39 protein-coding genes and 1 tRNA gene (1 of these 40 only partly in view) are annotated in these 51,801 nt (G+C 65.4%); 16 read left to right on the forward strand and 24 right to left on the reverse strand.

Going from position 1 to position 51,801, the window contains the following annotated elements:
• A protein-coding gene (locus AC6RV7_RS11645) for a PAS domain-containing hybrid sensor histidine kinase/response regulator (RefSeq protein ID WP_500094148.1) crosses the window boundary here: on the forward strand, positions 1 to 28 show its end. 2,363 nt of this gene lie to the left of the window's left edge; the window shows 28 of its 2,391 coding nt (coding positions 2,364–2,391); its start codon lies off the left edge, out of view; the stop codon is at positions 26 to 28.
• 129 nt (positions 29 to 157) lie between these two features.
• The gene (locus tag AC6RV7_RS11650; RefSeq protein ID WP_500094149.1) at positions 158 to 409 is read left to right on the forward strand and encodes a hypothetical protein; all 252 of its coding nucleotides are present in this window, start codon (positions 158 to 160) and stop codon (positions 407 to 409) included.
• 47 nt (positions 410 to 456) lie between these two features.
• On the opposite strand, the gene AC6RV7_RS11655 is transcribed toward AC6RV7_RS11650, so the two are convergent.
• Positions 457 to 1,992 (reverse strand): O-antigen ligase family protein, encoded by a 1,536-nt coding sequence (locus AC6RV7_RS11655; RefSeq protein ID WP_500094150.1) that lies wholly within the window; start codon positions 1,990 to 1,992, stop codon positions 457 to 459.
• 238 nt (positions 1,993 to 2,230) lie between these two features.
• Here AC6RV7_RS11655 and AC6RV7_RS11660 point away from each other — a divergent pair, with 238 nt between their 5' ends.
• Positions 2,231 to 4,264 carry a hypothetical protein gene (locus tag AC6RV7_RS11660; protein WP_500094151.1) on the forward strand — a complete coding sequence of 678 codons (2,034 nt, stop codon included), beginning with the start codon at positions 2,231 to 2,233 and terminating at the stop codon, positions 4,262 to 4,264.
• Between the two features lie 69 nt (positions 4,265 to 4,333).
• Here AC6RV7_RS11660 and tsaE read toward each other — a convergent pair whose 3' ends face one another.
• The 13 genes from tsaE to ybeY form a co-directional block, all read right to left on the reverse strand.
• Positions 4,334 to 4,768, reverse strand: coding sequence for a tRNA (adenosine(37)-N6)-threonylcarbamoyltransferase complex ATPase subunit type 1 TsaE (tsaE, locus tag AC6RV7_RS11665; protein WP_500094152.1), 435 nt, complete (start codon positions 4,766 to 4,768; stop codon positions 4,334 to 4,336).
• Positions 4,765 to 5,709, reverse strand: coding sequence for a thiamine-phosphate kinase (gene thiL, locus AC6RV7_RS11670; RefSeq protein ID WP_500094153.1), 945 nt, complete (start codon positions 5,707 to 5,709; stop codon positions 4,765 to 4,767). The genes tsaE and thiL overlap by 4 nt, the downstream gene beginning before the upstream one ends.
• Positions 5,710 to 5,719: 10 nt before the next feature.
• The gene (locus tag AC6RV7_RS11675; protein WP_500094154.1) at positions 5,720 to 6,559 is read right to left on the reverse strand and encodes a CPBP family intramembrane glutamic endopeptidase; all 840 of its coding nucleotides are present in this window, start codon (positions 6,557 to 6,559) and stop codon (positions 5,720 to 5,722) included.
• A gap of 96 nt (positions 6,560 to 6,655) precedes the next feature.
• The gene (locus tag AC6RV7_RS11680; protein WP_500094155.1) at positions 6,656 to 7,948 is read right to left on the reverse strand and encodes a dihydroorotase; all 1,293 of its coding nucleotides are present in this window, start codon (positions 7,946 to 7,948) and stop codon (positions 6,656 to 6,658) included.
• A 42-nt stretch (positions 7,949 to 7,990) separates the two neighbouring features.
• A complete protein-coding gene (locus tag AC6RV7_RS11685; protein ID WP_500094156.1) occupies positions 7,991 to 8,944 on the reverse strand; it encodes an aspartate carbamoyltransferase catalytic subunit in 954 nt (317 codons plus the stop codon).
• A gap of 21 nt (positions 8,945 to 8,965) precedes the next feature.
• Entirely contained in the window at positions 8,966 to 9,523 is a 558-nt protein-coding gene (pyrR, locus tag AC6RV7_RS11690) for a bifunctional pyr operon transcriptional regulator/uracil phosphoribosyltransferase PyrR (protein WP_500094157.1), read from the reverse strand.
• A gap of 113 nt (positions 9,524 to 9,636) precedes the next feature.
• The gene (locus AC6RV7_RS11695) at positions 9,637 to 12,411 is read right to left on the reverse strand and encodes a CAP domain-containing protein (RefSeq protein ID WP_500094158.1); all 2,775 of its coding nucleotides are present in this window, start codon (positions 12,409 to 12,411) and stop codon (positions 9,637 to 9,639) included.
• A gap of 88 nt (positions 12,412 to 12,499) precedes the next feature.
• Positions 12,500 to 16,777, reverse strand: coding sequence for a S8 family serine peptidase (locus tag AC6RV7_RS11700; protein WP_500094159.1), 4,278 nt, complete (start codon positions 16,775 to 16,777; stop codon positions 12,500 to 12,502).
• Between the two features lie 65 nt (positions 16,778 to 16,842).
• Positions 16,843 to 19,452 (reverse strand): ATP-dependent DNA helicase, encoded by a 2,610-nt coding sequence (locus tag AC6RV7_RS11705; protein WP_500094160.1) that lies wholly within the window; start codon positions 19,450 to 19,452, stop codon positions 16,843 to 16,845.
• A gap of 80 nt (positions 19,453 to 19,532) precedes the next feature.
• Complete coding sequence (locus AC6RV7_RS11710) at positions 19,533 to 20,150, reverse strand: hypothetical protein (protein ID WP_500094161.1); 618 nt, start codon at positions 20,148 to 20,150, stop codon at positions 19,533 to 19,535.
• 60 nt (positions 20,151 to 20,210) lie between these two features.
• Positions 20,211 to 20,876 carry a DUF502 domain-containing protein gene (locus AC6RV7_RS11715; RefSeq protein WP_500094162.1) on the reverse strand — a complete coding sequence of 222 codons (666 nt, stop codon included), beginning with the start codon at positions 20,874 to 20,876 and terminating at the stop codon, positions 20,211 to 20,213.
• Positions 20,877 to 20,984: 108 nt separating this feature from the next.
• The gene (locus AC6RV7_RS11720; protein WP_500094163.1) at positions 20,985 to 21,929 is read right to left on the reverse strand and encodes a hypothetical protein; all 945 of its coding nucleotides are present in this window, start codon (positions 21,927 to 21,929) and stop codon (positions 20,985 to 20,987) included.
• 57 nt (positions 21,930 to 21,986) lie between these two features.
• Positions 21,987 to 22,493, reverse strand: a complete 507-nt coding sequence (gene ybeY / locus AC6RV7_RS11725; protein WP_500094164.1) for an rRNA maturation RNase YbeY — start codon at positions 22,491 to 22,493, stop codon at positions 21,987 to 21,989.
• Between the two features lie 198 nt (positions 22,494 to 22,691).
• Here ybeY and AC6RV7_RS11730 point away from each other — a divergent pair, with 198 nt between their 5' ends.
• The 3 genes from AC6RV7_RS11730 to AC6RV7_RS11740 are packed head-to-tail and all read left to right on the forward strand — an operon-like array spanning position 22,692 to position 26,498.
• Complete coding sequence (locus AC6RV7_RS11730; RefSeq protein WP_500094165.1) at positions 22,692 to 23,372, forward strand: (2Fe-2S)-binding protein; 681 nt, start codon at positions 22,692 to 22,694, stop codon at positions 23,370 to 23,372.
• Positions 23,359 to 25,536 carry a xanthine dehydrogenase family protein molybdopterin-binding subunit gene (locus tag AC6RV7_RS11735; protein WP_500094166.1) on the forward strand — a complete coding sequence of 726 codons (2,178 nt, stop codon included), beginning with the start codon at positions 23,359 to 23,361 and terminating at the stop codon, positions 25,534 to 25,536. Before AC6RV7_RS11730 ends, AC6RV7_RS11735 begins: the two co-directional genes overlap by 14 nt.
• Positions 25,533 to 26,498: an FAD binding domain-containing protein gene (locus tag AC6RV7_RS11740; RefSeq protein ID WP_500094167.1), complete on the forward strand. Its 966-nt coding sequence runs from the start codon at positions 25,533 to 25,535 to the stop codon at positions 26,496 to 26,498. Before AC6RV7_RS11735 ends, AC6RV7_RS11740 begins: the two co-directional genes overlap by 4 nt.
• 34 nt (positions 26,499 to 26,532) lie before the next feature.
• Here AC6RV7_RS11740 and AC6RV7_RS11745 read toward each other — a convergent pair whose 3' ends face one another.
• From AC6RV7_RS11745 to AC6RV7_RS11755, 3 genes are read right to left on the reverse strand one after another with little or no spacing between them, the layout of a single operon-like run.
• Positions 26,533 to 28,932, reverse strand: coding sequence for an HD family phosphohydrolase (locus AC6RV7_RS11745; RefSeq protein WP_500094168.1), 2,400 nt, complete (start codon positions 28,930 to 28,932; stop codon positions 26,533 to 26,535).
• 18 nt (positions 28,933 to 28,950) lie between these two features.
• Positions 28,951 to 29,928 carry a PhoH family protein gene (locus tag AC6RV7_RS11750; RefSeq protein WP_500094169.1) on the reverse strand — a complete coding sequence of 326 codons (978 nt, stop codon included), beginning with the start codon at positions 29,926 to 29,928 and terminating at the stop codon, positions 28,951 to 28,953.
• Between the two features lie 9 nt (positions 29,929 to 29,937).
• Positions 29,938 to 30,480, reverse strand: a complete 543-nt coding sequence (locus tag AC6RV7_RS11755; protein ID WP_500094170.1) for an HIT family protein — start codon at positions 30,478 to 30,480, stop codon at positions 29,938 to 29,940.
• 237 nt (positions 30,481 to 30,717) lie between these two features.
• Here AC6RV7_RS11755 and fabF point away from each other — a divergent pair, with 237 nt between their 5' ends.
• Positions 30,718 to 32,043 (forward strand): beta-ketoacyl-ACP synthase II, encoded by a 1,326-nt coding sequence (gene fabF, locus AC6RV7_RS11760; RefSeq protein WP_500094171.1) that lies wholly within the window; start codon positions 30,718 to 30,720, stop codon positions 32,041 to 32,043.
• 83 nt (positions 32,044 to 32,126) lie between these two features.
• Positions 32,127 to 33,128 carry an exosortase/archaeosortase family protein gene (locus tag AC6RV7_RS11765; protein WP_500094172.1) on the forward strand — a complete coding sequence of 334 codons (1,002 nt, stop codon included), beginning with the start codon at positions 32,127 to 32,129 and terminating at the stop codon, positions 33,126 to 33,128.
• Here the strand turns inward: AC6RV7_RS11765 and AC6RV7_RS11770 are convergent.
• Together AC6RV7_RS11770 and AC6RV7_RS11775 are read right to left on the reverse strand one after the other, a co-directional pair.
• Positions 33,125 to 35,980 carry a M16 family metallopeptidase gene (locus AC6RV7_RS11770; RefSeq protein ID WP_500094173.1) on the reverse strand — a complete coding sequence of 952 codons (2,856 nt, stop codon included), beginning with the start codon at positions 35,978 to 35,980 and terminating at the stop codon, positions 33,125 to 33,127. The genes AC6RV7_RS11765 and AC6RV7_RS11770 overlap by 4 nt on opposite strands.
• Before the next feature lie 55 nt (positions 35,981 to 36,035).
• Entirely contained in the window at positions 36,036 to 37,031 is a 996-nt protein-coding gene (locus tag AC6RV7_RS11775; RefSeq protein WP_500094174.1) for a glycoside hydrolase family 43 protein, read from the reverse strand.
• 245 nt (positions 37,032 to 37,276) lie between these two features.
• On the opposite strand from AC6RV7_RS11775, the gene AC6RV7_RS11780 reads away from it, so the two are divergent.
• Both AC6RV7_RS11780 and AC6RV7_RS11785 read left to right on the forward strand, forming a co-directional pair.
• On the forward strand, positions 37,277 to 38,581 hold the full coding sequence (locus AC6RV7_RS11780) for a 3-deoxy-D-manno-octulosonic acid transferase (RefSeq protein ID WP_500094175.1): 1,305 nt from the start codon (positions 37,277 to 37,279) through the stop codon (positions 38,579 to 38,581).
• Positions 38,582 to 38,642: 61 nt separating this feature from the next.
• Positions 38,643 to 39,698 (forward strand): LacI family DNA-binding transcriptional regulator, encoded by a 1,056-nt coding sequence (locus AC6RV7_RS11785; protein WP_500094176.1) that lies wholly within the window; start codon positions 38,643 to 38,645, stop codon positions 39,696 to 39,698.
• Positions 39,699 to 39,716: 18 nt separating this feature from the next.
• Here AC6RV7_RS11785 and AC6RV7_RS11790 read toward each other — a convergent pair whose 3' ends face one another.
• Both AC6RV7_RS11790 and AC6RV7_RS11795 read right to left on the reverse strand, forming a co-directional pair.
• Positions 39,717 to 40,481 carry a hydroxypyruvate isomerase family protein gene (locus tag AC6RV7_RS11790; RefSeq protein WP_500094177.1) on the reverse strand — a complete coding sequence of 255 codons (765 nt, stop codon included), beginning with the start codon at positions 40,479 to 40,481 and terminating at the stop codon, positions 39,717 to 39,719.
• Positions 40,482 to 40,505: 24 nt separating this feature from the next.
• Positions 40,506 to 41,591, reverse strand: coding sequence for a LacI family DNA-binding transcriptional regulator (locus AC6RV7_RS11795; RefSeq protein WP_500094178.1), 1,086 nt, complete (start codon positions 41,589 to 41,591; stop codon positions 40,506 to 40,508).
• 125 nt (positions 41,592 to 41,716) lie between these two features.
• On the opposite strand from AC6RV7_RS11795, the gene cimA reads away from it, so the two are divergent.
• A complete protein-coding gene (gene cimA, locus AC6RV7_RS11800; RefSeq protein ID WP_500094179.1) occupies positions 41,717 to 43,279 on the forward strand; it encodes a citramalate synthase in 1,563 nt (520 codons plus the stop codon).
• A 44-nt stretch (positions 43,280 to 43,323) separates the two neighbouring features.
• Here the strand turns inward: cimA and cls are convergent, their stop codons facing one another.
• Positions 43,324 to 44,775, reverse strand: coding sequence for a cardiolipin synthase (gene cls / locus AC6RV7_RS11805; protein ID WP_500094180.1), 1,452 nt, complete (start codon positions 44,773 to 44,775; stop codon positions 43,324 to 43,326).
• Between the two features lie 99 nt (positions 44,776 to 44,874).
• On the opposite strand from cls, the gene AC6RV7_RS11810 reads away from it, so the two are divergent.
• Positions 44,875 to 44,960, forward strand: a tRNA-Tyr gene (locus AC6RV7_RS11810).
• 877 nt (positions 44,961 to 45,837) lie between these two features.
• On the opposite strand, the gene AC6RV7_RS11815 is transcribed toward AC6RV7_RS11810, so the two are convergent.
• Positions 45,838 to 47,154, reverse strand: a complete 1,317-nt coding sequence (locus AC6RV7_RS11815; protein ID WP_500094181.1) for an integron integrase — start codon at positions 47,152 to 47,154, stop codon at positions 45,838 to 45,840.
• A gap of 1,171 nt (positions 47,155 to 48,325) precedes the next feature.
• Between AC6RV7_RS11815 and AC6RV7_RS11820 the strand changes: the two genes are divergently transcribed.
• From AC6RV7_RS11820 to AC6RV7_RS11835, 4 genes are all read left to right on the forward strand, one after another.
• Positions 48,326 to 48,727 carry a hypothetical protein gene (locus tag AC6RV7_RS11820; RefSeq protein ID WP_500094182.1) on the forward strand — a complete coding sequence of 134 codons (402 nt, stop codon included), beginning with the start codon at positions 48,326 to 48,328 and terminating at the stop codon, positions 48,725 to 48,727.
• Between the two features lie 561 nt (positions 48,728 to 49,288).
• A complete protein-coding gene (locus tag AC6RV7_RS11825; protein ID WP_500094183.1) occupies positions 49,289 to 49,678 on the forward strand; it encodes a hypothetical protein in 390 nt (129 codons plus the stop codon).
• Positions 49,679 to 49,776: 98 nt separating this feature from the next.
• The gene (locus AC6RV7_RS11830; RefSeq protein ID WP_500094184.1) at positions 49,777 to 50,199 is read left to right on the forward strand and encodes an SMI1/KNR4 family protein; all 423 of its coding nucleotides are present in this window, start codon (positions 49,777 to 49,779) and stop codon (positions 50,197 to 50,199) included.
• Between the two features lie 117 nt (positions 50,200 to 50,316).
• Positions 50,317 to 50,709, forward strand: a complete 393-nt coding sequence (locus AC6RV7_RS11835; protein WP_500094185.1) for a hypothetical protein — start codon at positions 50,317 to 50,319, stop codon at positions 50,707 to 50,709.
• A gap of 20 nt (positions 50,710 to 50,729) precedes the next feature.
• Here AC6RV7_RS11835 and AC6RV7_RS11840 read toward each other — a convergent pair whose 3' ends face one another.
• Positions 50,730 to 51,668 carry an IS110 family transposase gene (locus AC6RV7_RS11840; RefSeq protein WP_500094186.1) on the reverse strand — a complete coding sequence of 313 codons (939 nt, stop codon included), beginning with the start codon at positions 51,666 to 51,668 and terminating at the stop codon, positions 50,730 to 50,732.
• Between the last annotated feature and the right edge of the window lie 133 nt (positions 51,669 to 51,801).

The following is a 51,801-nucleotide window of genomic DNA, read 5'->3' on the forward strand; positions in this document are numbered from 1 at the left end:
GCAGGTGCTCGATGCGACAGGCCTCTAGGTGGACGCGGCCGAGCGATTCGGCGCGTTAGCGGGTCTGATGCGGTCGGGAAAGTCCGCCCTTGACCGTGAAAAGAAATTCTTGGGGCTTTTCTTTTGAGGTAATGTTTTTGCAACATGACCCGCGACGATGCACACGAATGCCGACAAGGAAGGGAGCCAAGCGTCGGGCCGATGGAGCCCGGCCGCGCTGAAATCGATCGTCGCGGAGCTGGCGCGGCGCCATCCGGACGAACGTGCGGACCGCATTGAGCAGATCGTGCAGTACTGCAAAGGGGCGGTGTTTCCGGCCGAAGGTCGTGAGCGGCTGATTCGGTTTGCGACGGGACTGTTGCGGACCGCGCCGGGAAAATCCGGAGAGAGGCTGCCACGGGGCCGTTGAATCGGGCGGAGGGTGGGTGTGTCGGTTTTCGGCGCAGCCGGCGCGGCTCAGGTCCGCACGGTCTTTTCCTCGGCTTCCGCCCACAAGGTCACGACCGGCCACAACGCGCACCACGTCAGTAAAATGGCGGGATTGTAGAAGAGAAAGTCGGTCCACGCATGCGCGAGGACGATCAACAATCCGGCTACGAGCAGCACCGCGAGTGGGTTTTCCCAAAAGCAGATTTTGATCAGCCGCAGAAACCAGAAAAGCCCGGCGATCACGATCAGCGCCACGCCGGGGAGACCCAGCTCGACGGGGATCTGCAGGAGATCGTTGTGCGCATGGTCCCAGAAGAGTCGGCGTTTGCCCTGTTGAAAAATCTCCGGGTGCTTCTGCTGGTAGATCGGGAAAAGGAAACGAAAGCTCCCGGCGCCCGTGCCCCACTGCCAGTTGTCCTGCAGCATCTCCCACGTCGCGCGGCTCGCGATCTGCCGCGAGCGCACGGACGCGTTTTCGTCCTCGAACAGCCGCTGCATGCGATCCAAGGCCTTTTCGGCCGAAAGCGCGGAAAAACCGACGTAACCGAAGCCGCCCAGCGCCGCGATCAGCGCGATGCTGACGAGCGGCCGACGCAGGTCCGAGGGCTGCCGCCATTGAAAAACGAGAAATGCCAGACCTGCCGCGAGGACAAAAGCGGCCATCGCGAGTGTGGCGCCCCGCGCGTAGCTCACGACGATGTTGGTGGCGAGCAGCACGGCGAAAAAAACAAACAGCGCGGACGGACTCGACTTTTCCATGCGGCGCAGTCCGCGCAGGTAGTGCCACGCGGCCAGCGCCGTCGCGACGATCAGGATGAGCAGCAGATACGCGCCGGCGTGATTCTTGTAGATGAAACTGCCGAAGAAGGACGCGTTGGCCGACGGGATTGACCAGTAGATTTTGCCGTTGGACGTCAGCCGCTGCACGAGCGCGAAGAGCGCCAGCGCAAAGCCGTTGGCGGCGAGGCCGGTCAGCAGAAGTTGAAGACTGCGGCGACGCGTGAGCCCGATCCAAATCGAGCACACCAGCAGCCAGGCCGCGCCGTAAATCACGAGCATCCGCCAAGGGCCGCCCAACACGAACGGGTTCGCGGTGCCGGACGGCAGCCAGTCGATCCGTGGCAGCATTTCCATCCACCACAACCGGTCGCGCTCGATATAGATCCAACCGGGATTGAGGGCCTGCACCACGATATAGCCAAGCAGCAGCAGACCGCACCAGAACACGGGAAACTTCAACAGCCGCGGGAGCGGGAGCATGCGGAAATCCGGACCGGTCGTGAACTCTGCCGTATAGGTTCGCGGCATCAGCGCCACGGCGAACGTCACGAGTGCGAGCACGAGACTCGTGAGTTGCGCCCACCAACGCATCCCGCCGAGCGCCCAAGGCAGGAAAACCAGCTGGGCCAGGACCAGGCTGAGCAGGATCTTTTCAAGCGGATGGAGCCGCTGGCGGCGCGACGTCGCGCGGAACCGCTCGAGCCGGCCCGCCGGACCGAATGGAAGAGGCTGGGAGTCGTCCACCGCGCCACCATGCTGAAACTCGTCGACACGGGAAGTCATTTCCCGGCGGTTCGCCGGAACAAACGCCGCCGGTTCATTTTCCCCCTAAACCGCCGGTTCGGGATTCGTGACGCCACCCCGCCGCCGCGGATTGGCGTCAGGAACACCCCGGCGACGCAGCCGGGGGAACCCGCCGGGAAATCGCTTGCCTCACCCCCATGCCCGTGAACACTGCGGCTGACTATCACCGGCCCACGCGGGCCTCGCAAACCACCGCGGGCATACCCCGCTCGATCACATGGACGACACGCCTGCCAAGGAAACTCCCGCCAAGGAGTTCAACAAACTCGATCTGAGCCAGCTCCAAGGCTTCAGTTTCGGCACCCAGTGGACTCAGGACAAAACGTCGGCGCCCGACTCACGCGAGCGCTCGGACCGACCACGTCGGGAATATGGACCTGAACGTCGCGACGGTGCGGGCGGTCCCGAGCGGCGCGATCGCCGTTCGTTCCGTCGACCCGCCGGTGGCGACAATCCCGGCGGCAGCGGCATGGCGGGCGGAGCCGGCGGCGGTTCGTCCGGCGCGGAGCCCGGAGCGCGGCGCGAGTTCAATCCCGAGCGCGGTCCGCGGCGTGAGTATCAAGGCGGACCTCGTCGCGATGGCCGCGGCGACCGCGGCCCCCGTCAGGGCGGTTTCGGCGCGCGACCCGAGTTCCAGGATCGCGGGCCTTACGAGAGCCCGTTGTTCAACGTCGCGTTTTATCCGGAGGACTCGAGCTTCAGCGCGCTCGCGAAAACCATCCGCTCCTCGTGCCGCACGATCGAGTTGTTCGAAATCGCGCGCACGGTGATCGGAAAATCCGATCGCTTCGTGGTCGTCCTGACGCGCAAGACTCCCGGCTCGCCGGGCGCGGGTCCGTCCGACCCCCAAGCGCCGGCCGCAGCGAGCGCCGCGAAGCAACCGATCTATATTTCGGTGCCGGATGGAATTCCGTTCGAGAGCGACGAAGCCGCGTTGAACCACGTGTTCACGCAGCACCTCGGCCGCTTCTTCGACACCGCGGAGGTCGAGGTCGAGGCGCCCAAGGGGAATTTTCAGGTGATCAACAAATGCGGCGTGACGGGCGAGTTGCTCGGGCCGCCGAATTATCACCGCTACCAGCAAATCGTGCAGCAGCACTTCAATGCGAAGATCAGCCGGATGCCGTTCGAGGTTTTCCGCAATCGCATCGAGACCGTGCGCGATCCGGAGGTCGTGGCGCAGTGGCTCGCCAAGATGAAGAAGGCCACGCGCTATACGCTGAAACAGCCGAAGAGCGCGACGCCGGTCGCGGTCCCGCCCGTCGCGACGGAGCAGGTTCCGGCGGAAGTCGCCGCCGCCGCGACGGCCGAGGTGGCGGCGCAGGAAAGTTCGACGACGCCCGAATCGGCGCCGACGCTGACGTTCGACACCTTCGAGGATGCGCGCACCTATCTGCTGACCCAGGCGCGCGAGAAACTCGTGCGCACGGTCGAGAGCGCGCGCTTCCACGGGAAGCTCGTCGAGACGATGCCGCAAGGCGAGATCCGCCGCGCGATCGAGGGAGCGCTCGAGCGCCAGCGTCGTTTTCCTCTGGATACGGCCAACGCCCTCCGCGGCCGGCTGCGTCGCGAGCATTTCACCATCTTCAAGAAAGGCTCGAAGGGGATCAGCTACGTGTGCGCGGTGAAGCGCAAGTTCCGCGTCCCCGGCCAGACCTTTGCCGAAACGATCAGTGCGCTGATCGCCTTCATCGAGGCGCATCCGATGATCCGCGCGAGCGAACTCGCGTCGAAGTTCCTCGGCATCGAAAACGCCACGCCCAAGACGCCGGAAGCACCGGCTGCCGGTGCGGAAACGCCGGCCGAGGGCGCCGAGGCCACGAAGGCAGAGCCCGTGCTCTCGATCGACGATCGCGCGCGCATCAGCCGCATGCAGGGCGATCTGCGCTGGCTCGTGACCGAAGGTTACGTGACGGAGTTCATCGATGGTCGGCTCTTTGCCCCGCCGCCGATGGTCGAGGCGCGCAAGAAGGAGGTCGAATCGGAGGAGCACGATCCGGAAAACTTCCCCGAGGTGCCCGCTTCCGAGTCGGCCCCGGCTCCGGCCGCGGCCGCTCCGGAGGTCTCCGCCGCAGCGACTGCGCCTGTCGTGACGGAAACTCCCGCCGAAGCGGACGTGAAGCAGGAATTGCCGAGCGACCCCGTCGCCGCGGAGGAAACTCCCGTCCCCAACGCTCCTGCGCCGGTGACTCCGGCGGCCGAAGCCGCACCGGAGCCCGAAAAGCGCGACGCCGAGTCACCCGCCACGTGATTCACCGAGCCCGACGATTTCGTCGGGCTTTTTTTGGACGCAAAGCGTCGTTCGCGACGCCTCGCACGCTCAAGCCAGCCGCAGCGTGTGCCGTTCGTCGGGCGTGATGCCGAGCGTCAGGTGCAGCGTGCCGGCCGGTAGGAAGCCCTCGATTTTCTCAGGCCACTCGACGGCGAGGCACCACGGGCTGACGAGGAAATCCTCCAGCAGGAGGTCCTCGATCTGCGTCGCGTTCTCCAGTCGGTAGGCGTCGAGGTGAACGAGGGTCCGCTCCGGCCCGCGGTGCACGGTGTAAATGTTGAAGGTCGGGCTGGTGACCGGTTCCGCCACGCCGAAGCCTTGGGCGAGACCTTGCACAAAGGTGGTTTTGCCCACGCCGAGATTGCCGTGCAACGCGAGCGCGATGTCGGGCGGCAGCGCCGCGGCGACGCGCGCCGCCCAGGCGCGGGTTTCATCCGCGGAGGAGGTGACGACGCCCTGCCGAAGTTGATCCAGGGCCTTCATCGCGGACGCCGGGCGCGCAAGTGCTCGTATCCGCGATACGGAGACAAATCGAGCGCGGTCGCGGAGCGGCGCCCGCGTTTCACGAAACGACCGAGGTAGGACAGCGCTGTCCGCGGAAAGGCGTGCGACCACGCGCGTTCGAATGCCGCCGCGTCCGCATGCGCCGCGAGGGCGAAGAGCAGTTCGTAATCCTCGCCATCGGTCAACGCGGCGCGCAGCGTGGCGCCGCGTCGCCGCGGAATGCGCGCGGACTCGATCTCCGGCTCCGCGCCCGCAGGAGTCAGCGCGTGCAGGTCCTTCGCGAGGCCGTCGCTCAGATCCATCATGGCGGTGACTTCCGGGCGGCGCGCCAGCCAGGCGCCTTCCTGCAGCCGCGGGGTGAATTTGAAGTGGTGTCCGGAACGCAGGCTGTTGCCGAGCGTGCCCGTGACATAGAGCGCGTCGCCGATCCGGCCGCCGGTCCGCGTGAGGAGGCGGTCGCCGGTGCTGTCTCCCAGCAGCGTGAGACTGGCGGCAAGCGTGCCGTCCGCCTGCGCGATGTCGCCGCCGACGATGGGCACGCGATAGGCGCGGGCGCACGCGGCGAGTCCGCGATAAAATCCCTCGAGCCAGCGCAGGCTTGTGCGCGCGTCGAGCGTCAGCGCCAGCACGGCGGCGGTGGGCTTCCCGCCCATGGCGGCAAGGTCGCTCAAGTTGCGCTTCAAAAGCTTCCCGCCCACCGCGCGGGGCGGCACCGCAGCGTTGAAATGCCGCGGATAGATCACCGGATCGACCGTGATGAGCTGCCGACGCCGCGCCGGCGGCAGCACAGCGCAGTCGTCGCCAATCCCGAACGGCGCGCGCGGCGAGGCGGCGCCCAGCCAGCGGCGAATCGCCAGGATCAGGCGCTCTTCGCCCAAGGCGGCCACGGAGTCCGGGAAACGTCGGGTAAACGGAGCCACGGCGAGAAGATTACGGCGGCGTGAGGCCGGCGAAAAGCACGAGGATCGTGTGCAGGTTGAAAATCGCATGCGCCACCATGGCGGTGCCGATGCGGCCCGTGCGTTCGTAGCCCAGCGAGAAAACCACGGCGAGGGCGGTGAGCGGCGCGAAGCTCGCCAGGCCATCGAGTGTGGTCCAGTTGACGTGCAGCGACGCAAACAGCAGCCCCGGCAAAACCAGCGCGAGCCAGCGGGGGATGCGCGTGCGCAGGTAGCGGAAAATCGTCGCGCGAAACAGCAGTTCCTCGGTGATCGGCGCGATCAACGTCGCGAGCACGATCATGACCGCGAGCAGTGTCTTCGAATCGGCCTGGGCGAACATGCGCAAAAGGTCCTGCTGCTCGGCCGGCAAGCCGGCGAGTTTCAGCACTCCGAGCCAGAGCAGGCTGGTGACGGTGACGACCGGCAAGGCGATGAGAAACGTGGCCAGACCCGAGCGCAGGGTGGTGCGGTCGAGTGGCGGCAGCAGCGCCGGATGACCGAGCTTCAGCGGCAGCAGGCACGGGCCGATCAGGAGACCGACTTGAAACGCCGCGCTGCCGACCACGGTCACCGCATCGGTGGAGAGCGGGAAGGCGCGCAGCGCCACGCCGGCGACCGCCGAGGCGATGAGCGCCCCGATGACGATGACGAAGGTGAAAAAGAGGAACTCCGAGGGCGAGACCGACCAGGGCGGGAGCGCTGTCGGCGCAAACCGGAGTCGCGCGCGCGCGGCGGGACTCCACACGTGCCGCCACAGCAGAAACACCCCGAGCAGAAGCAGCGCGAGTTCGATCGTGTAGACGACTTGTTCAGTCACAACGACGGGCATGGCGTGCGAGTGCGGAGGAAAAGGCGCCGCGCGGCAATGCCGGAGGCGCTCCGTGGGGCACGCCGGTGGCGGAGCGTCCGGCCGGCGGAGGAAATCCTACGCGAGCAGGCGGCCGTTGCTGAACACGAGGCGGCCGTCGACGATGGTCGACTTGACGCGGCCGGTGAGCGTCTGCCCGTGCCAGGGCGAGTTGCTCGATTTGCTGAAGCCGGCGCGCGTGTCGTAGGTCCATTTTTCCGCCGGATCGAACACACAAATGTCGGCGGCGGCACCGGAGGCGAGCGTGCCCGCGGGCAGATTGAGGATCCGGGCGCCGCAGCGGGTCATGAGGTCGATCACCCGCGGCAACTTGAACCGGTTCTGCCGGACGAGCACGTCGAGCGTGACCGCCAGCGATGTCTCCAATCCAAGGATACCGTTCGGCGCGTAGTCGAACTCCTTGTCCTTCTCGTAGTCGGTGTGCGGCGCGTGGTCGGTGCTGATGCAGTCGAGCGTGCCGTCGCGCAGTCCTTCGATCAGCGCCTGCCGGTCCTCCTCGGTGCGGAGCGGCGGGTTCATCTTGAAATTCGTGTCGTAGGTCGAGAGGGCCTCGTCGGTGAGGGCGATGTGATGCGGCGTGGCCTCGGCGGTGATGCGGGCGCCGCGGCTTTTGGCGCGGCGGATGACGTCGACGGAAAACCGCGAGGAGATGTGCTGCAGATGGATGTGGGCGCCGGTGTATTCGGAAAGGATGACGTTACGCGCGACGATCAGGTCCTCGGCGGCGTTGGGCCAGCCGCGCAATCCGAGTCGCGTGGACACGGCGCCTTCGTTCATCACCGCGCCCTGCGTCATGGACGCGTCCTGGCAGTGGTCCATGACGGGCAGGTCGAACATCTTCGCGTATTCGACCGCGCGGCGCATGAGCTCGTTGTTTTGCACGCAGTCGCCGTCGTCGGTGATGGCGACGACGCCGGCGCGCTTGAGAGAGCCGATCGGGGCGAGGGCCTGGCCCTTCATGCCGACGGTGATGCAGCCGGTGGGGAGAACCTTCACGACGGCGTCGCGGCGCACGGCGTCGTTGATGAACTGGATCGTGCCGGCGTTGTCCGCGGGCGGCGAGGTGTTCGGCATGCAGACGACGGTGGTGAATCCGCCGGCCGCGGCGGCGCGGGAGCCGGTGGCGATCGTTTCCTTGTGGGTCTGGCCCGGCTCGCGGAAATGGACGTGGATGTCGACGAGGCCGGGGCAGGCGACGAGCCCGGAGGCATCGATCTTCTTCGCGCGTTTTTTTGCGGCGGCGGAGAGCGAGTCGACAATCTTGCCGTCGGTCACGAAGAGGTCGCCAACGGCATCGCGTTTGGCGGCCGGATCGATCACCCGGGCGTTCTGGATCCAGAGGGAAGGCATGGCGAAAAGGTCGGAGTCGGAGGAAGGCGCGACGGCGGAGGGTCAGCGGGTGTGGTCGGTCGCGATGGCGTTTTCCGGCTGGCCGCCGGCGCAGAGATAGAGGACGGCCATGCGAACGGCGATACCGTTGGTCACCTGTTCGAGGATCACGCTGCGCTCGCCGTCGGCGAGTTCGCTGTCGATTTCCACGCCGCGGTTGATGGGGCCCGGATGCATGATGATCGCCTTCGGGTTGAGCCAGCTGGCGCGGGTCTTGTTGAGTCCGAACATGCTGGTGTATTCTCCGAGCGAGGGGAAATGACCGCTCGACTGGCGTTCGTGCTGTATGCGCAAAAGCATGACAACCTCCGCGTCGGCGAGGGCGCTGCGCAGGTCGTGCGACACCTTCACGCCGAGATCGGTGAACCAGTGCGGGACGAGCGTGGCCGGACCGACGAGGGTGACATCCGCTCCCATCTTCGTGAGCGCGTGAATGTTGGAGCGGGCGACGCGGCTGAAGAGAATATCGCCGAGGATCACGACCTTGCGGTTCTTCAGCGAGCCGAGGTGCTCCTTCATCGTGAACGTGTCGAGCAGGCCCTGGGTCGGGTGCTCGTGGGCGCCGTCGCCGGCGTTGACGACCGGGATGCCGAGGATGCGCGAGAGGTAGAGCGGCGAGCCGGCGGCGGCGTGACGGATCACGATCATGTCGGCATTGAGCGCCTGGATGTTCTCCGCGGTGTCGCGCAGCGTTTCGCCCTTGGTCGTGCTGCTGCTGGCGGCGTCGAAAGAGATGACGTCGGCGCTGAGGCGCTTGGCCGCCATTTCGAACGCCATCCGTGTGCGCGTGCTGGGTTCGAGGAAGAGGTTGACGATCGTCTTGCCGCGGAGCGCGGGGACTTTTTTCACGCTGCGGGTCAGGGTGCGTTTAAACGCGACCGCGGTGGCGTGGATCTGGTCGATCTCGGCGAGCGAGAGTTCCTCGAGCGTGAGGAGGTGTTTGCGCGTCCAAGGCATGGAAGTGAAAAAGGCAGAGGCTCAGGTGGTGGCTTTGCGGGCGGCAATCGTCTCGATGCGAATCGCATCGCGCGCGGGATCTTCGGGGTCGAGGCGCACGACCACTTTCTCCGTCTCTTCGGTTTCGACGGTGAGAGCGCAGTAGTCGGGCGCGAACGGCAGGCGGCGCCCGCCGCGGTCGACGAGGATCGCGAGCTCCACGCGGCTGGGCCGGCCGTGATCGAAGAGTTCGTCGAGTGCGGCCTTCACCGTGCGGCCGGAGAAGAGCACATCGTCGACCAGGATCACGAGGGCGCCGTTGACGTCGGCGGGAATGTGCGTCGGCGCGAATTCCTTGGGAATGGGATTTCGGCCGATGTCGTCGCGGTGGAAGGAAATATCGAGCGTGCCGGTGCGCACGGCGGCCGAGCGGCCGGCGGCCAGGCGGGCGCTCACGCGTCGGGCAAGCTCGATGCCGCCGTTGGCAATGCCGAGCAGAAGCAGCGGAGCGCCATCGGGATGTCGGGCGGCAATGGCCGAGGCGAGACGCTCGATGGCGGCGTGAATCTCTTCAGAACTAATGGTCTTGGGTTGGGCCACGAGGTCTGGTTCTGCCGCCGGGCTCCAGGGCGGTAAAGAGAAATGTCGGTCGCAGAATGGGCCGCGAAACGCCGCGGGGTTGGCTCGCGCCGTGGGGGCGCACGCGAGCGGGATCACGGATTCGCGACCGTCCGGGCGGTCACATCGAGACCGTCTTGCAGCAGCACGGCGCGATTCGGCTGGGCCTCGAGGCGATTGCCATGTGAGTCGCTGCCCGCAGTGAACTTCAGTCGCGAGAGGCCGCTGACTTGAACCGGTGCACCGTTGTCCTGATACAGGTCGCCGCCGGCGATCTGCGTATCGGTAGCCGAACCGAGAAGAATCACGGGTTGAGCATCGCCGAACGCCGTCACATTCCCGAGGTAAACGGGCCCTTGAAACGCCACGCCCGGCGCGTAGAGCCCGGTCACGCCGGAGGAGGCGAAGTAGTGGGTGTTGGCGGTGCGCACGCCGCCGAATTTTCCATTGGCGCTCGCGATGGCGATGTAGGCGATGTCCGCGATGCCGTCGTAGTCGACCCCCGCCTTGAAGAGCGCCTGATTCACGGCGTTCGCCTTGCCGACGGTGAAAACGGAAACGTGGGTCTGCTCGGTCGCGCCGGTGATTACGATGCCGGCGTGGCCTTTCATGTAGCGAATGCCGGGCTGGTTGTAGTTGAGCGGGCCCGCGGGTCCCGAAACGCCCTCGAGCACGAGCGAAAGACTGCCCGGCCCGGAGAACTCGACCTGCACGATGTCGTCGTCGAGATCGACGAACGAGGTGCGCGTAATCTGGCCGAGCGGGTAGTCGGAGGTGATGGTTTCCGCTGCACCCGTGACCAGCACTTGGTCGAAGATGTTGCCGTTGGGATGACGGACGTCGCGGTCGACCTCGTTGCCGTCGCCGGTCACCTTGATCGCGCTGGCGAGACCCACGATGGCGGGAAGACTGCTGGCGCTGGCGCCGTTGACGAGGGCCGTCGCGCTGTAAAGGCCCGTGCTCGCCGGCTGGAGATGGCCAAGGGTGTAGCTCGAGCCCGTGGCGCCCGCGAGAAGCACGCCGTTGCGGCGCCATTGGAAGGCGGCGCCGGGAGTGACATCGGCGGTCAGCGTGACGCTGCTCCCGACGCCCGCGGACTGGCTGGCAGGTTGGAGGCTGAAACGCGGAGCGATCCGGGTAACCGCTCCCCATTCGAGTGGAAAACGTCCGAACAGCACGCCGCGCGCCTGAACGCCGCTCGCCCCGCCGGAATAGGAAAAGGTCGCGCCGGCGGCATCGGTCGGCGAACTCGCGGCAGAAACGCGCTGCACGCCGGAAATGGCGACATCGTCGAAGAACCAGCCGACACCGGGCTCCGTCTGTGGATAAAACGAGGTGCCCCGAGTTTGCGTGTAAGCAAAACGGATACGGAAGGTGCGGCCCGCGAGGCCGGCGAGAGGCACCGTGCGTGAAACGAAACTCGTCTCGCCCGCTCCGCCGCTCCCGGGCTGCCGGTAAACGTCGGTCCACGACACGCCTTCGTCGGTGGAAGTCTGGATCCGTGCAACTTGGTCGGCGGTCGCGAATCCCAGCCGGCTGCGCAAGGTGAGTTGCGGGGAGGAACCGGCGGGCGCGAAAAAGATGTCGTTGCCGGTCAGAAACTGGTCGTCGGCCGTCGGCGTTGCGAGGTGATAGCTGGCAGTCCCGGCGGCCACGGTCGACGTGGTGCGCGCGGAGTAGGCGCCGGTGGTGCGGGCGGTCAGGCTCGCGAGGTTGTTCTCCGCATCGTAAACGGGAGCTGTCGGATCCAGTGTCACCGAGCGCCACTGCACTTGCGGGACGAACGGAGGCTTCGCGACCGTAAAGGTCGACGCGGCCACGGCGCTGACGGTGAAGGTGACGGCATCGGGCCCGGGTCGGTCGGGATCGAAGGCGATCACGTCGTAGATGAAGGTCTGGGGCGTGCCGTTGACGAGCACGTTGCCGACCGTGACGTGAAACGTGCTGTCGGACGTGACGGCGGGCGGGCTGCTCGTGTTGGTATCCAGATTACCATACGACCACACGAGCGAATTTTCCCCCGCGCCGCTCGCCCGGGCTTCGATGTTCACCGGCACGGCGGCACCGTCGCGGGTCATGGTCACTGTCGCGTTTGCGAAGCTCGCTCCGGGATAACTGAAGGACCAACGGGGGAAGATCAGCGGCGCGGGAACATAGCCGGCCGGCGGCCACGCGACGTAGGTGGTGCGGGTGGAGGGACGCGGAGAGTTGTAATTGCCGTCGAGGATCCACGTCGCGTTGGCGGCATAGTTGGAGCCTGTTTCGGGCACGTCGCCGATGCCCATCTCGCGGGTTTGCGGATAAAGCAGCCAGCGACGGTGGCCCGCCATCTGGTTGCCGGCGCCGGGATCGGCGATGTAGCCCGTGATGGCGTCGGGTCCGGCGAGGCCGATCGAAAGATTCGAGTTTCCGGCCGCTTCGGCGCCCGCTGGAGTGTAGAAAATCCAGCTGGAGGGCGGATTGTGACTGAGCGCGCGATTGGCGCTCATCATCAACGCGGCTTGCTGGGCCTTTGCGCTGAAGGTGGAATTCAGGGTCACGGCGGCGGGCACACCGGCGAGGGCGCGGAAGAAATTGATCCGAAGCAGCACGGCATCCTTGAACGCGGACGAGGTCTCGCCGGCCGCGCCGGTCGAAAAGCTGCCGGTCCAGCCCATGGGCACGTCGTCCGAGGCGCCGTAGAGCGCACGGTAGAACTGCCTTGCTTCCTCGCGCGACGCGGGATTGACGCTGAGCGCGGGGAGCGCCGAGGCGCGCAGCTGAGTTTGTGCTCGAAGTTCGGATACACGCCGCGCCGTGGGGGCGGTGGGCTGGGCAAAAATCGCGCTGGTGCCAAGCAGCAGCGGAAAAATCAATCGGAGCAGGCGCATGGGCGGAACGCAGCGAGCACACGCCATCCGGCGTGACAAGTGCCGGCGCAAAAATCGGGCGCCGACCTGAGGGCGTCCGCACCGCGGATCAGGGTGTCGGATTCACCACGATGCGGCTGGTGACGTCACTGCCGTTTTCCTGCAGCGAGGCCCGATTCGAACGCGCCGGCAGCGGACGTCCGTGCGAATCGACGCCGGCGGTAAATTGCAGGCGGGTGATGCCGCTGACCTCGACGGGCCGGGTGTTGGCCTGCAGTAAATCGCCGCCGGCGACGCGCACATCCGTGGCGGAGCCAAGAATCAGCATCGGCTTCGCCGAGTCGAACGCGTTGACATTACCAACGAAGACCGGGCCGGTGAACGCGACCCCGGGCGCGTAAATGCCGGTCAAGGGGCGCTGCGCGAAATACTCGGCGTTGGCAGTGCGCACGCCGCCGAACTTTCCGTTGGCGCTGAGGATCGCGATCGAGGCGATGTCGGCGATGCCGTCGTAAGGCGTGTCGGCGTGTCCCTGGAAAAGCCGGCTGCCGTTGTTGGCGGGATCGTTGGACGCGCTGATCGGTGCGAGGATGTTGTAGCGCTGCGTGGGATCGTAGGCGGTCATGCGACCGACGCTGAAGACGGAGACGTTGGTCGTCTCGTCGGCGCCGGCGATCACGATCGTGGCGTGGCCTCTCACGTAGCTGATTTCCGGCTGCGTGTAGTATTCGGGCGGCGCGGCCGGATACGGATTGGCGATCACGAGCGAAAGCGTGCCGGCGCCGGAGAACTCGACCTGCACGATGTCCTTGTCGAGATCGACAAAGGAGATGCGGGTAATCTTGCCTGGATCGGCGGTGAGCGACGCGGCGGTGACGGTGTCGCTGCCGTTAAGCAGTAGTAGTTGATCGTAGATGTTGCCGTTCGGATGTTTCACGTCCGCGTCCACGATCCGTCCTGAGCCACTGACCTTTGGGGTGGTGGTGACGCCCACGATGGCGGGACGGGTAAAGGTCGCGCCGAACTCGTTGGTGAGAATGGCGGTGTAGATGCCGGCTTTCGTCGGGTCGGCATTGACGATCGACAACGTGGGACCATTCACCTGTGGCAGGTCGTCGCCGTTGAATTGCCACCGGATCGACGACACCGGGCTGCCGCTCGCGGCGACGGACAGGGTCACCGTCCCGCCCATGGCCGTCGTGTTCGCTGCCGCAGGCTGGGCGACGATGGCGAGCGGGCCGGGAACGTGGGCGGTGCGGCGCGCGTTTTGTTGCAGCATCGGCCACGGTGACGTCGCGGCGTCCTGGCCCAGGTTGAACGCGTGGAGTTTGGCGTCGGCGCTGCCGATGAAGAGGCGCTGATTGGCCAAAACGGCGGAGGAGCGAATGCGCAGCGCCGTCGCAAACGTGCGCACGAGCGTGCCCGTGGGGCTGACGGCGTAAACGACCCCATCGTAGGCGCCGATGTAAACGGTGCCGTCCGCCGCAACCGCGGGCGACGACGCGCGAACTTCGTCACCGAGCGTGTAGGTCCACTTGGTGGCGCCGCTGACCGGATCGAGGGCGTAGAGCTTGTGGTCGTAAGCGGCGAAATAAACCGCGCCGTCGATTCCGATGGCCGGCGAGGAACTGATGCTGGCGTCGGTGCCGTCGAACGCCGGCAGCGCAATCGACCATTTCACCGCCGCGGCACGAGGACCGGGGGTGAGCGCATAGAAGCGGCCGCTGAGCGTGCCGAAATACAACGTGCCGTCGGCGGCGATTGCGGGCGAGGTGTAGATGTCGCCGTTCGCCGTGTAGGTCCACTTGAGCGTTGCGCTCGCACCGCTGTCCGTGAACGCAAAGAGCGTTCCGTCGGTGGTGCCGACGTAGATCGTCCCGTCCGCCGCCACGACCGGCGAGCAGTAGGTGCCGCCCTTGTCGGCGGTGTTGAGCGTGTAGTTCCACTTGAGTTCGCCCGTGTTCGTGAGGGCGTAGAGCTTCAGGTTGTCGCGGAAATAAATGGTGCCGTCCGTGCCCAGGGCGGGTGCGGAGAAGGAGGGCGAACTCGCGGCGAAGCTCCATTTTTTCTCTCCGGTCCGGGCGTCGAGGGCGTAGAAGGAGGCATCGAGCGAGGCGATGTAAACGGTGCCATCGCCGGGTGCGATCGTGGGCGTGGCGCCCTCGATGCTGCCGATCGGGGTCGAGCCGGCGGGGTAGCGCCATTTTTGAACGCCGTCCTGAGTGACCGCGTAGACGTAACCTTCGACCGATCCGAAATACACCGTGCCATCGGACGCGACGGCGGGCGACGACGTCACCTCGTCGTCGACGGGAAACTCCCACACCGAGTCGGTGAGCGTCAGCGTGATGTTGCCGCCCTCCGATCCGTCCCGACGCGTGTTGTCGACCTGGAAGAAATACGTCGTGCCGGCGGTCGCCTCGAACCGGACAAGCGAATCGGAATTGGTGGCGGAGGAATTGTCGTTCGCGGCGATTCCGGTCACGTCGGCGACGCTGCTGCCGACGTAGACGGCGGCGGTGGCATCGACCTCCGTGGAAAACGCCGCGACGTGATAGCGTCCGCTGTCGGGGGCCGTCCATTTATACCAGAGGGTGTGGCCGGCGCCGTTCGGGGGAACGGCTTCGCCGTTCTGCCGGGAGCTGTTGAGGTTGGTGGCGGTGAGTCGCACCGCGCGACCGGAGATGGTTTCGGCGTTGGCGAAATCGTCGTTCGGCGGGACGGTGCCGATCTTGAGAACCGTCAGTCCGGCGTCGCCGTTTTTGCCGGCGATCGCAATCTGATAGGTCGTCCCCTGGGTCACCGTCGTGAGTATCCGGCTGGTGGTGACACCTTCGGCGTTGTCGTTCGACGCGAAGGGTGTGAGCGCGTTGAGCGAGGCGCCGGTGTAGATCGCGAGCACGGTGTCGTAGTCGCTCCCGTTGGTGTCGAAGCCGACCTGACCGGAACTGGGCGCGGTCCAGCTCCACCACAGGGAGCTGCTGGCGGAGCCGAGGCCCGCGTGCGTGGGTTCGCCCAGCGCGGTCTCGCGGGTGGCGCCGACGTTGGACGACCGGACGCGGATGTTGGGGCCGGCCAGTTCGGCGCGGGCGGCGAAGTCGTCGTTGAACGGCAGATTGCTGGTGGCGGTGAGCGCGAGGGCGAGATTGAGACGCCCCCCGGTCTGCACCTTGCCGCGGAGCGTCGGCAGTTTCGTGGTCGAGCGCAGGAGGCGATTGATGAGCTGCCGGTAGGTGTCGCTTGGATACTTCGCTTTCAACAGCGCGAGCGCGCCCGTGACATGCGGCGCGGCCATGGAGGTGCCGGTGGCCAGCTGGTAGCCGTTGTCGCTCGTGTTGTAAGTCGAGTAAATCGCGGTGCCGGGCGCGGCGAGCTCGACGGAGCCGGAACCGTAATTCGAGTAGTCGGGGTCGAGCACATCGCTGCGGTTCGTCGCGGCGACGGCGACGATGTTGTCCAGCGCGTAGGCCGCCGGGTAGTCGGGGATGGTGTCGTTGTCGGTCGCGGCGTTGCCGGCCGCGGCGACAAAGATGATGCCGGCGTCGCGTGCGGCCTTGAGCGCATCATATTCGGCGGATGAATACGTCGAGCTGCCGTAGCTGCCGTTGATGAGGTGGGCGCCGTGGGCGATGGCGTAGTTGATGCACTCGACGGAGTCGGAGGAGGAACCGGTGCCGGTCGAATCGATGAACTTCAACGCCATGAGCTTCGTCTTCCACGCGATGCCCGCCACGCCGAGGTTGTTGTTGCCCACCGCGCCGATGATGCCGGCGACGTGCGTGCCGTGGCCGTCGTCGTCGTTCGGCTTGTAGTAAAGCGAGGGCAGGCTGCTCGGCATGAGCGCGTTGATGCCATGGTTGCCGCTGCCGTCGCTCCAGAGGTTCGCGAGGAGATCGGAGTGAGTCAGACGAATGCCCGAGTCCGCCACGGCGACGACGACGTTCGACGCGTCGGTGAGGGTGTTCCAGGCGGTGACGGCGCCGATGTCCGCGCCGATCTGCGTGGAGTTGCGAAGGGACCACTGCTGGTTGAACGAAGGATCGTTCGGCAGCACGCGGGCGTAGCGGATCCGGTCGGGCTCGACATAGTCGTAGCGGCCGGTGGCGCGAAGGCGGGCGATCGCCTCATTTACGTCATCGCCGGCGTCGAGTTCCAGGACGCGAAGACGGTCGACGCGGTCGAACTTGCGTCGCAGCCGCACGCGCGAGCGGCGTTCGACGGCTTCAATCTCGTCGCGGAAATCCGCGCGCGGTTTCGCCAGGATCCGGTGATCGCGATAGCCTTGGGCGCGCTCCTTGGGCGTGAGCGGGTCGGGCGCCAAGGCGGCGGTGGCGACAGTAATGACCGCCAGAAAACAGGCCAGCAGACGGACGAAGAAAGTGTTCAAGCGAGGAGGCCGGGATCGCATTACGACCGCGGGGCGGAGAGAGAGTGCCGTCGACGCGGGCGGGCTCAATGCGGATTTGCCCGGGGCGCGGTTTTTACCGCGCGTTCAACGACGCGATCCGCATCCGGTCCGGAGGCGAGCCAAGCGGCCAAGTCTTCGTCGGATGCGAGATTGCGGCCGAATTGATAATCGGGCGAAAGCAGCGAGGCATAGCTCGGCTCCAAAAAACGCCGGCAATGGAGCAGGACGCGCGCCCGCTGGCCCGGAGCGCGCACGAGCCGGCCGAGCGCCTGGTTCACTTTGGTCATGCCCGGCACCTGATAAACGCGACGAAACGCGGCCTCGCGCCCGAGGGCGGAGAACTCGGCGAGTCGCGCGCGTTGCACGGCATTTACTTCCGGCAACGCCGGGCCGACGACCAGCGCGTGCGAGACCCGACCGCCGAGCGCGTCGATGCCTTCGGCAAAACTCGAGCCGAGCACGAGAAACAAGGCGTCGGAGAGCGCCAGCGATTCCTCGACCCAGGCGGATTGGGCCGCGAGGTCGCGGGCGCGAGGTTGGAGCGCGGCGCGGAGGCCGGGCGCGACCTGCTCGAGTTCGCGCTGAATCGCCTCGGCATAAGCGTAGGACGGGAAAAAAACCGCGACGCACGTTGACCCGCGGGAATTCGCCACCGCCAGGTCGCGGGCGCGCGCGGCCGCGCGGTGGAGCGACGCGATCGTGAGCGCCGTTGTCGTATAATGATGCGAACGATGTTGAAACGTGGTGTCGACCCGCGCGTCGACCGCGACGTCGTAGGCGCCTTCGCGCCACGGTGTGTGGGCGCGGAGCAGCGCGGGCGCGGCGGCGTCGCGGGCTTCTTCGACGCGAAGAAGTTCGGCGGCGCTCGTCAGCTGGCGGTAAAGTTTTTTCGTGTCGCGCTTGGTGAGCGCGCCGAGCCGGTCGGGTGCGGCGGCGAGCGATTTCGCTGGCGCGATGTCCGGCGGCGCGTCGAGACCGCACGCGGTCGCGAAACTTTCGACTGGCGTGAGCGTGGCGCTCGCGAGCACCACGCCGCCGAAGCCGCGCAGCGTCGACGCGATCGCCGGCGCGGCATCGAGGCAGGTGAGCGCGAGCTCGGCGTCGCGCGGACACCACCAGAGCATCGGTAGGGCGGCGGCGAGTTGTTCGACGACGGTCGGCACCTGCCAGAGCAGCGCGGCGGCCTGCGGCCCGAGCTCGCCATAGTCGAGCGGCACTTCCGGCAGAATGCGCGCGACTTCCGAAAGCAGGTGATGGGCATCGTCCTGGTCTGTAGGAGTCAGCGCGTCACAGGCGCGCAGGTGCTGCAGGAAATGGCACCAATGATCCCACGCGGTGACGAGGCGTGCGAGCGGACGCAGCCGGTGTAACTCGTCGCGCGCGGCGAAGGCCTCGAGCACAGTGAACCCGTGCGAGTAGGTGTCGGCGACGCGCGACGGCAAGTTGTGCGCTTCGTCAATCAGCAGCAGGCTGCGCGCGGCGTCGAAGCCCGGTTGGTTGTAGAACAAACCGCGGCTAGACGGAGAGAACACGTAATTGTAGTCGCCGATCCAGACGTCGTTGAACGCGAGCGCGGCACGCGTGATCTCATAGGGACAGATTCGCGCCTGCCGGCCGGCGGCGCGGAGCGTATCGAGATCGCGCGCGTGTTTTTCGTCGAGATAGAAGCGGGCCAGTCCGCTTTTCGGCCAGCGCGCCTCGACCTGATCGAGAAAACCGCAGGACTCGCGGACGCAGTGAAACGTCGTGTTGATGCAGTGCTCGGCCTTGTTGCGAACATGCCAGACCCCGACCGGCGTGGCGGACGCTCCGGCGACGCCCGACGGCGCCTCCCCGGCCGTCATGGTTTGCAGCGTGCGGACGACCTGGAGCTGGCCCGTGGATTTGCTGGTGAGATAAAGCGCGCGGTCGAAATGTCCGGTGCGCAGCTGGCCGAGCGCAAATTCGAGCAGCACGCCGGTTTTGCCGAAGCCGGTCGGCGCCTCGAAAAACACCAGCGGCTGCCGCTCGAACGTCGCGGTCAAATCGCGCTGCGTCGTTTCCTGCCCCGGCCGCGGCGTGGCAAACGCGGGACGGAAGGCGAGGTTCCGCAGCCGCTCGCGGGCGCGCTGCCGGAGATTGAGAAACTCCGCGACGCGCTCGAGTTGAACCTTCAGGAAAACGTCGTCCGCCGGTGTGAGCGCGATCGTCTGCGAAAGTCCGGAGTCGGTTTCGACAAACACGAGCTCGGCGCAAAGCTCCGCGATCGCGCCGCCGGACGTCTGCTGGCGCAGCAAGTGAACGTAGGCGCCGAGCTGGGCGAAATAGTCGGGGTGCTCGCTGCGCAACTCGGATTCGTCGGCGGGAAGATTGCGCGTGACGGTCTTGATTTCGCGCAGGACGACGCGGTGGGGATCGCGGATGAGCTGGTCGATCCGGCCGGTGAGCGTGAGCGTCCAGCCCTGGTGAAAAACGTGGCCGGAGATCGGAATCTCGAATTCCGCGTGTGGGGTTTCGTCCGTGGCGCGGGCGCGCAGTTCGTTGTGCCAGTGCGTGCCGAGCTGCGCGCGCCACAGACCCTGCGCGCCGCTCCCCGCATCGCGCGGGCCGGTCGAAAACGCGGAGAACTCGCCGACGCTCAGGCTGGCGGTGCGCTGATCGAGATCGAAAACCATGAAGCCGGCACGAAATACAGGAAACGCCGGAAAACGAAATCACACTTCGCGCATTTTCGCGTGTTTCGCCTGGCTCGCGATTAATCCAGCAAAATTTCCGTGTGTCCGCGCAGATACTCCTCCAGTCGGCGCGTGAGCCGGGTCACGACCGGCGCGTCGGCGGTTTGCGCGGCAAGCGGCTGGTTGACGAGCACCGAGACGACACCGCGGTCGGCGGAGGGAAGCGTGGGGAACCACGCTTCGCGCAACGGATAACCCTCGTCACGCGCGAAGCGGTAGAGGCTTTTGAACCACACGACATCGGGACGATGCCCGGCGGCGAGCGCCGCCAATGCCTGCCGGAGCAGCGTGGCGACCGAGGAGCGGCTCTCCTCGCCGACGGGATTGCGCGCCACGAGCGCGGCGAGGGTCGAGGCAGCCCGCAGGGTTTCGTAGCTGCGACCGAGGCCGGGATGGCGCGCGATCAGACGCGTTTCCTTGATGAACCAAGTCTGACCCTGGTTCGAGCTTTCGAGGGAAAACGCGACTTCGTCGAACAGGTCGAGGGTGGTCGCGGCGGCGGACGGTTTTTTGCTGACGCGTTGTAGCGCGAGAAGCGATCCGTGCTCGGCCGAAAACAGCGTGAGGCTTTGAAACGAGTCGGTCGGCGGCCGCTTCTGCAGCACGAAGGCGTCGGTCTGCAGCGGGAGCGCAGGCATGATCGGCGGGGAAATCGGCGCCCGATGCGGCGGCGGGTGACGTGCGTTTGGAAAACGCAATTACTTCGCGAGCTCGGCGGCCTGCGGCGTGGGCCACGTGGGAATCACGGCGCCGCCGGAGATGATCATCTTCATTCCGTCGCCGACAGCCATGTCCAGTTCGCGCACTTTTTCCTTCGGCAGCATGATGAGAAAGCCGCTGGTGGGATTGGGCGCGGTCGGAATGAATACGGTCAGGACCTCGCCGCCGATGAACGTGTGCGGCTCGCCCTGTTGCTTGTTGGTCAGGAAACCCACCGCCCAGCAGCCCTCGCGCGGGAACTCGACCAGCACGACCTTGCTGAAGAGGTTGCGGTTTTGGGTGCCGAGGGTCGTGACGATGTGTTTGACGGACACATAAAGTCCGCCGACGCCGGGGATGCGCTGGATCGCCCGTTCGCCCATGGTGAGGAAGATTTTGCCGAAGACGTATTGGGAGAGATAGCCGAGCAGCGTGACCAGGAGGATGACGACGAGGGTCGCCACGAGATCCCAGAAGAACGGGATGTGTTGAAACGACTCCGGCAGGTAATCGCGATAGATGGGGCGAAACGTTCCCCCAACGACGTCGATGATCGTGCTGAAAGCCCACACCGTCACGATCAGGGGCGCCAACAACAGCGCGCCGGAAATGAAGGCGTTCCGGAACGAGATGATCCGCGAGGGCGAGTGCGCTTCGTCAGCCATGAGTGTCGGACGCTAGCGGAGCCGGCGCGGCGAAGGCACGGAAAAAGAAGGCGCACGCCTCCCGGACGAGGCGCGCGCCTTGGATCGATCGGCTGCAGATCAGGCCGATCAAAGCTGCGGGACGTCCTCCTCGGGCACCTCGTAGATCTCGAGGACGACATCGCCCGAGCCGCCATCGGCGCTGGCAACATGCACCGTGTAGGCGCCGGCCGGAAGCGGTTGGAGAATCGCGAAATCCTTCGTGCCCTCCTTCAACGGCGAGGCGCCGACCGCGGGCGCGACGACGTTCGCCAGGGCGTAGGGATTCCACTCGGGGATGTAAACTTCGGGCCAGGCGATTCTGTTACCTTTGGCATCGAAGAGCGTGACCTTGGGTGCGGCGAGCGGCTGCGGCACGCCAAACTCTGCGAGGCTCGGGCCGACGGCGCGAATCAGCAGATGGCTGGTGCCGCGCGGGTTGGCGGGATTGGCATCGACCACAAAACCCACGATCAGCGTCGGCTGCGCGGCATCGATCGTCGCGCGCGTGGAGATGTTGACAAGCTTCTGCGGTTTCGACGCGCCGACATCGAGGCGGATGCGCTCGGTCGCGGACGCGTAGAGGACGGTGGGTTCGACCTCGCGCTGCAACTGCGCGGTGTAGACGCCGGAGTGAGAGGTGGTGGCTTTGTCGAGGACGAGCGTCTTCGCGGTGGTGGGGAGACGTTCACCGTCCTTGAACCAGATCACGCCGGTGATCGCGTCGTCGCTGGCGAAGGTGGAGATCGTCACCTTCGCGCCGGCCGGCACGGCGATCAACGCGGGTGCGGGGGCGGGCGCATACACGCCGGTCACGGGGCGGAGGACGATTTGCGTGGCGACATTCGGTTCGCCGACCGGGTGCGGTTGCGGGAAGTCCCAGATGATGCCGTCGCGGGCGGGTGCGCGCTGGGCGAAGACGAGGGTGGCGGCGGCCAGGGCGAGCACGAGGATCCGGCTGCGCCGCGGCCGATGGACGAGTGGAACGCGCCGCTCGACGAGATGGGAGAGGGGGTGTGAGTCGAAGGTTTGCATCGTAGGGAAATACGCCCGATGCAAACGGCCGGAGTCACTGGCGCGGCGAATTTTCGATCACTTCAGCGCAAACCGCGGCAGCCCGCCGGGGGCGCGGCGGAGCAGCGCGAGTGCGCGCGCTTCGGCGCGGCGCATGACGCGTTTTTTCGCGGGCTGGAGATCGTCGTAGCCTGCGAGATGCAACCAACCGTGGACAACGTAGAGCGTTAGTTCGTCGGAAAACGCCGCCAGCCGCGCCGCGGGGACCGCCCGGCGGCCGCGCGCGAGCGGAAGCTCCACGTGACGCAGCGCGGCGTCGACCGACACGCAGATCTCGCCGGCCGTGCCGAGATCCGGATTACCCTCGAACGTGATCACGTCGGTGATCGTCGGATCGTCGAGAAAATCGGCATGGAGTTGCGCGAGCGCCCCGTCGGTGAAGAACGCCAGCGACAACTCGCCGGCGGGACAACCGCCGTTGAATTCCGCCGGGTGCGCGTCGAGGGTCGCGATGGCGCTCGCGAGCGCGCGGCGGTCGAGCCGGAGGCGGGGATGCTGGTTGGCGATGGCGAGCGGACGGCGCATGGCGTGACAGCGTAGGTGCGCGCTGGACGAAGCCGCGGCAAGGGTGAAACGAAACCGTGCACGCGCAGCGAAGGTGTGCGCATCAGTCCGCGTGCTACTGCGCTTTCGTTTTCGGAATAACTTCCCGCCGTGCTGGAGATTCCCTTGGCGCCCAGGCGTGCCGGCGCGATGATGGCGGAGCCCCCAACCCCTCTCGCCATGAAGAGCATGCCTGATGGTTCGAAGGAATGCCCGGGCGCCGCCAAGCCGGTCGTGTCGCGTCGCGACTTCCTCAAGTGTCTTGGCACGTCGGCCGTCGCGACGGCCGCGCTTGGCGCCACCAATCTCGCGCAAGGCCTGGCCGAGGCGAATGCGGAACGCGTGCACGGACCGGGCGCGGTGCCGGTTGCGCTGACGATCAACGGCCGGACGGTGACGTTGCAGATCGAGCCGCGGGTGACATTGCTGGAAGCGTTGCGGCTGCACGCGGGACTCACCGGCGCGAAGGAGGCGTGCGATCGCGCGACGTGCGGCGCGTGCACCGTGTTGGTCGACAGCGTGCCGGTCTATGCCTGCTCGATGCTCGCGATCGAGGCGCAGGGCGCGTCCATCGAGACGATCGAAGGTCTCGCGGTGGACGGAAAGCTGACGGCACTGCAGCAGGCGTTTGTCGACCGCGACGGGTTGCAGTGCGGCTACTGTTCGCCGGGCATGGTGATGACCTTGACCGCGTTGTTGCGGAAAAATCCGCACCCGACCGAACCGGAAATTCGGCGCGCGATCGCCGGCAACGTCTGCCGCTGCGGCTCGTATCCAAGAATCTTTACGGCGGCCCTGGCGGCCAGCGGCCAGCCGGTCGCCGACAAACTCGAACTCGTTCACGACCATGCCCTGGCCTAGCCAAACCCGTTATCTGGGAAAGGAAATGCCGCGGGTGGAAGCTCCCGCGAAGGTCAGCGGCCGCGCGAAGTTCACCACCGATGTGACGCCGCCCGGGCTGCTTTTCGGAGTCATCGTGCGGGCCAGAATGCCCGCGGCGCGCATCACGGCCGTCGACCTCTCGCGCGTGCGTTCGGCACCCGGCATTCGCGCCGCGGTGCTCGCGCAGGAACCGCCTTTCGATGTGTTGTATTATGGCCAGGAGATCGCAGCGATCGCCGGGACGACGCGCCAGGCGGCGTTGGATGCGCTTCGACTCGTCGGCATCAAGGCCGAGCCGCGCGATTTCGTGGTGAACGAGTTGGAGGCGGTGAAGCCCGAGGCGCCGCGCGTGGCCGCGAAACAACCGAATCTTGGCGAAGGCGCGACGAAGGAGAACGGCGACGTCGACGCGGCGTTCGCGGGAGCGAAGGCGGTCGTCGAGGCGTCATTTCACACGCCGGTGCAGCTTCATCATCCGATGGAGCCGCATGGTCACACGGTGCAGTGGGACGGCGAGGAACTGACGGCCTGGTCCTCGACGCAGGCCGTGTTTATTTGCCGGGACGTTTTCTCGAGTGCGCTCAAGCTGCCGCAGAACAAAGTGCGGGTGATCTGCGACCACATGGGCGGCGGGTTCGGCTCGAAGTTTGCGCCGGGAGTCGAAGGGCTGCTTTGCGCGCGCCTGGCGCGCGAGGCCGGCGCGCCGGTGAAGCTGGTGCTGACGCGATTCGAGCAGGCCCTCGCCGTCGGCAACCGGCCGTCGTCGTATCAGAAAATCAAACTCGGCGGCGACGCGGAGGGAAATCTCACGGCATTCGAGCTGCATTCGTTTGGCACGCCCGGATTCAGTTCGGGTGTCGACAACGCGGGCGGCAGCGGCGGCGCGGGTTTTCCGTCTCCCTATATCTACCAACCCGCGGCCGTGCGGGTGAAGCAGGGCAGTGTGGCGGTGAACGCCGGTCAGTCCTGTGCGATGCGCGCCCCGGGCCACCCGGTGGCATCGGTGGGCATGGAGGGAATTCTCGACGAACTGGCGGTGAAGCTCGGGCTCGATCCGCTCGATGTGCGGATCAAGAACGATCCGTCGGAGATCCGCCGACGCGAATATCGGCTCGGGGCCGAACGCTTCGGTTGGAAACAGAAGTATCGGAAACCCGGCTCGTCGCCGGGCCCGGTGAAAACCGGCGTCGGCTGCGCGGGCGCGGCGTGGATGAGCGGCGGCGAAGGCACGCAGGCGGAAATCCAGGCGAACAGCGATGGCACGGTGGAGGTGCGCGTCGGCACGCAGGATCTCGGCACCGGCGCGCGCACCGTGGTGCAGGTCGTCGCGGCGGAAATGCTGGGCGTCGACCGCGAGCGCGTGGCGGTGAGCATCGGTGACACGCGTTTTCCGCCGAGCGGTCCGAGTGGCGGCAGCGCCACGACCGCGTCGATTTCTCCAGCGGTCTACGATGCGTGTGAGAAGCTGGTCGCGGAGTTGAAGCAGCGCAGCGGCTTCGAGGATCCGCGCGGCGAAAACTGGCTCGCCGCTTGCGCGAAAATCGGCCGGGCGCCGTTGCAGGTGCGCGGAAGATGGCGGCCTGGTCTGTCCACCGGCGGCGCGGGCGGAGTGCAGTTTGCCGAGGTCGAGGTGGATACCGAGACCGGCTTCGTGAAGCTGAGGAAGATGCTCGTCGTCCAGGACTGCGGCACGGTCGTGAACAAGCTCACGTGTGAAAGCCAGATCAACGGTGGCGTGATCATGGGGATCGGCTACGCGCTCTACGAGGAGCGGATCATGGACGATCGCACCGGCGTCGTCCTCAACCCGAATTTGGAAACCTACAAGCTGCCGGGCGCGGCCGACATGCCGGACATCGAGATCGTGCTGCTCGACATGCCGGAGCGCGGTGTCATCGGCGTGGGCGAGCCCTGCACCGTGCCGACGGCGGCGGCGATCGCGAACGCGGTTTCGAACGCCCTTGGCGTGCGCGTGGGAGATCTGCCGATCACGCCCGACAAGGTGCTCGCCGCGCTGGGACAGGTGCCAGGCCGGGACGCGACGAGCGGTATCGCCGGGTCTGATACGGGCGCGGCTTTCGCGCGGTTCGCCGCGGCGCCGGCGGGAGCGTGGGTGGAGTTTCAACCGGAGTGTCACGCATGAATGCATTTGCCTATGCCACGGCTTTGTCGGCGGATTCGGCGGTCGGGCTGGTTCGCGACAATGGGCGATTCATCGCCGGCGGCATCGACCTGCTGGGCGAAATGAAGGAAGGTCTCGCGGAGCCCGCGCTGCTGGTGAACATCAAAAAACTGCCCGGCACGCGCGAGATTGTCGCCGCCGATGCGCGCTGGAGCCTGGGTGCGAACGTGACGCTGACGGAGCTGGCCGGGCATGCGGAACTGCGACGCGCGCTGCCGGCGATCGGCGAGGCGGCGGACGAGGTCGGATCGGCGCAGATGCGCAACGTCGCCACGCTCGGCGGCAATCTCGCGCAGCATTCGCGCTGCTGGTATTACCGGCACCGCGAGTTGCGCTGCCTGAAAAAAGGCGGCCCACGCTGCCTGGCGCGCGGAGGCCAGACCAAGTATCACAGTTTGTTTTCCGCCACGCGCTGCCTGAGCCCGTGCGTCTCGAATCTCGCGATGGCGCTCACTGCGCTCGACGCCACCGTCGTGGTGCAGCGGAAGGCGAAGACCGTCACGTTGACGATGGCCGAACTCTACGACGCGGCGTGGCGGAATGGGCGGTTGCATCACTCGCTCGAGCCGACGGATTTGATTCTGCGGATCGAGGTGAACGCCGAAGCCGACCGGCGCAGCACGTATCTGCAGATGGCAGAGAAAAACGATTTCGACTGGGCGCTCGTTAGCTGTGCGGCGTCCGCTCGGGTCCAAGCCGGCAAGCTGAGCCAGGTCCGGCTCGTGCTCGGCTGCGTGGCGCCGGTGCCGTGGCGTCGCCGCGAAGCGGAGGCGTTGCTCGAAGGCCGGGCGCCGTCGGAAGACGTCGCGACTGCGGCCGCGGACTTGCTGCTGAAGGACGCCGAGCCGTCGGAGCACAACGGATACAAAGTGCCGCTCGCCCGCGCGCTGGTGAAACGGGCGCTGGCGCGTCTGGCGTCCTGAGCGCCGAGTAGGCGCGCTGGCGGCGGCGAAAAAGCTAGGCCTTCAACTTCGCCGGCGGGTTCTCGGCCGCCGGCGGATACGCCACGCGCCCGTGCAGCATGTTGAGCAGCGTGAACTGAAAACTGTTCTTGATCCGCGCAATCTCGGTGAACGTGAGGGGGCACTCGTCGAGTTGCCCGTCCGTGATGCGCTCGCCGACGATCCGGTCGATCAGCTCCGTCAATTGCCCCGGGGTGGTCTGGCGCAGCGAGCGCGAGGCGGCTTCGACGCCGTCGGCGAGGGAAATGATGGCGCTTTCGCGGGTCTGCGGCCGGGGACCGTCGTAGCGATAGGGCGCCTCGGGGATCGTCGGCGCCGCCGGAGGCGGGTTTGCGGACGGATCGAATGGCTGGCTGCCAGCGGTCTGTTCCTCGCCGACGGCCGGCGCGAAAGGTGTCCGGGTTCGGGCCATCGCGCGATGGTAGAAGTAGCGGACGAGCGTGGTGCCGTGATGTTGCTCGATCACGTCGATCACCGCGCTGGGCAGGTGATGCTTGCGCGCCAGTTCCACGCCTTCGGAGACGTGCTGCTTGATGATGCGCGCGGAAGATTCGGGATCGAGGTGGGCGTGGGGATCGACGCCGTCGCGCTGGTTTTCGCCGAAACAGGCGGCGTTGGCGGTCTTGCCGACATCGTGAAACAGCGAGCAGACGCGGGCGAGGAGGGGGTTCGCGCCGATGGCGTTCGCGGCGTTTTCCGCGAGCTGGGCCACGACGAGCGAGTGATGATAAGTGCCCGGCGCTTCCAGCTGCATGCGCCGCAGGAGCGGGTGATTGTAATCGGTGAGCTCGAGCAGGGTGATGTCGGTCGTGCGCTTGAAGAGCGATTCGAGGATCGGCAGCAGGCCGACCACGGCGATGCCGGTGGCGAGGCCGATGCCGAGCCCGGCGATGGTTTGGCGCAGGATGATTTCGGAAGGCGTCTGGTCGGCGATGCCGATGAGCGCCGCAAAAGCCGCGATCGTCAGACCGCCGGCGCCGGCGGCGCGCACGACCTTTCCGCGCTGGCGCGCGTCGCGGCAGAAGAAAATGGCAACGAGCGAGGCGACGAACGTCAGCACCAGCAGATCGATGCGGTTGCCGTAGATCACGCCGGTGAAGATCGAGATCAGCAGCGCCATGAAGATGGCGGAGCCTGCGTCGATCAGGATCGCCACGATGAGCGGCGCGAAGGCCGTCGGCGCGATGTAGGGCAGGGTCGAGGCCCACGAACCGTCGCTCACGAAGAAGTCGACGCCGCCAAGTTCATAGACGAGCCGCACCATGCCCAGGTTGATGATGACGACGAGGGCAAGGAGGCTCAGGCGGACGTTGCTGAGGAGCGTCTCGAGATCCTCCAGCCGGATATAGATGATCGAGGCGAGCACCATCGCGAGCACGAGGAGCACGCGACCGAACAGCACGAGGCCATCCTCGAGTTTGGTGTCGGTGTGTTCCTGGAGGTAGCGGCGATGCGCCATCAGCATCTCGTATTGCTCGGGCGAAACGCGTTCGCCGGGCTCGATGATCGTCTGGCCGCGGACGACGCCGACGATCACGGGTTTGACCTGGCGGACGGCCAGTTGCTCGCGCGCGAGGGTTCCCTCCCGGTCGTAAATGACGTTGGGGACGAGGCCTTGGCGGAAGACGCGGAAAAGGGCGAGGGCCGAGGAACGCGGCACACCCTCGGCGGCGAGGTTGACCCGCAGGAAGGTGAGCGCGTCCTCCATGCTTTGCACGGGGCGCTGCGTGATTTCGCCGTTCGGACGCGCGATCTGAAAAACCGTGGCGCCATTGGGTCCGGCGGTGAGGGAGCCGTCCTGGACGCCTTGCGCATAGATGTCGCGGAGCGCGGCGAGGCCGTTGTCGAACAGGCTGGCGCGCAGCCGGGCGTCGCCAGCAGTGAGAATGGCGCCGATATCCTCGACGCTCGCGCGGTAGCCGCCGCGGCTGTTGAAAGAGTCGGCGAAGGCGGCGAGTGCCTGCCGGCGCTCGGTGGTTGCCGCCGGGCTGTTGGCGGGATGCCGCTGTTCGAAGAGCTCGAGTTGCGAAAGCAGGTCGCGCGCGGCGGCTTCGAATTTCTGCAGCGGCTCCATCTCCAGCCGGTAAACCGGCGGCACCCGCTCCATCAGCTGCTCCTTGGCGATGCGCGTGCGCTCCTCGCTTTCGTAGCTGAAGGAGGCGCTCGAAACGACGCGCACGGTGGCGACCTGGTTGGGGAGCACCGGCACCGTGGCGGTCGAGAGCCGCGCGGAACTGATCAGCACGATCGTGGTGACCGTGATCAGAAAGATCAAAACCGAGACGAGCCGGCTGCGGTCCAGGTAATGCGTGACGGCCGAATGTTTGGCCGCGGGGCGCGCGCGCCGCGCGTTGAGGCCGCCGACGAGAAGCTTGAATTGATCGCGAACGGACATCGTTAGGCAGGCGCTTGGCTAAGCGGGCTCCCCGGCGCCCTTGATCGGATTTCGGTAGGCGTCATAGGCTTCGATGATGCGTTGCACGAGCGGGTGGCGAACGACGTCGGACCCGCTGAAAGTGTGGAAATCGATTCCGGAAATGTCCCGCAGAATGTGCCGGACCTCGAGCAACCCGGACTGCTTGGAGCGCGGCAGGTCGATCTGGGTGACGTCGCCCGTGACCACCATGCGCGACTCCTCGCCCAGGCGCGTGAGGAACATCATCATCTGCTCGGGCGTCGTGTTCTGGGCCTCGTCGAGCACGATGAACGCATGAGACAGCGTGCGGCCGCGCATGTAGGCGAGCGGTGCGATCTCGATCACGCCTTTTTCGGTGAGCCGGGAAACGTCTTCCGCGCTGAGCATGTCGTGCAGGGCGTCGTAGAGCGGGCGCAGGTAGGGCAGGATCTTTTCGCGGAGATCGCCGGGCAGAAACCCGAGCGCCTCGCCGGCTTCCACCGCCGGCCGGGTGAGAATGATGCGCTCGACCTGGTTTTTGAGCAACGCCGAAACCGCCGCGGCCATCGCCAGATAGGTCTTGCCCGTGCCCGCCGGGCCGATGCCGAACACGACGGGATGTGCGAGCATCGATTTCAGGTAGAGCTTTTGTCCCAGCGTCTTGGGGACGATCGTCTTGCGATTGGTCGCAATGACGAGCGGTTCGGCCAGCAACTCCCGCAGCGATTCTCCCTCGCCCCGCGCAAAGGTGTCGGTGATCCGGTGAAAATCCGGCGTGCGGATCGTCATGCCCTGCGTGCGGGCGTCATTAAGGAAGCCAAACAGCGACTCGGCGCGCGCGAGCGGCTCGGCGGCGGCATCGATCTTCAAGGTCGAGTCGCGGGAGACGAGTTTCACGCCCAGGGCGCGCTCAGCGTAGCCGAGGTTGTCGTCGCGTCCGGCGTAAAGGGCGTGCAGGTGGCGGGGTGACGGGAAATGAAGGGATTTGGAGGACACCGCGAAGAGTTACTTGCGAGAGGACGCCCGGGGTTTGGCGCGTCTCGCGGATTTTGCAACCGGCTTCAGGCCGCCCGCCACGGTCGCGAGACGCTCCCAGGTCGCGTCGAGCGACTGCGGCAGCGTTCGGGTCTGACCGATCACCGGCATGAAGTTCGTGTCGCCATTCCAGCGGGGCACGATGTGCGCATGCAGGTGCGGGATGCTGCCGCCGGCCGCGGAGCCGAGATTGAAGCCGACATTGAAACCGTCGGGATTCAGCGCCGCGGCAAGAAGGCGTTTCGCGAACACGATCTCCGCCATCAGCGCCGCCGCTTCGGCAGCGCTCAGGTCGACAAGATCGTTGACGTCCCGGAACGGCACGGCGAGGAGGTGACCCGGATTGTAGGGGAAACGATTGAGGACGAGATAGGCGAGCCGGCTGCGATGCACAATCAACGCCTTGCGGTCGTCGCCGAGGGCGGGCAACTCGGTGAACGGGCGCTTCATTTTCGCCGGATAGCGAGGCGCCTCGATGTATTCCATGCGCCAGTAAGCGTGAAGCTGCTGCATGAGAGAAGGGACAGGAAAAGGAGCCGAACTCTCAAAGTCAAAGCCCTCATTCTCATGGGCGGAACGCGAGGAACGCGCGGGTGCGGATGCTTGCGTCCAGGGGCTTGCAAAGAGCGGGCGGCCGAACGGCAGATGAGCGCAAGGCGCCGCATCGCCAGACACTGCAAGCCGTTGGCGAGGGATGGAATTTTTGCCCTCGCACCGCGTTCCGGGCGCTCTTTAGTCCGACTCTTTTCCATGAATGCTGCCACCTCCTCCGTTCGACGCCGCGTCGTCATTACCGGCCTCGGCGCCGTGACTCCGTGCGGAAATACCGCCAGCGAAACCTGGGCATCGCTGATCGCCGGCCGCAGTGGGCTGGGGCGGATCACGCGCTTCGACGCCACCGGTTGCTCGGCGCAGATCGCCGGCGAGGTGCGCAACTTCGACGCGACGAAGCCCCTCGCGCAGCCCGTTCATCCACGAGGCCCTGCCAACGAGCCGCTCACCCAGGTCCTGACGCCGAAAGACGTGAAGAAGTTTGGCCGGTTCACCCATCTTGGGGCCGTCGCAGCGGTGGAAGCGTATATCGATTCGGGACTCGATGCGCACCGCGCCACATTGTCGTCCGATCGCATGGGCGTGAATCTCGGCGTCGGTCTGGGCGGCCTGCCCGAAATGGAGGCGATGCACGATACGTGGAAGGCGGGCGGTTTCCGCAAGATCTCACCGTTCTTCATCATCCAGATCGCGCCCAACCTCCTCGCCGGTCAGGTGAGTTTGTTGCTGGAGTTTCGCGGCCCCAACATGAGCGTCGCCTCCGCCTGCGCGACCAGCGGACATGCGCTCGGCGAAGCGGCGGCGGCGATCGCGCGCGGCGATGCCGATGTGATGATCGCGGGCGGCGCGGAATCGACCGTCACGCCGCTGGCGATCGGCGCATTTGCGCAGATGCGCGCGCTGTCGACGCGGAACGACGCGCCAGAAAAGGCGTCGCGTCCGTATGATCGCGATCGCGACGGCTTCGTTTTGTCCGAAGGCTCCGTGGTGTTCGTGCTCGAAGAATACGAGCAGGCGGTGAAACGCGGAGCGCGGATCTACGCCGAACTGCGCGGTTACGGCGCCTCGGCCGATGCTTATCATCTGTCGTCGCTCGCGCCCGGGGCGGAAGGCTCGGCGCGCGCCATGCAGGCGGCCATCGACCGTTCGGGACTGAAACCCACGGAGATCGATTATGTCTCGGCCCACGCGACGTCGACGCCCGGCGGCGACGGTGAGGAGGCGGCCGCGATCGCCACCGTGTTTGCCGAGAACAAGACACAACTCCACGTCAGCGGCGTGAAATCCATGGTCGGCCACCTGCTCGGCGGCGCCGGCGCGATGGGCGTGTTTGCCGCGGTGAAAGCGATCCAGGAGGGCATCGTTCCCCCGACGATCAATCTCGAGAACCTCGATCCGGTGTGTGGCGATACCGGTCTCAACTTCACGCCCAACACCGCGGTGAAAAAGAAGGTGCGCGCCGCGCTCGCCAACAGTTTTGGGTTCGGCGGGACGAACGCGTCGATCGTCGTCGCCGCAGTTTGACGCTTGCCGGACGCGCGCAGCGGTTGGCCAACGGCTGCGCGCTTCCGGATGCTCGCGATGGTTCGCCCTTCCTTTCCTGTTTCATGAAGCGGTTCGCGTCATTCGCGGCCGGATCGACGGCGCCGTTTTTGGCGGCGCTGGCATTGAGCGCGGCGTTTTTGGGCTTCGTGGCGTGGGACCAGTCGCATTGGTGGCGGGTGAAGGACGACTACAGCTTCGGCTGGCTCGTGCCGGCATTCGCGATCTTTGCGGTGTATGATCGCTGGCCGAAGATCATGGACGCGCTCGCCGCCTGCCACGCGGCGGGGAGCCCGCGGGTGCGTGGATTCGCGCGATTCGTCCTCGCTGCGGGCGTGGGGCTGATGCTCGCGGGCGGCGCGACGATGTTCTTGCTCGGGACCTTTTATCGCGCCGGCGCCGGCACGTCGCAGCCGGGCACGCTGGCGATCACGCTCGGGATGATCGGACTCGTGCTGCCGCTGCTGCTGTTGAACGCCCCCGCAGCGGACGGAACGCCAACGCCGGCGCGGCGCTGGCGCGACGACCCGCGTCTCCGTCTGACCGCCTGCTTCCTGTTTCCGGTGCTGGTGTGGCTCGTGTCGGCGCCGATGGTCTCGGCGGTGGAGTCGCAGCTGAAGCTTTTCCTGCTGCGAAAGGTGGTGACCGTCGTTTCGTTTGTATTCGATATTTTGGGACTGCCGATCGAGCAGCAGGGCAGCGTGCTGGTCCTGCCGAACGGAACGGTGGGCGTGGAGGATGCGTGCTCCGGGATCCGTTCGCTCACGGGGTGCCTTTTCGCGGGATCGTTTCTCGCCGCCATTTTTCTCGACCGGCTCTGGAAAAAAATCGCGCTGGTGCTCGCGGCGCTGGTGCTCGCGTTTCTCACGAATCTGTTGAGAGGGATTTTTCTGACCGCGTGGGCGTATCGTCACGGACCGGAGGCGATCGACGGCGTTGTGCACGATGCCGCCGGTTACGCGGTGCTCGGACTCACCGTCGCCGGCCTGTTTTGCCTTCTCCCGCTTTTCAATCTGCAACTGGGCGACGCGGCCGACGAGCCGCAACGCGAGTCGCCGGCCGGCTAATCGGAGGCGTGGGGCGCCAGCGCGCCGAACGCGGTGACCGTCGGGCCGGCCGAGGCCGGAAAAGCGACGAAATGAAAGCTCTGCTTCACGTCGAAGTAGCGGCGTGCGAGCTGCGCGATTTCCCGGCGCGTGATACGCGGCGTGTCGATGGCGCGGTCGCGCGCGGCGACGAGGCGGAGCGGATTTTGTTGGGCATCGCGCAGGACCGTGTGACCCCAATAGCTGTTCGTGCGCAGGTCGTCCTCCCGGGAGCGCAGGAATGGCTTTTTCACGCGTTCGAATTCCTCCTCGGAGAAGCGACCCTTTCGCAGCGCCATCAGCTCGCGGCGGAGGACGTCCGCAGCCTGCTCGGCCTGTGACGCCGACACCTCCGCGTAAACGAGGAAGTAGCTCATGTTCGCAAAGCTGTCGTGGCGCACGAAATCAGCCGTGCAGTGATACGTCGCGCCCAGTTCCTCCCGCAACCGCACGCGCAACCGGTCGGTCACCAGCTCCGCCAGCAGCGCGCAGCGACGCTCGCGATAAATATCGGCGACATCCGGCGCGGGGCAGAGCCAGGCGAGCGCGACCTGGCGCAGCTGCGGCGGCGTGGTGAACAGATACGCGGGCCGCTTCGGTTTGGCCAACGCCAGCGCTCGCGGCCGGACGTCAGCAAAGGGCTTTCGCGCCGGCAGGGCGGCGAGCGTCTGCGCGACGGCGCCGGCCGCTTCCTCCCACGTCGTGTCGCCGACGATGCCGAGCTCGATGGCGCCGTGCTTGAGCTCGGGGCGCAGCCAGGCCGCGGCTTCCTCGACGGTGCGCGCGTAGAGTTCCTCGGGCGCGGGCACGCCGAAACGCGGATCGTCGTTGGCGAACACGCGTTCCGCGTTGGCGGAAATGGGGCCGCCGGCGGACGCCGACAGCGACGAATACATCGAGCCGAAATGCGCGTGGATCTGCCGCAGCGCCTCGGGACGGAACGCCGGATCCTCGAGATGGGCCGCAATCATCTGCAGGCAGAAAAGGAGGTCGCGGCGGGCGCACCGGGCGTTGACGGCGAACGCATCGTCCTCGGTGAAGAAGTTGACCGACACCGCGTGGTCCGCGCAGATGTCTTGTATTTCCTGATACGTGTGGCGTCCGACGCCGCCCTGCGGCACGAGATGGTTGGCGAGCAGGTCGAGGCCGATCTTTCCGGGTGGTTGCGACTGCCGACCGCGGCCGACGCGAAGGTAGAGGTGGACCGTGTCGGCCTCGAACGGCGTCGGCTTGAAATTGAGGCGCACGCCGTTGCCAAACTCCGCCTGGTCGACGTCGAGATCGGCGACGTGCCGGGTCCGGATGGCCGCGGCGGGCGGGCCGAAATCCGTGTAGGCGAACTCCGGCGTGCCGATTTCGGGGAACGGCTCGACGGTCACCTGACGGCTTTCGTTCATGGCGTTGGCGATGGCTTGCGGTTCCACCGCGAATTGCGGATGCGTCGCCACAAACACATGCGGCGCCTGCCGGCTCCATGCGTCGCGAAACGCGGCGAGACACTGCGCGGGCGTGGCATCGGCGAGCGCGACAGCGAGATCCTCCTTCACCGCGGCAGGCGTCGTGAACACGTGGCCGTGCACGAGCGCTTCGACGATTCCTCCTGCCAGCCAGGGCGAAGGGCGGGTCGGGCGCGTGCGCACCGCTTCGTCGTAGCCGGTGACGAACGCACGGCGCACCGCCGCGAGTTCGCCGGGATGGAAACCGAAGAAGAACGCGCGCCGGTGTTCCTGTTCCACCTGCGTCATGAACTTTTTCCAGTCGGCGATCGTGCCCGATACGCCGAAGCTCGCGAGCGCCCAGCCCGGCACCGGATGCTCGATGCTGGCGTCGGGCGCGACGAAGCCCTCGGTGGAGGTGCCCGCCAGTCGCGTCACGCGTCTTTCGAACATCGCAAACGCGAGTGCGCGGTGGAGCTGCCGGACGCGTCGCGCCTGCGTATCGGGTGCGCGCGGCTCGGGAAACGGATGTTGCAGGCTGCACGTCGCGCCGATCATTCCCGGATCGGCGAAGACGACGATGCCGGACGGCGATGCCTCCGCCGGAATCGTGGCAATCACGTCGTTGCGCGCCGGTCCGCGCGCGCGCATTTCCCCGAAGACCTCCGCGATCGCCGGCTCGACTTTGGCCGGATCGAGATCGCCGACGATCACAAGCGCCATGCGTTCGGGGCGATACCACGCATCGTAAAACGCCACGAACTGTTCGCGTGTGAACGACCGGATCGCATCCGCGGTGCCGATCGGCACGCGCGCGACCTGGCGAGCCTGAGGAAACAGGAACGCGAGATTCGCGCGGCCGGCACGGTCGCCGGGCGTGTTGCGGGTTTCGAGTTCGCTCAGCACGACGCCGCGCTCGCGTTCGATCAATCCGGGATCGAACGTCACTTCCTGCGCGTATTCGCGAAACACCTCCAGGGCCTGTCGCAGCGTGGCATCGCGGGTGTCCGGCAACTCGAGATGATAGATCGTATAATCCGGCAGCGTGAACGCGGTGTTGTCCGGACCGAACCCGATCCCGAGCTTCTGCAGTTCCGCCGTCAGCGTTCCGTTCGGATGACGCTTCGTCCCGCGAAAAACCATGTGCTCGAGAAAATGCGCGAGCCCGCGCTCGTCGTCCCGTTCGTGCAGCGAGCCCGCGCGCACCACGAGCCGAAGGGAAACGCGATCCTTCGGTTCGGCGTTGCGCAGCAGCGCGTAGCGAAATCCGTTGGCCAGCTGCGCCTGACGCAGGCCTGGATCGGCGGGAAGGTCGCTGTCGACTTCCGGCCAGATCGGATCGGATTGCGCCGCGAGCAGCAGCGGAAACAGGAAAAGGAGGGCGAAGTGCCGGAGCACAGGCTCAGGTTTCCCGCGCCGCATGGCGTGTCACGCGGAAAACGTGATGCAGAAACTACGCGCTGCGGACCAGCGCCGGCTCGATGCGCAGACTTGGGAACGCGAGTGCCGTTGCCGATTCCGTGCACGGCAGTGGCCCGCCAAATTCAGGCAAGCCGTCCTCGCGCCAGTGAAATGGTTGCGCCCGCACTTCGCGATCGGCCCAGCCCGGCCGGACCGATGTCTTTGCATGGTAAAGCAGCCAGTCGCGTCCGTCGGCCGTGGTCGTGAAACCGCAATGGCCGACGCCCCATGCGTGGCGGTTGCGACGGAAAACGCAGCCGTGCTTGCGCCAGTTGCCCGGCTCGAGCGGATCGCCTCCGAGGTGCTCCATCAACCCAAGGCAATAATCGGCGGTCCACGAACCGCTCGCGGAATAGATCAGGAACGTCCGTCCGGCGCGTTGCAGAATCTGCGGACCCTCGCACAGCGGCAGGCCGCGACGCTCCCAGGATTCCGTGGGCGTCGCGAGCAGCGCCCGCGGCCCGTCGAGCGTCACGGGATTCTTCATCCGCGCGATATACAAGTTCTGCTGCCCATCCTGCGCGCCGGGCCAGCCGGACCAGACAAAATAGCGCGCTCCCGCGGCATCGCAAAACGGCGTGCCGTCGATGGCCCAGCCCTCCGTTTCGAGTCCGCCGAGAAATTCGTAGTCGCCCGCGAGATCCGAGGTGCGGGCGCCCAACACCCACATGCGATGGTGTTCGTTTTGGCCGTCATCCGCCGCGAAATAAATGTAGCCGCGGCCGTCGATCCAGTGCAGTTCCGGCGCCCAGAGGTTGGCGGAAACCGGTCCGCGCGCCGGCGGCCGCCACACCCTGCGGCGCTCGCTTGCGCCGAAGCCGGCGAGGTTTTGCGCCGTGCGAATGTGCACGCCCGACGCAGTCGATTCACAGTAATAGTAAGCCCCGTCGTGCCGCAGCACCTGCGGATCCTGGGCCGGCGCGGGGAGGAGCCGATGGGCTCCCGTGAGCGGCGGGGTGCGCGTGGAAACGCGAAACGATGGGGCCATGCCCCGGCGCTGCGGATGGGAAAATCCCCGATGTGGCACGTGCGAGAGTTGGGCGGAGCACGGCTCGAAAGACTAGCTCGCGGTGGCAAAAAACCGGTGAAAACGGCCGCCGTCGAACGGGGTTGCGTCGCTGGGGGAACTCGGACGTCGGTTCGCCGAACGCATAACTTCCCGCCACGGAAAAGGCTCGGAAAAAATGCGGCGTGGTTGTGGAGTTCGCCCCTTCCTCGCCTGATCCGCCATCCATGCTTTGGCTCTACCGATTTCTGTTTCTGCCCGCGCTCCTGGTCCTGGCGCCCCGCTACCTGTGGCGAATGCGGCGGCGCGGCGGCTACAAGGAAAAGTTTACCCATCGGTTCGGATCGCATGAGGGACTTCCGCCCAAGCGACGCGGCGCAAAGCGGGTGTGGCTGCAGGCGGTGAGTGTCGGCGAGATGCTCGCGATTGCGCCGCTGCTCGAGGGGCTCCTGAAACGCGAGGGCGTGGAAATTTATCTCACGACCACCACGAGCACCGGGCACCGGCTTGCGCTCGATCGCTATGGCCAGACGATTCTTGGGCTCGGTTATTTCCCCATCGACTGGTGGCCGTTTGCGGTCCGCGCCTGGCGGAGGATCCGACCGGATCTCGTGATCCTCACCGAAGGCGAACGCTGGCCGGAACATTTGCACCAGGCCGAGCGCCGCGGCGTCCCGGTGGTGTGTATCAACGCCCGCATGTCGGATCGCAGTTACCGTCGGCTGGCGCGCTGGCCGGCGGTGAACCGGGCGCTGTTTCACGGGATCACCCGACTGCTCGCGAGCTCCGAGCACGATGCGGAGCGTTTTCGCGCGTTGGGCGTATCGCCGGAACGGATATCGACGACCGGCAATCTGAAACTCGATGTCGCCCTCGCGCCGCTCGCGCCGGAGGAACGACAGCAGTTGCTACGTGAACTGGGGCTGGGCGAGGGACTTGTGCTGCTCGGCTCTTCGACCTGGCCGGGCGAGGAGCAGGCGTTGCTGCAGGCGTTGCGCGCGGCGCGCGCTCGCGGGCTGCGGTGTTCGCTTCTGATCGTGCCGCGACATGCCGAGCGGCGACCGGAACTGGAACGGCTGATCCGCGGCAGCGGAGTGAGCTTTCATTTCCGCTCCCACGGAGCCGCGCCGGGCGAGGTGGACGTCGCCGTCGGGGATACCACGGGCGAATTGCGGAAGTTCACGCAGCTCGCGGATCTCGTTTTCATCGGCAAGAGCCTGCCGCCGAACGAAGGCGGGCAAACCCCCGTCGAGGCCGCGGCGCTGCGGAAACCGATTTTGCTCGGTCCCCGGATGAGCAACTTCCGTCCCATTGCGCGAGAACTGCTGGCGTGCGGCGCGGCGGCGGAAGTGGCGGATGAGTTTGCCCTCGCGTCCGAGGCGCCGGCGCTGCTCGCCGATGCGCCGCGGCGGGCGGCGATGGCGGAAGCCGCGGGCGGCTGGCACCGGGCGAATGCCGGCGCGGTGGAGCGCACGCTCGCGGTACTGCACGACGAACTCGCGAAGCTCGATGCGGCGCGGATTCGCTCGTAGCGGCCGATTTTCGACGAAATTTCCCTCGAAACGATTGCGACTTTTGCCCCATAACCCGGTCGTGCCCAACAAAGCCGGCCACAAACCAGCGGTGACGATTTACGAGATCGCGGAGCATGTCGGGGTGTCGCCCGGCGCCGTTTCCTCCGCGCTCTCGAATCGCGGGACCGAGCGGCGGCTTTCGCAGGACACCATCAGTCGGATACGCGAGGCGGCGCTCGCGCTGGGCTATGTTCCGAACATGGCGGGCCGTCGGTTGCGCACGCACAAGGCCGCCACCCGCCAGTTCGATCTCGCGATTTTCACCTCGTTCGAAGCGCCGCTCCCGCTGGTGGGCCAGGCGCTGCAGGCGCTCCAGCGCGCGGTCGACGAACAGACCAGCGAGCACACGCGCTACGCAGTTGCGATCGAGATGTTTCACGCCGGCAAACTCCGCGAAAAATCGGGCCTGCTCGACGCGGACCGGTATCACGGTGTCATCATTACGAATACGCTGCCGGAGGACGACCAGTTCCTCGCGAAGGCCCGGCTGCCGTATCCGGTCGTGATCCTCGGCCGGCGGATTCAAAACTATACCTGCGTGCTCGAGGCCCCGGACTGCGTCGGCCGTCGCGCCGCGGAGGTCCTGCTCGATGCGGGCTGCATGAGGCCCGCGATCTTGCATGGCCGCCTGCTAACGCACACGACGGCGAACCGCATGGATGCCTTCTCCCGCACGGTCCGGGAGCGCACCGGGCAGGATCCGGCGGTGCTGGTCAGCCCGGGATTGCTGCCGGCCGAAGGCGCGGCGACGTTGCAGGCGTTTCTCGCGGAGGGACGGCAGCTCGATGGCCTGTTCACCGTGACGGACAGCCTCGCGGTCGGGGCGTATCAGGCGCTGAAGAGAGCCGAGATCCGCATCCCCGACGATGTGGCGATTGTGGGAGTCGGCGACTATGAGCTGGCCGGCTATTTCGATCCGCCGCTCTCAACCGTGGCCGGCGCCAACGAGGCGATGGTGCGCGAGGCGGTGCCGCTGCTCTTTCGGATGTTGCAGGCGGGGATCGATGCGCCGCGCGAGGTGCTCGTCGTGCCGCCGGTTTTCTTCCGCGAATCGACGCAGCGCCTGCGGCGTTGAGCGACCGCGCGTCGGCGTTCAGGATTCCGCGCAGAGGCGAAACGCGTCTGCGAGCTCCGCGGCCACGTCGCGCTGCGGCGTGAACTCGTGCGAGATGAAGCCGCGGTAGCCGGTGCGCTCGATCGCGCGGAAGATCGGCGGATAGTTCAACTCCTGGTCGTCGTTCAGCGGCCCGCGGCCGGGGTTGCCCGCGGTGTGATAGTAGCCGATCCACGGATACGTTTCCCGGATCGTCCGCAGGATGTCGCCCTCCATAATCTGCATGTGATAAATGTCATATAGCAGTCGCACCGCAGGGGAATCGACCTGCTGCACGACGCGCAGTCCCCAGGCGGTGCGGTCGCACTGGTAGTCGGGATGATCGACGCGGCTGTTGAGCAGTTCGAGATTCAGGGTGACACCGGCGGCTTCGGCGGCCGGCGCGACCTTGCGCAACAATTCGGCGCAGGCGGCGATCGCCGGTTCGTCGGCGAGCTCGCCGCGGCTGCCGCTGAAACAGATCAAACTGTGCACGCCCGCGGCGCTCGCGGCCGCGATGTTGTCGCGGAGTTCGCGTTCGATCCGCGCATGATGCTCGCGGCGGTTCAGGCCCTCGACGATCGAGCGGTGTCCGTCGACCGCGGAAATCGCGAGCCCGTGCTGGCGGGCGAGCGGCCAGAGTTCGCGCGGAATGAGGTCGACGGCTTCGTAGCCGATGCGTCGCGCCGTGGACAGCAGCGTATCGGCGTCGAGACCGCGGTTGACGAAACACCACCAGCTGAAGGCTTGTCGGAGCGAGGCCATGGGAAAAAGGCGAGGGACGGTCGCTTAACCCGCCGCGTTGGCGCGCGTGGATTCGCGGATCACGATCGAAGCCGACATGTTGCTCGTTTCGGTGCGGACCACGCCGTCCGGATGCGTGGCCGCCTCGACGATCAAGCTCACCGCGCGTTCCGACATGTCGGCGAGCGGCTGGCGGATCGTGGTCAACGCCGGCGAACATGCATTTGCCCACGGACCGTCGTCGAACCCGACGACTGACAAATCCGCCGGGCAGCGCAGGCCGCTCGCGCGCGCGGCGTCGATCGCGCCGAACGCAATCTCGTCGCTCGCGCAACACACCGCGGTCGGCCGCTCGCGGGAGCGCATCACGGCCGCGAGGCCGGCCCGGCCGGTATCCGCGCTGAATGCGCCCTCGAAGATCCATTCCGGGCGGGGACGCGCGCCGGCGCTTTCCAGCACTTCGAGATAGCCGCGCTTTCGTTCGTGGGCGTCGCGCGACGTCGGCGGGCCGAGCAGCAGGCCCACGCGGCGATGACCCAGTTGCAGCAGCAAACGTGCGGCGGAGCGGGCGCCCTCGAGATTGTCGACGCCGACGACCGGCACGTCGAGGTCCGCATCGTTCGTGCCGAGCGGCAGCGCCGATTTGGTCAACACCAGCGGACGCCGGAAACCGCGGATTTTCTGCACGTCTTCCTGGCTCAGCGGCTCGGCGAGATAGATCAGACCGGACGTTTCGAAGCTGAGCGTCTGCAGCGTTTCGCGAAAATCCGCGCCGCGCACGCGCCGCAGCGTCGAGATGTGCACGTCCCAGCGTCGCGCCGCCGCGGCGTGGATCGTGCCGGACAGAAAACGCCCGTAGAATTCGGAGAAGAAAATGTTCTCGTCGAAGGGCACCACGACCGTGAGCGAGGCGTTCACACCCTTGCGCAGCATGCGCGCGCCGGGGTTCGGGGAGAAGTGAAGTTTCTCCGCCAGGTCCCGGATTGCGCGCCGCAAATCCTCCCGCACGAGGTGCGCCGTTTCGGGACGAAGCGCGCGCGAGACGGTCGAGGGCGAAATGTTCAGGCGGGTGGCGATCTGCACCAGACCGGCGCGGTTGGTCTGCGGATGGCGGGGGGCTTGGAAGGCCATTGGGCGCGACCTTACGGCTTTTGCCCCTCGGCACAAGGCGCAGTTCCGGGCGCGATCCGGCCGCCAGTCACCTCTGAAAAGCTCCCTTGCCAGCCGCCGGCACGACCGCAAACCTCGACGATTCCATGAGCAACGCCGTGAAGATCTACGACACCACCTTGCGCGATGGCACGCAGGGCGAGGGCATCAGTTTCTCTGTCACCGACAAGCTGCTGATTGCGCAGAAACTGGACGATTTCGGCGTCGACTACATCGAAGGCGGCTTCCCGGGATCGAATCCGCGGGACATCTCGTTTTTCGCCGAGGCGAAGAAACTGAAGCTCAAACATGCGCGGCTCGCGGCGTTTGGCGCGACGCGCCGGGCCGGCGCCAAGGCGTCCGAGGATCCGCAACTCCGCACGCTGCTTGAGAGCGAGATGCCGGTGCTCACCATCGTCGGGAAAACCTGGCTGATGCACGTACACGAGATCCTGCGCACCACGCCGGAGGAGAATCTGGCGATGATCGAGGACAGCGTGCGCTACCTCGTGTCGCAAGGCCGCGAGGTGATCTACGACGCGGAGCACTTCTTCGACGGTTATCTCGATAATCCGGACTACGCGCTCCGCACGCTCGAAGCCGCGGCTCGTGGCGGCGCGAGCAACCTGACGCTTTGCGAAACCAATGGCGGCAAGCTCGTGCCGGAGGTGACACGCATCGTCGGCGCCGCGGTCGAGCGCTTCGGCGGCGACAAGGTCGGCGTGCATTGCCACAACGACAGCGGTCTCGGCGTCGCCGTTTCGCTGGCCGGCATCGATGCCGGCGCGACGCTGGTGCAGGGCACGATCAACGGCTACGGCGAGCGCGTCGGTAATGCCAATCTGGTTACAATCCTGCCGAATCTGCTGTTGAAGATGGGCCGCACCGCGCATTGCGCGCCGCACCTCGCGGAGATCCGCGACCTGTCGCTCTTTTTCGACGAACTCGCCAATCTGCGCCCCGATCCGAAGGCGCCGTTCGTGGGCCAGTCGGCGTTTGCCCACAAGGGCGGCCTGCACGCCAACGCCGCGCAGAAAGTCGCGCGCAGTTACGAGCACATCGACCCGGCGCTGGTCGGCAACCGCACGCGCGTGCTCGTCTCCGACATGGCCGGCCGCAGCAGCCTCGCGCTCAAGGCCCGCGAAATGGGCCTGGAACTCGACGAGAAACGGCCCGAAATGAAAGGCCTCGTCGAGGAACTGAAGGATCGCGAGTTCCGCGGCTACGAATACGAGGCGGCGGACGCGTCCTTCAAGCTGCTCGTGGCAAAGTGCCTCGGCCGGCAGAAAACGTTTTTCGAGGTCGAAAACTATCGCGTGATCATCGAGCGCCACAACGACCAGTTGTGGGCCGAAGCGACCGTGAAGCTGCGCGTGAACGGCGAGTCGGTGCACACCGTCGCGGAGGAGTCGGGCCCGATCGGTGCGCTCGACAAGGCGCTGCGGCTCGCGCTCGCGAAGGCGTTTCCGCAACTCGGCGAGATGACCCTGCGCGACTACAAGGTCCGCATCCTTGAGAGCAATCGGGGCGCCGGTTCCCGCACGCGGGTGTTGATCGAGAGCGGCGACGGCGTTCGCATCTGGGGCACCGTCGGCGTGAGCGACAACATCATCGACGCGAGCTGGGAAGCGCTACGCGAGTCGGTCGAGTTCAAACTCATGCAGGGCTGACTTCGGGGGCGCGCGCCTGGCTTGCGAACGTGTTCGCGCGCGTCTCACAGCAGCGGCGCGAGCAGCCGGCTGACGTCCTCGAGCACGCTGCCGACGAAACGCGTCCGGCGCCGGTCTTCGTCTTTCGTCACGCGACACGACTTGAGGAGCCCCTCGGCCCACGCCTTGATCGCGAGCACGTCGGGCCGCGAGTAGACGAGCACGCCGACCTCGAAGTTCACGAACAAGCTGCGCGGATCGAAGTTCGCGGAGCCGAACAGCGCCACGCGGTCGTCGATGATCATCGCCTTGCTGTGCATCATGCCGGGCTGGAACAGCCACACCGTGGCGCCGGCACGGCGCAGCTCGCGGACGTAGTGCTTGCGCGCGAGATCGGTGATCGGGTGATTCGAGCGGGCCGGCAGGATGATCGTCACCGCGCAGCCCGCGTGAATCTTCACCTTTAGCGAACGCAGCAGCACTTCGTCGGGCAGGAAGTAGGGCGTCACGATCCAAAGGCTGCGCTCCGCCTCGTGAATCATCGCGAGAATTCCCTCATAGAGCGGATCGCCCGGGACATCGGGTCCGCTGGCGATCACCTGCACGTCGCTGCGGCCGCGCGGTTCGGCGACGACGTTGACCGGGATCTCGTTGTGCAGCGCGTCGGCCGACTGGCGGCTCGCGAAACACCAGTCGGCGATGAACACCTCGTTCAGCAGCGCCGCCGCGGGGCCTTCAACCACCGCGCCGAAATCGGCGAAACGTTTCCGATAAGGCACGGGGCCCATGTAGTCGCGGGCCAGATTGTGGCCGCCGACCATCGCGGTGCGGTGATCGAAGACGGCGATCTTGCGATGATTGCGGAGATTCGCGGTGCCGCGCGTGACGAACGGCAGCACCGGCATGAACCACACGATCTCGCCGCCGGCTTTTTTGATCGAAAGCACGAACTGCCGGTTGAGGAACATGCAGCCGACGGAGTCGAGCAGCAGGCGAACCTTCACGCCGGCGCGCGCGCGCTCGGTGAGCAGCCGCACGATTCGGCGGCCCGTATCGTCAAAACCAAGAATGAACGTCGTGATGTGGATGCACGTTTTCGCGGCGCGGATCTGCTGTTCGAGCGCGGCAAACGCCTGTTCGCCCGTGGTGAGAAGCTCGAGGCGGTTGCACGCCACGGGTGCGGCCGCACCGCTCGCCATGACCGTGTGGGCGACCGGGGTGGTGGCGAACTCCGAAGGACAGCGCGCCTCGGGGGGCAGGGCGGGCAACAAACGCGATTTGCGCTCGGCGAGACGTCGAAGTTTGCGGCCTCCGAGGAGGAGATAGAGCGGCACGCCGACATACGGCACGAGCACGATGATGAGCAACCAGGCGAAGGTGTTCGCCGGCGCGCGTTTTTCGCTCATCAGCCGGGCGACCAGGAAAAACGCCAGCAGAAAACCGGCGATGCTGAAAAGCACGGGGAGCAGTCCACGGTCGAGAAACTGCTCGAGGAGATCACGCGGCGCGTCGAGCATTCGAGGTCGAGAGAAGCCAGCTGCGACAGAGTGGCAAGGTTGGTGTAAAAAAACCTTGCCGTCGGCGAAATCAGTCCTGAATTTCCGCGTTCCTTTCGTGGTAGGATACTCAAGTGGCCAACGAGGGCAGACTGTAAATCTGCTGGCTTACGCCTTCCCTGGTTCGAATCCAGGTCCTACCACCACTTTCCCCGCGGAGAATTGGACGCTCACGTGAGGTGATCGCAGCGTCAAAGACGTCCGCGGACCTGGATGAGAACCATGGTTCGACGGAGCCCGCACCGCGGGCGGAGAAGGGGCGTGCGCAGCGCGAGTGCGCAGCACCTGAGCGAAGCTCAGCCAATCCAGGTCCTACCACCACTTTCCCCGCGGAAAATTGGACGCTCACGTGAGGTGATCGCAGCGTCAAAGACGTCCGCAGACCTGGATGAGAACCTTGGTTCGACGGAGCCCGCACCGCGGGCGGAGAAGGGGCGCGCGCAGCGCGAGTGCGCAGCACCTGAGCGAAGCTCAGCCAATCCAGGTCCTACCACCACTTTCCCCACGGAGAATTGGACGCTCACGTGAGGTGATCGCAGCGTCAAAGACGTCCGCGGACCTGGATGAGAACCATGGTTCGACGGAGCCCGCACCGCGGGCGGAGAAGGGGTGCGCGCAGCGCGAGTGCGCGGCACCTGAGCGAAGCCCAGCCAATCCAGGTCCTACCACCACTTTCCCCGCAAAATCCAAACGAAAGCCGACGTGATCGGTTTGCGGATACGACGAAGCTCCGATCAACGGAGATCGGATTTATGTCTCCTCACGCTTTGGCGGACACGTCTGTCGCGGAAGTGCATCCACAGAATTTGTGGGCAGCCGTTGACTGAATTGCGCCGCGATCTCCGTCAAAAACGCCGCCGCACAACAATGTTGTTGAGCTGCATTACTGCGTATCTACAAGTTTTTTGCGTGCCCCGGTTTTTCGCTTCTGGAAGTGACGGGGCGAAGCTGTCGACGCGCGGTAGCGGGGGAGAGAGATCATGCGTCCGTTGTGACTCCGTTGCCTTCCCACCGCCTCGCGCATCAGCCGTCGAGCGGACTGCGAACGCCCAAGCCGGGCCGCTGCATCACGTGCGTGTAGATTTGCGTGGTCTCCACGCTCTCGTGTCCGAGCAGACTTTGCACGGTCCGGATATCGGTCCCATTCTCCAGCAAATGCGTCGCAAACGAGTGCCGCAGGACGTGAGGCGTCACCCGTTTGTTGATACGCGCACGCCCGGCGGCCTCGCGCACCATCCGCTGGAAGGCGCCATCGAGCACGTGATGCCGGCGACGCTCGCCACTTGCCGGATCGACGCTCGTCTCGCGCGACGGAAACAGCCACTGCCATCCCCAGGTTTTTCCCGCGTCGGCATATTTGCGCGCGAGGCCCTCGGGCACCCAGACGCCCGGCAGGCCGTTGGCGCGATCCTTCTCGTAAAGGGGACGCAGCCGCTCCAGATGACGTTTCAGCGCCTCGATCAGACGCTCCGGGATCACGGTGATCCGGTCTTTGTCACCCTTTCCCGAATACACCTTCAACTGACCGCGCTCCAAATCGAGATGGTGCACGCGCAATCGGAGCAACTCCATCAGGCGCAGGCCCGCGCCATACATCAGTTCGCCCATCAAACGCCCGGTGCCGTCGAGTTGCTCGAAAAGCCTGCGGCACTCGTCACGGCTCAACACGCTCGGCACGCGACGGCGCGACGCCGCCCGGCGAAAAGCGATCTCGCCCACCTGACGTTTCAGCCCTTCCTGCAGGAAAAACACGATCGCGTTGAGCGCCTGCTTTTGCGTCGAGCGGCTCGCCCGCTGCTGAACTGCCAGCATCGAGAGGAACTCTGCCACGTTCTCGTCTGTCGCCGCATAAGGCGAACGGCCCCGCGGCAACGCCGCCGCGAAACGAGCCGCCCATTCGCGATACGTTTTCTCGGTTCGCCACAAAAGCCCCTTCTGCCGCAATGCGGCGATCAAGTCGCGCTCCCAATCGGCGCCACCAAGATCGGACTGGGCGAGCGGCGGCGGCTGCAGCCGGGAGATTGTCGGGGTGGGCCCGCTCCGGCTGCGGGTGGCGCTCGGCGGCGGGCCGGATGCACGCAGGCGCTTCCCTTCCTTGAAGAACCAACGCAGCGCCTCGCGCGAGTAAGTGCGCGCGGAGGGCATCAAAAGAAACAGCCGCGCGAGCACCACCGTCGCCGGCGAATGTTTGTCCCGGCAAAAACGCAGAAACCGAACGATCTCCTCGTGATACTTGATTCGCAGCTCCTGGGGCATCGGACGACGGTCGAGCAACTCGGCCCATTCAGGAAACAGCAGCGGCGTCCGATCAGCCGCCTCAGGGGTGGATGGGGTGATCATGGGTTAAGCTTTTGCCGGCCCCCGACCGGCCTTGTCGATAATAAAGCAAGATTTATGCGAAAATATAATAATTTGTGAGGCAATGGGTTTCCTACATCTTCAAAAAGAATAGAGAAGATTCACGTCGGCGGTGCTTCCTCTTAGAAGCATAACTCACATATGACACGCATTGCCGGCAGGAAAACACGTCTCCCCGAGTGGCGCTATAGACAGCCAATGAACGATCTGGGCTAGTGATAAATCCAGGATTGCAGCAATCCGAAAGAACGAACTAGCAATAGCTTGACCATCGATTCGCTGTAAAAACCTGCACCGCAGGGCTGCGTCACTCCCCGCAAATCATCAACTCAGTTAAGGCCAATAACACTGTTGGGCGGTCTCTCGGTGAATTCCTCATTCGCGAAGTCGAGCGGCACGAAGATGCGCATCAAAGTTACGCCACGCAGAAATCGGACATTGGCACTTCTATCGCGCGCGGATGAATCTCTACAGCCTGTTTTATCCAAGCTTTGCGCCAGCTTGTTTCGAAAGCGTTCGCCAGAAGCAAAGAGGCGAAGTTCGCGTTTATCGTTCTTCGCAGTAGTCGCACATTTTATACGCAAATCCGCCCTACTCTTTCCCAACGGTATGAACGGAGCCAATTACGCGATTGCGTCTTTCCAGATGTTCGAGCCCAACCAGTCGCTAGAGCCAACACGTATGCTTGTCACATTCCGTGCTTTCGCACGGCCTGCGCCAAGCACACGTGTGGCTCATCTTTAACGTTGGGCGGTCTCTCGGTTAAATCGGCAATGCGTGAATTCGAATCGCAGTGCGGCATCAAAAGAAAGATGCGCTATATGAAAGTCGGCCGGCCGCATCAAAGTCGCGTAGTAGCGAATTTCGGCTTTCAGTTCGAGGTGCTCGTGCCACAGCTTTTTCGGAAGCATTCGCGGGAACGGGAGACGGGCGAATCCCGCGTCTTCCGTTTTTCGCAGCAGTCGCACATTTCACACGCAAAGGTCGCATAACTCTTTTCGAACGGTATGAACGAAGCCACTCACGCGATTGAGATTCTCTCGATGTTCGAGCCCAACCAGGCGCTACAGCCAACGCATATGCTTGTCACGGATCGTGCTGACGCACGCTCCGCGCCAAGCATACGCGTGGCTGATCTTTGACGTTCGGCAATATGATCGACTACACTAGCACTGAACAAGTATCGGAACACCGCAGCATTGCTGTTGGTGCACTTACCGCAAATGTGGCGTCAATTGTTTCCCTTACACTCATTGGTGAGCGCCCATGGAAGCTAGAGTGGGCATTGGTTTTGTTTGCTGCATCCTTGCCCCTCTTGGCATTTGCAGCCAGTTGCTTGGGGCGCACCGCTGATGCAGCAGCTCGCAGTCAGTCGATTCCGAAGCGGGTCCAGTATTTGATATCGACCTGCCTCCTTGTTGGAAGCCTCGCCACCTCGCTCGGTTATACTTTGTTCATGTGGCATTTTTCCGCTAAAGCCGTGGTAGCTTTTGTTGCAGCCATGGTCATAGGCCTAGTAGCTAGTCGCGTGGTTCATGCGTCGTTGCCTAAATAAGCCGAACCAGGCGCTACAGCCAACACGTATGCTTGTCACGTTCCGTGCTTACGCACGGCCCGCGCCAAGCACACGTGTGGCTGATCTTTGACGTTAGCCAAAAAATGAAGCGATTGGGTGCGATGGATTTTTCGAATGCGTGAACTTGCTGCGATGCGTGGTGGATCGCCGATGACGCGCCGAGAAGAAGGCGACGGGGTTGGAACGTTGGAGTTGCGTGAAGAATCGCCGGCGTGGCGTTTGAAGCAGACGAGTGCCGAGCCACTCGCCTGCTCCGTCCGGCAGATCATGCGTGGCGCGCCGAAGAACGAGCACTTGGTTTTGCGCGATTCCGGTCGCGCACCAGCGCGGCGACTGGCGCTGCCGCACTGCTCCGCGACCTCGTCCGGCGGCTTTGCTCGAGCGGATCTGCCGTTGGCGGCTGGTCGAACCGTCCGCTGCACGCCCAGAGTCAAAACGGCTAACCAGGCGCTACAGCCAACACGTATGCTTGTCACGTTCTGTGCTTACGCACAGCCCGCGCCAAGCACACGTGTGGCTGATCTTTGACGTTAGGCGAAGATGAAGAAGCTTATCACATTCGCGGTGCCGGCGCTGACCTTCATTGTCGCTGCGCTTGTGGTCGCGGTCGGATTTCTCGCGAAGCAGAGTTGGTTTGGCGCTGGCGACTTGCGTGCGTTCGCATTCTGGAGCGCGTTACTTTCACTTGGCATTGCCACTGGCGCGCTCGGCTATGCGCGTATCGCTGCGCGCTGGAATCGTTATCTTGCGGCTGCAGTATCCGTTCTCGCCGGTGCATTGCTCGGCTATTTCAGCACGTTGCTCGTTTGGAAGGCGCTCGGCCCTTGGTTTGGTGCATTCAGCTTTCCGGTCTTCTATTGCTGGCTCGCTGGAGCCATCCTTGCATGCGTTGTCGCGACCACTCGCGAGAAATGGAATGGAAATGCCTAACCAGGCGCTACAGCCAACACGTATGCTTGTCACGTTCCGTGCTTACGCACGGCCCGCGCCAAGCACACGTGTGGCTGATCTTTGACGTTCGGCAAAATATGGACGACGCACTCTTCGCGCGATTTGAGGGATTCGAAGGCAACGCAGGCGCGACGCCAGAAGCCGTGGCGAAGCTCGAGGAGACTTTCGGTCGGAAGCTGCCTCACGAACTGCGCGAGATTTTGATCGAAGCTGACGGACTCGGCGGCGTCATTGGTGATCACGAGTTGCAGATTTGGAGCATCGACGAGATCGGTGCGTTCAATCGCGCGAATCAGGTGCAGAAGTATTTTCCCGCATTTCTGATGTTTGGTTCAGATGGCGGCGGCGAGACCTACACGCTTGATTACCGCACCGATCCGCCGTCCGTTGTTTTGGTCGCTGCGATTGGATTCGATTATGATTCCGCCATTCCGATCGGCCGAGATTTCATTTCGTTTCTAGATCGGATGAAAGATCCAAGGTCACTTTTCGAGAGATGAAGAAAGAGCCGAACCAGGCGCCAGAGCCAACGACCCTGCTTGTCATGCCTCGTGCTTTCGCACGAGTCACGCCAAGCAGAGTCGTGGCTCATCTTTAACGTTAGCTAAAGAAAGAGCATGCCCGCGCACGCAACGCGAATTTCCGAATCCCGTTCGTTGACGAAGCAAGAGCGCGACCTCGTCTGGTGGCTGATTGAGCATGGCACAGACGACGTCGCGGATCTAAGTTCGCAGCTCGAACGCGCGACTGTCGCCGCTCGCTGCAGCTGCGGGTGCGCCAGCATCGATATCGCGATTGATGGCGCTGAAGGAGACGCCGCTATGCCGATGGAGGTGATCGCTGATTTCGCGTGGAGGACGGAAGCTGATAATCTCTGCGGCGCCTATCTATTCACAAGACGTGGGCGATTGGCAGGCTTGGATCTCTGGAGCATCGATGGCACAGAGATTCCGACGCATTTGCCGAGTCCAGAATCACTGTTTCCGCTCTCGCTGCTCCAAAATGGCTAACAAGGCGCCAGCAACGGTGTTCAACCAGCAAGGATAAACTGGGGGTTTTTGAGTAGTCGGTTGAGGAGTATAATGAGTTTCCGCATGACGGCGGTAAGGGCGAGTTTGGCGGGTTTGCCGTGTTGGCGGAGACGTTGATAGAAGGCTTTTAGGATGGGATTGTGGACAGTGGCGGTGAGTGCAGCCATATAGAGGACGCGGCGAACGGAGGCGCGTCCGCCGTGGATATGGCGTTGGCCGCGGAACTGACCGCTGTCGCGGTTCATAGGAGCGACGCCGGCGATGGCGGCTGCTTCGGCATCGCGCAAGGAGCCGAGTTCGGGCAGGAGGGCCAGAAGGGTGAAGGCGCTGACGCGGCCCACGCCTTGGACCTGTTGGAGGCGCTGGGACTTGGTGGCCAGCGCGGCATCGGCCTGGATGTGGTCGGCAATGAGAGCGTCCAGGGTGGCGAGTTGCTTCTCGAGGAGCTTCTGACGAGCGAGGGAGAGCTTGAGCAAAGCGGGCAGGCGCACGTGTTCGCGACGGTTGATCTCATCGGTGATCAAGGCGACGAGGTCCTGACGCGCGCGAACCGACTCGGCGAACTCGGCGCTGCCGGTCGCAGGCACCGGGTCGGCGCCGGGCTGCAATCTGATCCCGTAGTCGCGCAGGAGCGCGGCATCGATCGAGTCGGTCTTGGCCAAGCGACCACACGCACGAGCGAAGTCCCGGATCTGTCTTGGGTTGATCACGCTGACCGCGACGCCGGCGTGATGCAGAGCGAAGACCAGCGGCTGCTCGTAGCCACCGGTGGCTTCACAGATGACGTGAGCACCTCTGAGGGCCTGCAGCTTGGTGAGAAACGCCACGTGACCAGCGGCGGTATTGGCAGTGGGCCAGAGGTGGTCGGGGAACTGGATTGCCAGGGAGAGTTTGGCGACATCCACTCCGATAAACACAGGGCAAGTTTGCACAGACATGGTTCACTCCTTCTTGGAGCGTGTCAGAAAGTTTGTGTGTGGATCACTGAAATGAAAGGACAAGACAGTGACCACGAAAGAGAAGCAGCTGCCGTATGGCGGCTTGGATGTGAAGTTATTGGATGAGCTGATC

The organism is Opitutus sp. sgz309028, from assembly GCF_059821195.1.

Bases quoted from the DNA above. Each gene is read 5' to 3' on its own strand.
- AC6RV7_RS11650 (WP_500094149.1), top strand. From the start codon at position 158: ATGCACACGAATGCCGACAAGGAAGGGAGCCAAGCGTCGGGCCGATGG.
- AC6RV7_RS11655 (WP_500094150.1), bottom strand. From the start codon at position 1,992: ATGACTTCCCGTGTCGACGAGTTTCAGCATGGTGGCGCGGTGGACGAC.
- AC6RV7_RS11660 (WP_500094151.1), top strand. From the start codon at position 2,231: ATGGACGACACGCCTGCCAAGGAAACTCCCGCCAAGGAGTTCAACAAA.
- tsaE (WP_500094152.1), bottom strand. From the start codon at position 4,768: ATGAAGGCCCTGGATCAACTTCGGCAGGGCGTCGTCACCTCCTCCGCG.
- AC6RV7_RS11675 (WP_500094154.1), bottom strand. From the start codon at position 6,559: ATGCCCGTCGTTGTGACTGAACAAGTCGTCTACACGATCGAACTCGCG.
- AC6RV7_RS11680 (WP_500094155.1), bottom strand. From the start codon at position 7,948: ATGCCTTCCCTCTGGATCCAGAACGCCCGGGTGATCGATCCGGCCGCC.
- AC6RV7_RS11685 (WP_500094156.1), bottom strand. From the start codon at position 8,944: ATGCCTTGGACGCGCAAACACCTCCTCACGCTCGAGGAACTCTCGCTC.
- AC6RV7_RS11695 (WP_500094158.1), bottom strand. From the start codon at position 12,411: ATGCGCCTGCTCCGATTGATTTTTCCGCTGCTGCTTGGCACCAGCGCG.
- AC6RV7_RS11705 (WP_500094160.1), bottom strand. From the start codon at position 19,452: ATGGTTTTCGATCTCGATCAGCGCACCGCCAGCCTGAGCGTCGGCGAG.
- AC6RV7_RS11710 (WP_500094161.1), bottom strand. From the start codon at position 20,150: ATGCCTGCGCTCCCGCTGCAGACCGACGCCTTCGTGCTGCAGAAGCGG.
- AC6RV7_RS11715 (WP_500094162.1), bottom strand. From the start codon at position 20,876: ATGGCTGACGAAGCGCACTCGCCCTCGCGGATCATCTCGTTCCGGAAC.
- AC6RV7_RS11720 (WP_500094163.1), bottom strand. From the start codon at position 21,929: ATGCAAACCTTCGACTCACACCCCCTCTCCCATCTCGTCGAGCGGCGC.
- ybeY (WP_500094164.1), bottom strand. From the start codon at position 22,493: ATGCGCCGTCCGCTCGCCATCGCCAACCAGCATCCCCGCCTCCGGCTC.
- AC6RV7_RS11730 (WP_500094165.1), top strand. From the start codon at position 22,692: ATGAAGAGCATGCCTGATGGTTCGAAGGAATGCCCGGGCGCCGCCAAG.
- AC6RV7_RS11735 (WP_500094166.1), top strand. From the start codon at position 23,359: ATGCCCTGGCCTAGCCAAACCCGTTATCTGGGAAAGGAAATGCCGCGG.
- AC6RV7_RS11740 (WP_500094167.1), top strand. From the start codon at position 25,533: ATGAATGCATTTGCCTATGCCACGGCTTTGTCGGCGGATTCGGCGGTC.
- AC6RV7_RS11745 (WP_500094168.1), bottom strand. From the start codon at position 28,932: ATGTCCGTTCGCGATCAATTCAAGCTTCTCGTCGGCGGCCTCAACGCG.
- AC6RV7_RS11755 (WP_500094170.1), bottom strand. From the start codon at position 30,480: ATGCAGCAGCTTCACGCTTACTGGCGCATGGAATACATCGAGGCGCCT.
- fabF (WP_500094171.1), top strand. From the start codon at position 30,718: ATGAATGCTGCCACCTCCTCCGTTCGACGCCGCGTCGTCATTACCGGC.
- AC6RV7_RS11765 (WP_500094172.1), top strand. From the start codon at position 32,127: ATGAAGCGGTTCGCGTCATTCGCGGCCGGATCGACGGCGCCGTTTTTG.
- AC6RV7_RS11775 (WP_500094174.1), bottom strand. From the start codon at position 37,031: ATGGCCCCATCGTTTCGCGTTTCCACGCGCACCCCGCCGCTCACGGGA.
- AC6RV7_RS11780 (WP_500094175.1), top strand. From the start codon at position 37,277: ATGCTTTGGCTCTACCGATTTCTGTTTCTGCCCGCGCTCCTGGTCCTG.
- AC6RV7_RS11790 (WP_500094177.1), bottom strand. From the start codon at position 40,481: ATGGCCTCGCTCCGACAAGCCTTCAGCTGGTGGTGTTTCGTCAACCGC.
- AC6RV7_RS11795 (WP_500094178.1), bottom strand. From the start codon at position 41,591: ATGGCCTTCCAAGCCCCCCGCCATCCGCAGACCAACCGCGCCGGTCTG.
- cimA (WP_500094179.1), top strand. From the start codon at position 41,717: ATGAGCAACGCCGTGAAGATCTACGACACCACCTTGCGCGATGGCACG.
- cls (WP_500094180.1), bottom strand. From the start codon at position 44,775: ATGCTCGACGCGCCGCGTGATCTCCTCGAGCAGTTTCTCGACCGTGGA.
- AC6RV7_RS11815 (WP_500094181.1), bottom strand. From the start codon at position 47,154: ATGATCACCCCATCCACCCCTGAGGCGGCTGATCGGACGCCGCTGCTG.
- AC6RV7_RS11820 (WP_500094182.1), top strand. From the start codon at position 48,326: ATGATCGACTACACTAGCACTGAACAAGTATCGGAACACCGCAGCATT.
- AC6RV7_RS11825 (WP_500094183.1), top strand. From the start codon at position 49,289: ATGAAGAAGCTTATCACATTCGCGGTGCCGGCGCTGACCTTCATTGTC.
- AC6RV7_RS11830 (WP_500094184.1), top strand. From the start codon at position 49,777: ATGGACGACGCACTCTTCGCGCGATTTGAGGGATTCGAAGGCAACGCA.
- AC6RV7_RS11835 (WP_500094185.1), top strand. From the start codon at position 50,317: ATGCCCGCGCACGCAACGCGAATTTCCGAATCCCGTTCGTTGACGAAG.
- AC6RV7_RS11840 (WP_500094186.1), bottom strand. From the start codon at position 51,668: ATGTCTGTGCAAACTTGCCCTGTGTTTATCGGAGTGGATGTCGCCAAA.